The organism is Mucilaginibacter sp. GW822-FHT03E02, from assembly GCF_058801545.1.
This window is the reverse complement of sequence record NZ_JBXANJ010000001.1, coordinates 3,055,123-3,112,793: the sequence shown is the minus strand read 5'-3', so window position 1 is coordinate 3,112,793 and position 57,671 is coordinate 3,055,123. Positions and strand designations below refer to the sequence as shown.

The window sequence follows — 57,671 nt, the reverse complement described above, 5'->3', positions numbered from 1 at the left end:
CTTGTTTAAAAGCATACCATATAAAATTGTAAGCGACCCGAACACCTGCTCAATCAAAAACGCCCCCTTCAGGGGGCTGGGGGGCTCGCCAATATTCTTATCTCTTTAGGATAATAATTATTGATCCTGTTTGGCAATAGCTTAGCCCATCCTAAGGCTTGTCCCTCATAGTTCATCAGGCTCCATCCCTTTTCGGTAGGGTTTAGGTCGATGTTGTCTCGGCGCAAATATTGAATAGCCTGGTCGTAGGTAAGTTCCGTTAGTAAAACCGCGTCCTTATTAATAATAGTACTTAAAGCCAGCTCATGGTCGGGTATTAAATCTTTCCCCATTAACTTACCAACCCGAACGCCCGATTTTTTAAGGTACAGGTGGCGCTGCAAAATATTGAGGCTTTCTTTATGCGCGCGGTTAATCGCCAGCCAATCTTCGTTCACTTTAAAATAATAGTAGTCGTCCGGTTTGTTAACGTATGCTTTCACCTGGTCAATTTCTTTACTGCTTATTTTTTGATGCATGTTGTTTTTAAAGGTGCCCAGTTCGCCGGTATTGGTTTTCTTTTTAAGGCACGATGCAAATAGCCCCTCACCCTTAACCTTGCCCGGATAAAAGCGATATCCCCAGGCCTTTTTATCAGGTGATTGCGTTTCTACAATACCCCACTCCTTATATATAGGTATACGGATGCTTTCCAAATCAAATTCAAGGCAAAGCCAATCCAGTATATCTTCGTTTTCCTGGTGCGAGTAGGAGCAGGTACTATATATAAGGTATCCGTCTTCCTTTAGCGCCGGGAGTATATCGGCCAGGATCCGTTCCTGTCGCTGGTGGCACAATTGCACATTGGCTTCCGACCACTCGTTCATAGCCTGCGGATCTTTACGAAACATGCCCGAGCCCGAACATGGCGCATCAACCAGGATAATATCGAAAAAGCTTTTTAGCCGGCCAATGTCTTTCGGATCGTTATTGCTCACTATTACGTTTGCCTGTCCCCAACGGCTAAGGTTATCTGTTAATACAGGTACGCGTGTTTTAATAATTTCGTTGGCAACCAACAAATCGTTGGCATTAATGGCCGAGTTAAGGAGTGTGCTTTTGCCACCCGGAGCAGCGCAAAGGTCAAGTGCTTTTATCGTGTCATCTATATTGGGGCGGATATGTTTTAATATATGGTCGATAAACATAGACGATGCCTCCTGTACATAATAGCACCCGGCATGAAAAAGCGGGTCGAAAGTGAAGGATGGACGGGTGTTTAAATAAAAGCCATCACTACACCAGGCCACCTGTTCATCTGTTTTTAATGATGGATGCTTAAAAGGATTAAGCCTTATAGAAGTAGGCGCATCAGTAATTTGATGTGCTTTGATGAAATTTTCTTCGTCAAATCCATTTTCTGCGCTTAATGTTTGCAGGAAATTATCGGGGAACCGGGGGTTGTTCATATATAATGTAAATATACGCATTAGGTAAATGGCATTGAAATAGCTTCATTACCGTTTTAAGGGTACGGCTTTAGGCTTAGTTTACAGGTACTTGTCAAATTGTTTTAATTATTTGAAAATAACTCTTGGTGCGTAAGCTGTTTTCTGTGTACATTTGTGGCCGCTCAAGTAAAAATGGTGTTGTTTTTTGAGATTTAGCGAATAAAAAAAAGATTAAAATAAGTGAAATTTTCACTTGGTAAATCAAATTAAAATTCGCACTTTTGCAACCCGCAATCGAAGGGAGAGATTAAGTGAAAATGATCGGTTAAAGGGTTCCAAAAAAAGAAAAAATAAGTTTTGGAAAAGTAAAAAGGATTACTACCTTTGCAGACCCAAACGGAGGGTTGTTCGGAAGAGCAAAAGAAGTTAAAAAGCCGGAGCGATTCCGGTAATAGAAATGACAAATCAGACAAGGCAACTTGTAAAGATTATATAGCGGATTCGGATGATGAAGCGAGAAAGTTCTTTTAAGAAATAGAAAATCATGTAGAGTAACAACTCAAACAAACGCAAGTAAGTAAGAGGGGTTATGATAACAAAAGTTAGATACTGTATAAAGATATAATAATTATACAGATTCTATTATTAATAATAGGGTCAGTGAACAAACGAGACATTTTACAATGGAGAGTTTGATCCTGGCTCAGGATGAACGCTAGCGGCAGGCCTAATACATGCAAGTCGGACGGGATAGGAGAGCTTGCTTTCCTTGAGAGTGGCGCACGGGTGCGTAACACGTATGTAACCTACCTTGTTCAGGGGGATAGCCTCTCGAAAGAGAGATTAAGACCGCATAACATTAAGTTGTGGCATCGCAATTTAATCAAATATTTATAGGAACAAGATGGGCATGCGGAACATTAGCTAGTTGGTAAGGTAACGGCTTACCAAGGCTACGATGTTTAGGGGATCTGAGAGGATGACCCCCCACACTGGTACTGAGACACGGACCAGACTCCTACGGGAGGCAGCAGTAAGGAATATTGGTCAATGGGCGGAAGCCTGAACCAGCCATGCCGCGTGCAGGAAGACGGCCCTACGGGTTGTAAACTGCTTTTGTACGGGAATAAACCTTTGGTCGTGACCAAAGCTGAATGTACTGTAAGAATAAGGATCGGCTAACTCCGTGCCAGCAGCCGCGGTAATACGGAGGATCCAAGCGTTATCCGGATTTATTGGGTTTAAAGGGTGCGTAGGTGGCTTATTAAGTCAGGGGTGAAAGACGGTAGCTTAACTATCGCAGTGCCTTTGATACTGATGAGCTTGAATGAACTAGAGGTAGGCGGAATGTGACAAGTAGCGGTGAAATGCATAGATATGTCACAGAACACCAATTGCGAAGGCAGCTTACTATGGTTTGATTGACACTGAGGCACGAAAGCGTGGGGATCAAACAGGATTAGATACCCTGGTAGTCCACGCCCTAAACGATGAATACTCGATGTTGGCGATATACGGTCAGCGTCTAAGCGAAAGCGTTAAGTATTCCACCTGGGGAGTACGCCCGCAAGGGTGAAACTCAAAGGAATTGACGGGGGCCCGCACAAGCGGAGGAGCATGTGGTTTAATTCGATGATACGCGAGGAACCTTACCCGGGCTTGAAAGTTAGTGAATTGAGCAGAGACGCTCAAGTCCTTCGGGACACGAAACTAGGTGCTGCATGGCTGTCGTCAGCTCGTGCCGTGAGGTGTTGGGTTAAGTCCCGCAACGAGCGCAACCCCTATGTTTAGTTGCCAGCACGTCAAGGTGGGGACTCTAAACAGACTGCCTATGCAAATAGAGAGGAAGGAGGGGACGACGTCAAGTCATCATGGCCCTTACGTCCGGGGCTACACACGTGCTACAATGGGCAGTACAGAGGGCAGCTACCTGGCAACAGGATGCCAATCTCTTAAAGCTGTTCACAGTTCGGATCGGGGTCTGCAACTCGACCCCGTGAAGTTGGATTCGCTAGTAATCGCGTATCAGCAATGACGCGGTGAATACGTTCCCGGGCCTTGTACACACCGCCCGTCAAGCCATGGAAGCTGGAAGTGCCTGAAGTGCGTAACCGCAAGGAGCGTCCTAGGGTAAAGTCGGTAACTGGGGCTAAGTCGTAACAAGGTAGCCGTACCGGAAGGTGTGGCTGGAATACCTCCTTTCTGGAGCAGTATCGAAACATTAGTTATTGTAACAAGTTACCTACATGATTATTTCTTAAAATAGATGTGAGATATTAGATGTGAGATATGAGACAGGAACCAAACGAAAGCGCAGTTCATCTCAATACTCAAATCTCAATACTCAAATCTATAATTAAACACAAAAAGGAAACCCAAAAGATGAAGCCATCTATGTGGAGCTATGCCGAAAGGTGAGTGAAGGATAAGGTAGGCAGTCAGCAGTTGGCGGTAAGCAGTTAGCAGTTAGCACGAAAGTGAAGCTAAGACTGCAAACTGAGAACTCAAAACTGCAAACTAAAAAATAGTCCTGTAGCTCAGCTTGGTTAGAGCACTACACTGATAATGTAGGGGTCAGCAGTTCAAATCTGCTCGGGACTACAAGCAATTATTGAATTGGATAATTATGGAATTACTGAATAAAAAGTATTCATTAATTCAGACATTCAATAATTCAATTATTCATTTTTAGGGGGATTAGCTCAGCTGGCTAGAGCACCTGCCTTGCACGCAGGGGGTCAACGGTTCGAATCCGTTATTCTCCACCACACCCTCCGTTTTCCGAAAGGAATAGGATATAATGTAAGCTACGAAACGCAAGTGGAGTATGGGGTAAAGTTCTTTGACATATTGGAAGAAGTAATAAAAAAGAGAAGACAACAGTATAGAGACGGTTGTTGGCTTTAAAGGATTACGAGAACAAAGGTAAAGAGGTAGCAATACCAATGAACTAATGAACGAGTGAACCAATGAACGGCAACTTTATCAAAAAGCATACATACCGAGCAAAAGGCGGTATAGTAGAAGAAAGTAAGAAAGGGTACACGGGGGATGCCTTGGCTCTCAGAGGCGATGAAAGACGTGATAAGCTGCGATAAGCTGCGGGGATCAGCAAATATGAATTGATCCGCAGATTTCTGAATGGGGAAACCTAACTATTTGAAGAATAGTTGCATAAATGCGCAAACCTGCTGAACTGAAACATCTAAGTAAGCAGAGGAAGAGAAAATAATAATGATTTCCTGAGTAGTGGCGAGCGAAAGGGAAGAAGCCCAAACCAATTATGTTACGGCATAATTGGGGTTGTAGGACCACAACATGAATACTAAACAAAACCGGAATGGGGTGGGAAACCCGGCCATAGAGCATGACAGCTGCGTACGGGTAATGAATAGTAGGATAGTGGTATCCTGAGTACCGCGAGGTCGGAGACGCCTTGTGGGAATCTGCCGGCACCATCCGGTAAGGCTAAATACTCCTGAGAGACCGATAGTGAACCAGTACCGTGAGGGAAAGGTGAAAAGAACCCCGAACAGGGGAGTGAAATAGAACCTGAAACCGTGTACTTACAAGCGGTCGGAGCGGATTTGTTCCGTGACGGCGTGCCTTTTGCATAATGAGCCTACGAGTTACTCTTTCCTGGCAAGGTTAAGTGTTTAAGACACGGATCCGAAGCGAAAGCGAGTCTGAATAGGGCGTATAGTCAGGGGAGGTAGACGCGAAACCTTGTGATCTACCCATGGACAGGTTGAAGGTGCCGTAACAGGTACTGGAGGACCGAACCGATAAACGTTGAAAAGTTTCCGGATGATTTGTGGGTAGGGGTGAAAGGCTAATCAAACTGGGAAATAGCTCGTACTCCCCGAAATGTTTTTAGGAACAGCCTGGCGGTTGAGTTAATAAGAGGTAGAGCTACTAATTGGGTGCGGGGGAGTCAAATCCTACCAAATCCAGATAAACTCCGAATGCTTATTAATATACGCTGGAGTGAGGCTCTGGGTGCTAAGGTCCAGGGCCGAGAGGGAAAGAACCCAGACCATCAGCTAAGGTCCCCAAATTACTGCTAAGTTGAACTAACGAGGTCCGATTGCACAGACAGCTAGGATGTTGGCTTGGAAGCAGCCATTCATTTAAAGAGTGCGTAACAGCTCACTAGTCGAGCGATCGGGCATGGATAATAAACGGGCATCAAGCAGTATACCGAAGCTATGGATTTGCAGCAATGCATCTGGTAGGGGAGCATTCTATTATCCGGCGAAGCAGGAGGGACAACCGACTGTGGAGGGAATAGAAAAGCAAATGTAGGCATAAGTAACGATAAGGCGGGAGAGAAACCCGCCCACCGAAAGACTAAGGTTTCCTGATCAACGCTAATCGGATCAGGGTTAGTCGGGGCCTAAGGTGAAGCCGAAGGGCGTAGCCGATGGACAACTGGTTAATATTCCAGTACTTTTTATAACTGCGATGCGGTGACGGAGTAGTGACACTGACGCGAACTGACGGAATAGTTCGTTAAAGGCCGTAGGTATAGGATTTGTAGTTAAGTACGCAGATCTTGCTGAAAGCTGATAGTATACCAAATCTTCGGAGGCGGTAATAGTTCAGGTAATCAGACTTCCAAGAAAACCCGCTAAGCTTCAGGTTATAAAAACCCGTACCGTAAACCGACACAGGTAGTCGAGGAGAGAATCCTAAGGTGCTCGAGTGAATCATGGCTAAGGAACTCGGCAAAATGGCCCTGTAACTTCGGGAGAAGGGGCGCTTTCAGCAATGGAAGCCGCAGTGAAAAGGCCCAGGCGACTGTTTAACAAAAACACATGGCTATGCAAAATCGAAAGATGACGTATATGGCCTGACACCTGCCCGGTGCCGGAAGGTTAAGAGGGGATGTTAGTCGCAAGGCGAAGCATTGAATCGAAGCCCCGGTAAACGGCGGCCGTAACTATAACGGTCCTAAGGTAGCGAAATTCCTTGTCGGGTAAGTTCCGACCTGCACGAATGGTGTAACGATCTGGGCGCTGTCTCAGCCATGAGCTCGGTGAAATTGTGGTATCGGTGAAGACGCCGGTTACCCGCAACGGGACGGAAAGACCCCATGCACCTTCACTACAACTTAACATTGATATCGGATACAGGATGTGTAGGATAGGTGGGAGACTGTGATGTGGCTTCGCCAGGAGTCATTTAGTCAACGTTGAAATACCACCCTTTCTGTATTTGGTGTCTAACTCTGCAATGTGGAGGACATTGTTTGGCGGGTAGTTTGACTGGGGTGGTCGCCTCCAAAAAGGTAACGGAGGCTTTCAAAGGTAAGCTCAGTACGCTTGGTAACCGTACGTGGAGTGCAATAGCATAAGCTTGCTTGACTGTGAGGCAGACAAGCCGAGCAGGGTCGAAAGACGGATATAGTGATCCGGTGGTTCTGCATGGAAGGGCCATCGCTCAAAGGATAAAAGGTACGCTGGGGATAACAGGCTGATCTCCCCCAAGAGCTCATATCGACGGGGAGGTTTGGCACCTCGATGTCGGCTCGTCACATCCTGGGGCTGGAGAAGGTCCCAAGGGTTGAGCTGTTCGCTCATTAAAGTGGCACGCGAGCTGGGTTCAGAACGTCGCGAGACAGTTCGGTCCCTATCTGTTGTGGGCGCAGGAAGTTTGAGTGGGGCTGACCTTAGTACGAGAGGACCGGGTTGGACTAACCTCTGGTGAATCTGTTATGGCGCCAGCTGTATTGCAGAGTAGCTACGTTGGGAATAGATAAGCGCTGAAAGCATCTAAGTGCGAAACTAGCCACAAGATGAGACTTCCATTGAGGGTCGTAGCAGACTACTACGTTGATAGGTCATAGGTATAAAGGTGGTGACATCATAGCCGAGTGATACTAATTGCCCGAAGCTTTCTCATAGCAGGTAATAATAGTGGTTGATGGCAAATGGATCATAGTTCATAGTAATATGTGCGATGAACCATGAACTATCAACCATGAACACACTAATATTGTTGTTTTCTCTGATTAATTACTTCTTTCAATAATATGTCAATAGATATGAGATATTAGATGTGAGATATGAGACCGGGCGCAAGTCAATCTCAATACTCAAATCTCAATACTCAAATCTAAAAGAAATTCAGGTGCCTATATCGGCGGTGTCTACCTCTTCCCATTCCGAACAGAGAAGTCAAGCCCGCCAGAGCCGATGGTACTGCGGTAAAACGTGGGAGAGTAGGTCGGTGCCAAATCTTAAATCAAGCCCTTGCTGGAAACAGTCAAGGGCTTTTTTGTGTTTGGGAAGTTTGCTCATTGGTCATTTCGCTGGGCTGTCATTAGTCATTGGTGTTCGGTTGGACAGGACACCGTTCGGGTGTTCGGGGCGAACACTTACTTGGCTTACAATCAGTAGGTTAGGTGTTCGGATTGCCCGTGAACATAAAATTCACAGGCTAATCAGTGCCTCCATCCGCAGGCATAACCATGCAATAATCCATCGATTTTCAAAATAGCACAGCGGAATATGGGATACCTGCCGATACCTCGCCGGTGCCTTATCTGCCGCCGTCGGGTTACCGTCGGTTACCCTTAAAGCTACCGGTATGCACCTTCCGGGTACCAGGGTTTTGGCCTGGGCTGTTTTTGGTGCGGGGAGAGTGGAAAAATCCATCAGGGATTATCAGAAAAAGTGGGCGCAATTTTGGGGCGCTGGTATTGTTAGGTTACTGACAAAGTTGTGTCACCATTTGTGTTAGGCGGGTGTGGTAAATTTGTAGGGGCCCGCAACCCGAACCTCGCAACCCGAACCTCGCAACTCCAAAACCAACCATCATGCTTAACCTCCAATTCACCCAAAAAAACAAAACCCCGAAAGCCCCCTCGGCCGATCAGCTGGCCTTCGACCATGTGGAGGCCGACCAGTATAACCCCAACGCCCTCTTCCAGATTTATAAGGCCAACCAGTGGATGGCTATGGAGCACGAGGCCGAAACGCCGCAAATGCTCTTCGGCAGGTTTTGGCTGCAGGGCGAGCTGTGCATCCTGTTTGCCGATACCAACATGGGCAAAAGCATCCTGGCCGTGCAGCTGGGCCAAAGCATTGCCGCGGGCAAGGCCATCGCCGGGTTCGAGATGAATGCCGAAGCCGCCCCGGTGCTGTACATCGATTTTGAGCTGGCCGGCAAGCAGTTTGAACAACGCTATACCGACGAGCGCGGCACCTTCCGCTTTAGCGACAATTTTATGCGCGGCGAATACAACCAGCTATACAAACACTACAGCCCCACCACCCGCTTTAATGATGATGTGATCGAGGCCCTTACCCGCGGCATCAAAACCACCGGCGCCACCGTGCTCATTATCGACAACATTACCTGCATGCGCAAGGGTACCGAACGTGCCAACGAGGCCCTGCCCCTCATGAAACAGCTTAAATACCTCAAAACCCGCCACGGCCTCAGCATCCTGGTGCTGGCTCATACCCCCAAACGCAACCCCGCCATGCCCATTAGCCGCAACGATTTGCAGGGCAGCAAAATGCTCATCAACTTTGCCGATAGCGCCTTTGCCATCGGCGAAAGCAATAAGTGGACCGGCTACCGCTACCTTAAACAAATAAAACAGCGCAGCACCCAGGAAACCTACGGTGCCGAAAACGTGGTACAATGCAAACTGGTACGGCGCGACAGTTTCCTGCAATTTAACTTCGAGGGCACCTGCCACGAGCTTGACCACCTGCTTACCAGCACCCAGCAACTGCGCGACCGCAATGCCAACCAGGTAGCCCAGCTGCACGCCCAGGGCCTAAGCCAGCGCCAGATAGCCGCCCGCCTCAAACTCGGCCTCGCCACCGTGAACAAAATGATAGGATGGGCGAAGGATTAGATGTGCAGATGTGCAGATTTCAAATGTGCAGATTAACTTCGTTGAGGGCTTCGCCGTTTCAGATGTGGACAAAAAAGCGCCTGGCCCCGTGCGATTCCCTCCCTTGGGAGGGTAGGGAGGGGTTTCTCCACCCTGCAACTCCGTGTGTTAAGCCATATGATTTCGGAATTCGGATGCCTGATTTCGGAATTTTTTATTTTCGGACTTCGGAGTTAGAGTTTAGAATTTATTCCTCATCTCCCCGCAGATCAGCCAAAAAAATCTTGCTACTTGATACTTACTACTTGATACTAAATAATAACTCCCCGCCTTGCCTGCACCCTCAGGGTCCTTTTTCAAAGAGACCCCGAAGGGACAAAAAAAAAGTCTTAACTCTTGATTCTAACCTCTCGACTCTTCTTACGCCGCGTTCAAAACTACTTCTTCAGCTTCTTTATTTCCTTATCAAAATCGCTCTCAAAGTTTTTATCCTGGGTTACCCGGAATTTGCCGTATTGCATTTCGGCCGGTTTCATGGCAACTTCATGGCTCACCTTACCCGCATCGTTAAGGATTTGGTAATCGTTAAACTGTAAAAAGGCATCCAGGCGACTTGTCCAGTCGGCCATCTTCATGGCAATTTGGCGCGAGGCCTGTAACTCGGCATAATCCAGGTACATGGTTACCACCCGCTCCAATTCCTTTATTTCTTTTTCAACCAGGTAGTTTTTAGCAGTACCAATATCGCCTTTTAATATTTTGCCCTGCGGCGCATTTTTCCACGTTTGTAAACCCATATTGGGTTTATCGGCATCGGCCCTTTCGGCAATTATCTGGGCGGCTGTTTTGCCCGATATGGCAAAGTGCAGCTTGTTTTGCACGGTTTTAAAAAACTTTTGGGTTATGTCGGCATCTTTGCTATAATCTATACTGCACTGCTCGTATATGTCGGTTATTTTCAGGTAAAAGCGCCTTTCACTGGCACGTATCTCCCTAATCCTGTCCAGTAATTCATCAAAATAATCTTTACCCAGTCGTTTCCCTTGTTTTAGCCGTTCATCGTCAAGTACAAAGCCTTTGATAATATATTCGCGGAGGGTTTTGGTGGCCCAGATCCTGAATTGCGTGGCTTGCATACTGTTAATTCTGTAACCAACTGCTATAATTGCATCCAGGTTATAAAATTCAAGTTTACGTTTTACACTTTTGCTGCCTTCCTGCCGAACTGTTTCCAAAATGGAAACAGTTGCATCTTTTAACAGTTCATTGCTTTCAAAAATGTTTTTTAAATGTTTACTTATTGCCGGTACTTCTACCCCAAAAAGTTCGGCCATACGCTTTTGTGTAAGCCAAAATGTCTCGGCGTTAAAAATCACCTCAACTTTTACATTGCCTGCGGGGGTGCTATAAAAAATGATATCATTTAATTCCGAAAATTCACCCATATTCAAAGCCATTTTTATTAAAACGCCTTAAAGTTAGCTATAATTGTTAGCAATTTAACGCGACTTTAAAATGCGATTTCGGAATTCGGATGTTCAATTTCGGATTTTTTGTCCCCTCAGGTTCTCTCAGCGAGGAACCTGAGGGACGATGCCCGTTGTATCCAGATAATTCATCGCATGGCCCGCACCCTCTGGGTCCTTTTTCAAAGAGACCCCGAGGGGACACTAAATGATTTCGGAATTCGGATGTTGGATTTCGGATTTTTGAATATCCAAAGCGCCGGCTCCGTGCGATTCCCTCCCTCGGGAGGGTAGGGAGGGGTTTCTCCACCCTGCAACTCCGTGTGTCAAGCCAAATGATTTCGGAATTCCGGATGTTCGAATCCCGAAATCAAAATTTAGAATCTAAAAGCTCTCTGTCCCCGCGCACAAACCAAAAAAAGTCTTACTACCTGATACTTACTACTAAAATGCCCCTTCGAATCCGCCAAAAAAGTCTTAATTCTTGATGCTAACCTCTTGACTCTTCCAATCCTCTCCCAAAAAAGTCTTACTACTTGATACTTACTACTTGATACTAAAATGGGCGTTCCCTGCGGGCCGGGCTGTACGCTTATACGCCTGCAGGCATTACGCTCACGGGCCTGTATCCGCTGCCATCCCTAACGCGAACGCCGGGAAACAAACCCAAGTACGGCACCTTTGGTATAAATGCTGAAACGGTTTAGCACGAACATTAAAATGAGTAAAGGCGGAAGATGCTAATACGTTTTAGCGCAGATGTTGAGTAACGGTTTCAGCATTGGCTCACCTGTGCCATGATCGGTATTTGTTTAAAGGAAGTCACAAGTGCCCCTCACGCAGGCAGCTGCACAACACTTGCGCTAAGGGGGGATTAATTTTTATTTTTGATCGAACTGTAGGTTCGAATTAGCTGGCTGGGCTTCTTTTATTTAGGATTTAACGAACATTGAGACGAATAAAAGAATTACGAAGTATTTTAAAAATGGATATTCATTAACCCCAATCTTTTATCAATAAAAACATGAGTAAGAGAGATTACAATTCACAGGCAGAACTTTTAGTTAAAGTTATTGATATAGCAATTGATTGTTTTAATAATACTCCTCCTGAAGGATGGAACGAGGATCATATCAAACAATTTATTCACGTTTACCTAGAATATAAGAATGATGTTATCAACCCAGAACCAAGATTCCATAACATTAGAAGTCTTAACCAGACTACGAACCATGTTTTAACATACTTTCAAGAAGGTACAGGTAAGGCTGTTGATGCTTTCTGGAAAGAGATAAACATAAAAAAGTTGGATATAAAAAGGGTTAACAGATTTGAAAAAATTCTTAAAAGAGGAAAAATAAAAAATCACATCGAGTACGATGTAATCATAGATTTATATAATTCATATATTGAAACTAATATGCTACCTAAACAGGATGTTGACAAAATCAATGATTTAATCTTAAACTTTGAAAAAGCAAATAGTTAAAAAACTACTTGCTTTTGGTTGTTTTTAGCGGGTGTAATTTGTGCCCCCCCTAAATGTTTTTGTACAGGTAAAGTTGCCCTGGCCGCTGTAGATAAAACAGCTGGGCCATAACCTGCATGATGATTTCTATCCCTATCCTCACGTTTTAGCGCAGGTGTTTAGTAGTGGTTTGAGCATTGGCTCACCTGTGCTATGATCGGTATTTGCTTAAAGGAAGTCACAAGTGACCCTCACGCAGGCAGCCGCACAACACTTGTGCTAAAGGGGGTATCCAGTAAAATACTATCCATTGTTACCGCCCCTTATTTCGGCAAGCCACGCGTCCACATCATTTACACCCTCCCAATTGCCGGCCGCCCGCGAAATTAATAAATCCAATTCATGCCGGTTAAAAACAGGCTCATAATCAATATAGTCTATCAGCCTTAAGTCAAATGGCTTACCATCGGCCAGGTTTTGCTTGCCAGATACACGGATACCATACACCTTGTAAAGCCGCTTTTCACCTTCAAGCAATTGGTTTTTGGTGGCACCAACTACCAGCGTGCCATACTCTTTGGTCAGGATATGGAAGTTGGGGTTATTGCCACCTTCGTTATTTATTTTGCCGTATAATACCATTTCGGTATTAATGTAGTTGGCTGCGGCGTTATAGTAGCCGGTATCCTTAGTTATGGTAAGCGTTTTGGTATCCGATTGCGAACTGCCAAAACTAATCTCTAAATTCTTTTCTTTGGCCTTTTGCTGAAACCGGGCAATAATTTCGGCCCGTTTATAATCCAAAAAATCGGCTGTACCGCGGTTTGCAATTTCGGTAGTGAGGCCGTTAAATAACAGCACTGCCGAAATAGGCAAATAAAACAAATGCCTGGCCGAACCCTCCTCTAACCCGTAAGCAATGTGCGGCCGCTCGTTTTTTTCGGCACGACCGGGATACAAAAAGGTTTCCACATCGTTAATCATCTCCTTTATTTCGGCAATGTCAACGTTTTTCGGTTTAATTGGCTCATCACCAATTTTGCCGCTTATTGTTATAGCTATGTAACCCTTTTCTTCCACAGTATAAAGTTAGCGATAATTAGGTTTGTTGCAAGATGTGGGCGATGGAAATATCCCAAACTGTTTTTAATATGGAATACTTGAGCAGATCGCTAAGTAAATATGATACACGCTATTGTTTATAAATTATCTTACACAACCTACAATGGGGCATAGCGTTTACCTATCAGTGGGGCACACGCGAAACGCGTGCGCCAGCGGGAGAAGAACTGCTACGGGCAGCTGGAGCAATAAAGCTTGTCAAAGTTCAATATCGTTAGTTTATAGTTATACTATCGTTATATTCGTTTATGGGTACACATCTACGGTTGTCTTTTAGGCTAATCTTGCATGAGCGAGAGAAAATTAAATTATTAATCCAGGCTATTGCTAACCATTCGCCAAGCCATCCGGTTTACATCGTTCAAATGGAAGATTGTATGCAGATCAATTTTGACCATGAATGGGATATTACCGAAATCGAACGGGAATTCGCGGGCAACTTTCCAGACTATGAATATATAGAAGATATTTCCAACGGAAATGAAGAAGTATTGTTGGGAATCGACCGCATGCAGAATCCTACCAGCTCGAACAGTTGGGGGCAGACTTGGAATGAAGACACATTGATTTCTTACAGATACCTTGTTAAAAAGAAGAAGCGTGAGCCCATGAAGCCACCACATCCAAAGTTCTGGGTACTGTTCGGAGAAGAGATCAAAGAATATAGAATACATATCTCACCTGGATATATTGAGGGAACAAACCGAAAAGGTTTCTTCGTGATTAAGCCTTCTTCTGATAGTAGCAAAAAATCGGAAATAGTATCTGGATTAATGCAGGATGAGTCAATGGCTTTCTGGGAAGGTTATCGCATGATGGAGAGCTCAATTGAAGCAGAATATGAGGTATATCTTAGAAAACAGCTCACAATTTCGAGAAGAAAGAACAAACGAAAGATATAAAGTAATTTTATCTCTACCAACATTTCAAGAAGTAGCCTGTGGAACACGATAGACTAAAAATAGATGATTTGTCAGTGAGGAAAACAGCATGTGTGCAACGGCAAGCAGCTTAAAACTGCAATCTTATGATTTCTTAGCTAATCAGGTCTATTGTTGCAAATGGCTTTGATAAATCACGGTATTGTGATATTCGATACAATAATTATCGACCCGATGTAAAGTCGACTTGAATTTTGATCTATCAAGTTTTATTGCACCCAAATCTAATTGAACATGACAATTTGGACAAACACATATCATGTTTTTCATAGTGTCAGCCCCCTTATGGGGGGTGCCAAGTGGGACAATATGATGCACTTCTGAATAGAATTGGTCAGCCCCGATAACCAATTGTAGTCCACAAAGTTGACATTTGTCGCTGTACAGTTTTTTTAGAGTTTTTACAGTTTTTTTGTTACGTAAAAAAACATCGATAAAACGCTTTGTTCGTATTACAGCCTCATCATCTCCTTTATTGCTGATTATAAGGTTTGTCAATTTAAGTTTTTGCTCGTCAGAAAAAATGATATACCCAGGGATGCTATTAATTCCATTTTTAACATGCAATGTTTGAGCATGTTGCAAATATGGACTTTCCAAATAAGCTTCTGGTGTTTGAAATACCACGTATCCTTCTGCATCTATCAATGCACTGGGGAATCTTTTTAAATGATGATACCAATACCCATTATTTCGATAAAGCGAATGCTGGACTTTTAAATCGAGAATTTTCACTATCTGTCCTGCCTTCATAAGATGCGTTTAGGATTCACTTTCTTTTGCTTAAGTTCTTCTGCTGTAAATTCAAGAGGAACTCGGTTAAGGGCTACCGCATCATTAAAATGTCTGTTCATCCAAAGTACCTCGATTCGCTTTGAGCTTTCACCGTTAGAGCCTTTTGTATACGTTTCTATCGACTTTCGACTCCAACCGCGCGTCGTAGTAAGGTTAGCATTATACAAATCATTGTCATAGCCGCTAATAAATATCATACACTGCGCTGTATTGGCTAAATTCAATAACTCTAAATGAAAAGCTTCATTATTTGCATCGATATTGTACCCATTTGTCCTGTTGCCCAAGTAGGGTGGGTCCAGGTACATGAGGGTAGCCGGACGGTCTAAAAAACGTCTCATTAACTTAAGAGCATCTTTATTTTCTACCCTAACTGTTTTGAGACGTTCTGTAACTACTTTTAACCGTTTTGGTAAATTATTCCATCTGTTTACTCTGGCTTCGTTGCCGTTACGCGTGTAGGAATCTGAGTAAGAAAAACCCCCACGCTCGTCCCCAAAAACTCCATTTATAGCCATCATAGCTTGTATTGAGAACCTTCGTGCTCTTTCGAGATTTGACAATTCGGGGGTATGCACCCGAGCAAGGGCCAACTCAAATTCTGAATAAGGGGTCAGCTCAATTAATCTTGACAGTTCCTTATAGTTGTCGCGAAGCTCCCTGAAAAAGTTAACAATTTCGCTATCAATATCATTGATAATCTCTATTTGGGCAGGTATCTTGGACATGGTGAGTGCCGCTGATCCGCAAAAAACTTCGACCCAACAGCTGTGCGGCGGAAGATTATGACAAAGCTGTAAGGCTATTTTACTTTTTGACCCAAAATAGCCAAACGGTGTATTTATTTTTTTTAGTTTTTCAGTACGCTTGCGTGCCATTAGAAATTATTCTTATTAATAAATAATCTTTTGTACGCACTCACGTCATCATCGAATGATTCATCGTATATGTCCAAATTGTATATGTTATAATCTTGTTCAATTATTTCGTACATTTTTTCAGCTTTTGCTTCTAAATTTTTTTTTATGTCTTGGTCGATTGAGTTTTCATATTGTAAAAAATAATAGTTGGCCTCATTTATTTCAGAGCCGCCGACCCGATGTATCCTATCCAGTGATTGTAAATATTGAGCGCAGTTATATGATAAGTCATAATAAATAGCATGAAAACAGGTTTTGTGCAAGGAAATTGATTCTGCGCAAGCTGCTGGGTTAGCAATCAAAATATCTAAACCGCTATTGACTTCCAAAAAATCATCCCTAATGTCCTCCCTTGTTTTTTCTTCCCCAAATATAGCCGAATCATCTTTTCTCACAGGCGTTTTTCCATAAATCAGTTCGGCATTTTCCCCAATTGATTTAAAATGAGATTTGATAAGTTTCAGCGTACCGATAAAATTAGACCATATTAACACTTTTTTTTTCTGTCTCCTCAGATCTACTACAATATCTGTTAATGCCTGCAATTTACCGGGAATTTCTATTTTACTGTAGTCGCGAATCTTTTGTTGAAGATCGGAGTTGTCAATAAATTTTTCTGTGTAATCATCAATTGTAGAAAGAAGCAATCCTGGATTTGAAACGGATTGCCTTAATCGCATCATTCGCCCCCGCCACAATTTATTTAGGATTTCTTCATTTTTAAAGTAGTCTGTTTGACTGAGATCAATAATTTTGGCTTTGACGTAATTGTAGATTGTCAATTCAGTTTCGTTCATTTGTACAATTACTGGGGTATGAAATATTGCCGGTATAAGGCCTAAATCTTTTTTTCTAACTCTGTAAAATAGAGGCCCTACTCGGTCACTAAGTAAAAGTTTAATTTCGTCGTTGGTCTTTTTCTTTTCCCATATTTCGATTTGTATTTTGTCATCCTGAGAAATCGGGGTATTTTCCTCCCAAAGGAAGTCAAATAGATTAAATAGATCTTTATAACTCTTCGGCATCGGTGTGCCAGTTAAAATTCCTTTAAAAGCTGCGTACCGTCCAATTTCAAGTAGAGAATTGGCCCATGAGCCACCTAATTGTTTTATATAATGTGCCTCATCTACTACGACAAATGCACTGATTCCGACTTGGGAAATAAATTTTATTACTTCTTTGTAGTCATTTAAAACAGTATGAAATGTGCTTAGATATAATTCATGCGCTTGCTCTTTGGACCTGTAGTATTCACTTTTTCGAAATGCCTTATTACCGCCGGACAAAATCAATGAGTCGGGTTTCCTCCCTAATGTTTCATGAAATTCATTTTTCCAAGGTTGGAAACATGATGGGGGGCCAACAATAAACAAAACATTACATCGCCCTTCCTGCCGTAGTTTTTCATAAACTGACAAAATGGTTGATGTTTTACCACTTCCTGGCACAGAGAAATTAGCCCCATTTCCTAAGGTGTAGAAATGGAATGCAGACTTAATCTGATGCGATTTTAGTTTGCGTGGTAAAGTTCGGGTAAAATGATTGAATTCAATAAAAGATTTATCCAAAAATGCTTCTTCTTTGATCTCTCTAGCTTTATTGAAAACGCTTTCTAAAGCGTTTCTTTTCTCTTGAAATAGCCTCACTAAAAGTGAAGTACTATCTGACAATTCATAAACGATCAATTCCTCATTAAAATAATCTGTAATTCTGATCAATTCAGGCTCGACAACTGCTGTTTCTTTTACAAGAGAACTGTTTTCCTTTCGAAAGCCAAAGTACTCTAATTGCGATATCTGGTACTTCTTTAAAGTTTCAATACCATCAATTATAACAGAATTACTTTTACTTATTATCTTCAATTATTAATGCTTTTTGGTTAACTTCTTAATTTTATAACGTGCGTCATCTATCGCTTTATGAATTATGCCCGCTTCTTCAATAATATTATTTGCGAGGTCTAAGGCTTTCTCATAGTATTCCGTCCCCATGTTTTCAATTTTTAAATGATCATGCTTTAGCTTTTTAAGAGCATCCTCTAAAAGTTCTAAGGGTTTGTCGCGCTCTTCCTGGTTGGAGAGGTAGCGATGTGCTTGAATAAGATTTCCCAATATCTGCTCTCTAAAATTCGAACCCCATTTATCGTCAATATCTCTTTCACTAAGTTTTTGCCCGCTTTGATCGTATTTCATTGTGTCGGGGATATCTTCCGGTACCTCTTCTGATATTTTTAATATGAATTTTTTTGCGTCGTCGTTGTATAAGTATTTAGGTAGTTTCCTGACAAAATCATGCACCTTGCCGATTTCTGTCCCTTTGACATTCAGGCTTCTTTTTCTTATTATCTTGAAAACAGCATTTTGAATCTTGCCAATTTCGTTTTCCTTGATCTTTAGCTGGGAAAGTTTTTGTTTATTTTTTAATGTACCTGAAAGAAAATTACTATAGTCTATAAAGGCTTGCCATCTACCCTCGCTATCGCCTGCACTTTCGGATATTGTGTTGTACATTCCCTTCCTATTAAACGTATCGAGATAGCTATCAACACATTCTAACGGCTGAAGGAAGTTTTTTTCGAAATCTTTTACTTTTTTGTCGAATTCCTTTGATGGTAGTTCGTGATAGTTGGGGTCATCCCTAAGCTGAGCCTCCAATGAGAATCCATCTTCTATATTTCTTCTATATTTTATCGCGCGATTTAGTCCTTGATATTCAGATTTTCCTTCACTTTGCAATTGGTAACGATTCTCAATCTTTTGAATTTCCAGTTCTGTTACCCCTTCTGGTAGTATTACCACCCTCATCATTTCAAATTGAGAATCTTGATTTCTGGCTTTATACAATTCTTCTAAAGCCATTTTTCGTCTGTTCCCATTAATCAAATAGCCGTCACACGTAATGATAGCAGGACGTTGCTGACCCTTTTGAGAGAGTAACCGTTTTAATTCTTCATTTTTCTCTTTGTCATTGTTGAGAAGAAACTGCCTTAGATGCTCCTGAGTTGAATCATCGTCCTCGTTCAGAACAAGATTGTTTTCCATCTCATAACTTTCAACCTCTGCGATAATCCTGCCATTATTTTTTCTAAATCGTAGATGTTTAGTGGGTATTACATCAATCGTCCTTTCAAATCGCTCTTTTAATTCATTCCTAAAGTCGATCACCTCCATTGAAGGCGGACTAGCTTTTTGTTTAAATTGATCAATAATGCCTTTGAAATTTTGATTTATTTTGCGCGCTCCATCAATTTTTAAGCTTGTTTTATCCATCCCGTAATAATTTTTTTGAACTCCGATTTGATTTTCGATAGTTTGCGTTGTAGCTTGATTGTTAAATTGAGTGCCAGAGCCATGATTTGTATTATTCTGATTCATATATTTTTCTATAGCATGTTCAACAATCGAATCTGTCACAGCATAATGATTTCCAGTAAATCTTTTTTCGTGTGTTTCCTTATAATCCTGTAGGATATTGGTCGTATACTTAATGATATCATTGGTTATTTTGTGATGTTTACCACACATCAAAATCAAATTTTCAAAACTTCTTCTAAATTCATCATTAGAAGATGGATTATATCGCTCGCCGCCCTTTTCGGCCGCTTCAATATGGCATATTTCGCCCAATATATTACCTGTAGCATCAACCATATGCTCCCTACAACCTGGGAAAGCGCATAAGTTACCTGATAAACCAAACAGCTTTTTAACGGAAGAGGGTCTTAATGATATTCTGGACATATTTGGTCAAGGTTAAATTTACCCTTTATTATTGGACTCATATCGGTTAGGAATAACGGGTTTTAAATGTAGGGATAAAGAGGTTATTTCAAATCTAACTGACTTTCAGTGTAAAACAAATAAAACGAGTAACTATTTTAAACGATATAATTATTGAGATTAATATTTATCAGAAATTCTTATGATACGGCCTCCTCCGCTGCCGCAAGGGTCTTCCTTGTGGCCCGCATGCAAATCACGATGTCTGTGTAAAACTCTAAGCTTAAATTATTCGCAGCTCGCGTTAGTGATGGCAGTGGATACATCTTCATGTTATTAAGTTAAAGACCTTTTCCCCCAGCGGGGGAATAGCTTTGTAGCAGAAAAACAAAGATGGTGCTCCGTGCCAGAGGTACGCAACCCTAAGTTGCGTACCTCTGGCACGCAAAAACGTTAATTTATTCGGGCTACAAAGCTTTTGCTCCTCTGGAGCATCCTGTCAGCTTCATCATAGCACAAGTGTTGTGTGGTAGCCTGCGGGTTAGGCTGCTTGTGACTTTTATAGACGAATGTGAAGCACAGGCAGGCTCTTGCTCAAGGCCTGCGCTAAAAAGGACTGATATGTCACCCTTTCAGGGCTTTGGTTGATATGGTTTTTGTCGATGGGCGATGCCCATCGCAGGCGGATGTCGCCCTTTCAGGGCTGGGCTATGGGGGGCAGTTTGGTACATAACCCGGTTTGAACTTTGCCGGCCCTGAAAGGGAAGATATGCCAACGCTTCTTTGGTTCATTAGTTCAAGGTTCATTAGTTCATTGGTGGGATGGTTCGTTAGTTGCAAGTCCAACATGTTGTACTTTCGAGGTGCGCAGGCCTGTCACCCTGAGCCTGTCGAAGGGTCGCGCGGAGAGGCCTTTGCCCGCTATGCTTCGACGGGGCTCAGCATGACAGCCCTTTTTACGATGTCATGCTGAGCCCGCTGCCGCCCCGATAATATCGGGGTGCGCCCGCATGCAAATCGCAACGCTCATTTGCAGCACAAATCAAAAATCTATCCCCGCAGCTCGCGTTAGTGATGGCAGTGGATACCGGCCCGGCGCCTAATGCCTTGTGCGCGTATGAACGTACAGCACGGGCCGCAGGCAACGCCATTTTTAAATTCAAAAGTTAAAATTCAAAAGTTAAAATTCAAAAGTCAAAAAGGGGATTTGTTCATTAGTTCATTGGTTCATTGGTGGGAAGTTCATTAGTTCATTGGTTCACTGGTTCATTGGTGGATTAGTTGGAGTTCATTAGTCACTGGTCATTAGTCATTGGTGGGATGGCTGGTTAGTCATTAGTGGGAAGTTCATTAGTTCAGTGGTTCATTAGTTTGTTGGTAGCATAGTTTATAAGTAGTACGTTCATGAGGTGGTTGGTGGATTGGCAGGTGGCTCATGGGTAGCATATTGGCGGTCGGCTTGGTGGTGTTGGTTTTTGTAAAAGGGATATTTATGGGTGAGGGCAAATAATTTGGTAACAATGGGGCGTTAAATGCATCATATACCCAATTTATAAACCGGAACCCTGGACGATGATGAAGAAACATGCTGTTTTAATTGGTGTAGTAATTGGGCTGATTTTGATGGGGGTTGCCATTGGGCTTTACCCGGGCGGCACCATGTTTGATGAAACTACCGTGGGCTTTAGCTGGAGCCGGAATTTTATAAGCAACCTGTTTGGCGCCAGGGCCCTAAACGGCGCCCCAAACCCGGCCATGATTTGGGCATACGCGGGGATGCTGCTGTTCCCCTGTTGTTATGCGCTGTTTTTTGTGCATATGGCCGGCAAAATACCGGTAAAAAACGCGGGCATTATACTTAAATTCCTGGGGTTGACTAATGTTGTTTTCACGTTTTTAACGGTAACCCGTTATCACGATTTGATGCTGATTATTTCAACCAGTTTGTTTTGGACGGGCATAGTGATCATTACGGTTTATATCCTGAAAACAAGGCTGCGGCTGTTTAAGCTGCTTTGTATTATTTGTTTGCTGCTTTTTTACTACGGCGTGTACCTGTGGGCCACCAGCAACTGGGACCTGCTGCCCACGATACAAAAGGTAAATTTCGCCACTTCGACCCTGTTGATTTTAGCGCTGGAGTATTTTACCAAAGCGGAGGATTTCGCTGACGTTCATTAGTTCAAGGTTCATTAGTTTATTGGTGGATGGTGGGTTAGGTTGGCGGGAGATGACCGCCGGAGACTATCCGATTTCCCTGTCATCCTGAGGAACGAAGGATCTGCGGGCTGTGCATGACCGACAGAAAAGTTGGCTAATAGATGCTTCGTGCCTCAGCATGACAGGTTCGGTTTTATACAAACATTGGCTTTGAACGCGGGCCACGACTCACCCCGGCTACGCTTCGCTGGCCGACCCTCTCCGGCTGCGCCGCAAAGAGGGTTGAGAAAATAAAAATAAACTTTTTAGCCCCTCTATGCGACGCAGTCGGAGAGAGGGGCAGACGGGCGAAGCCTCGTCGGGGTGAGTCGACTCGCCGCCATGCGATATACGCCGTTTTTCCTTCATCCCCCGTTTTTTACCCCCGCATGACGGTGTCAATTGCTATTAAGTTAAGCAAAAACACAGGTATAATAATATCGAATAATGAATTTTGAATGTCCAACACCGAAGTTTTTCCTTCATTATTCGAAATTGGATATTCAGTGTTCGATATTAAATCGACCTTAATTCCTTAACTTAATAGCATTGATGACGGTGTCGGGGGGCTATTGTTTAGCCAAAGTCATATCTGCCTTGGGGCCTCGTATTGCTGCGGGGTTTAGGTTTAAATTTGTGGTATGAGTTTAAAAACATTGGATAAACTAACTTATTCGGTACTTGATTTGGCTACCGTGGTTGAGGGGCACCCCATTGCGGATACCTACCGGTTGAGCCTGCAAAACGCACGGCAGGCCGAGCAGCTGGGCTATACGCGCTACTGGTTTGCCGAGCATCATAATATGATTGCGGTGGCAAGTTCGGCCACGTCGTTACTAATTGGTTATGTGGCGGGCAATACGCAGACAATCCGCGTGGGTTCGGGCGGGATTATGCTGCCCAATCATTCGCCGCTGGTGGTGGCCGAGCAGTTTGGCACCCTGGCCACCCTATACCCCAACCGGATTGACCTTGGCCTTGGCCGTGCCCCCGGCACCGACCAGGTAACCGCCGCGGCCATCAGGGGCGAGAACATGAACGCGTCGTTTTACTTCCCCCGGGATGTGGAGGCGCTGCAAAAATATTTTTCGGCCGATAATGCCGATGCCAAGGTTCGCGCCATTCCCGGCGAGGGGCTGGAGGTACCGATATGGATCCTGGGATCGAGCACGGATAGCGCCCGGCTTGCCGCGGCCAAGGGTTTGCCCTATGCCTTCGCCAGTCACTTTGCGCCGGCCTACTTTAAGGAGGCCATTAAAATATACCGCGACAACTTTAAACCGTCGGCCGTGCTGCAGCAGCCCTACGTGATGGCCTGCGTAAACGTAGTAGCCGCCGATACCGACGAGGAAGCCGAATACCTGGCCACCAGCGTAAAACAAATGTTTATGGGCATAGTTACCGGCAAGCGCCGCCTGCTGCAACCCCCGGTTGAAAGCATGGCCCACATCTGGAACGTGTTTGAAGAGGAAGCCGTGATGCAGATGCTGGCCTACTCGTTCATAGGCAACAAGCAAAAAATTACCGCCGCGCTAACCGATTTTGTGGCAGAGAACGGGGTAGACGAAATTATGGCCACATCGCACATTTACGATAGCGAAGCGAAGCTGAAATCGTATAAACTTTTCGCGGAGGTGGTGAAGGGGTGAGTGGTGAGTGGGAAGAAAAAGTCAGGCCGGCCCGTTAGCTAAACGGACCGGCTTGACGGGCAAAATATCTTAACTCCTGACTCTATCTTATGCGTTCGCCAGCGCCCTATCCAAATGGGTGTACCCGCCGTCGACGTATACCAGTTGGCCGGTGGTGTGGCTGGATACGGGCGAGAGCAGGAAGGCGGTGGTGTTGGCCAGTTCTTCGGCGGTGGTCATGCGGTTGCCCAGGGGTATTTTGGATTGAATTTCTTTGAGCTTGGCTTCGGGGTCGGGCAGGGTTTTTATCCAGTTTTCGTAAAGGGGTGTCCAGCACTCGGCCACCACAATAGCGTTTACGCGGATCCCATATTTCAGCAGCTCCACGGCCCACTCGCGGGTTAAAGCATTCCGCCCTCCGTTTGACGCAGCGTAGCCCGAGGTATGGCCCTGGCCGGTGTCGGCAGTTTTGGAGGAGATGTTGACGATGGAGCCTTTGGTTTTGATGAGTTCGGGCAGGGCGTAGTGGGCCATCAGGTAATAATGCACCACATTTTTATGCAGCGATGCCATGAAGGCTTCGTAGTTGCCGCTCTCTAAGCCCACACCGTCATTTACCCCGGCATTGTTTACCAGGCCATCTATACGACCGTATTGGGCGATGATAGCATTAATGGCATTTTCGCTGGCTTTAGGGTCGGTAAGTTCGGCCACTACCTGGAAGGCCCGGCCACCTGCGGCTTCAATTTCATGAACCACTTTAAGGTTATCGGCCTCGCCGCGGCCTACAATAACCGGGATGGCCCCCTCGGCAGCCAAAACTTTAACAATGCCCTCGCCTATGCCTTTGGCACCGCCTGTTACTATAATTACTTTATCTGTGAGTTGTAAATTCATGGTATATGGGTTAAGCCCCCTCTAAATCTCCCCCTGAAGGGGGAGACTTGAAGAAGTATTTATTTAATGTGTTATATCTCTATCAACTTTGTTATTAATGTGCAACGCTCATGTCAACCTTTTCCTTAACCCGCAGGTTGGTTAATGCAAAATAAAGTACAAACACAAAACAAACGGCAGGTACCAGGTATGCCAGCTGGATGTTGTGGTATCTATCGGACACCAAACCCAGTATCGGCGGGAAAACCGCTCCGCCCACAATGGCCATAATAACCAGCGACGAGCCCAGTTTGGTTTTTGGGCCCAGCCCCCGGATACTTAACGAAAATATGGTAGGGAACATGATTGACATAAAAAACTCGACCCCCATCAGGGCATATACCGCCAGTTTGCCATGCAATACTACCGCCAGCACCACCAGGAAAATATTGATGACACTATAAATGGCCAGCAGCTTAGCCGGGCGGATGTACTTCATCAAAAAAGTACCAATAAACCTGCCCGACATAAAGCCCAACAAGGCAACAGACAAGAATAACGAAGCCGGTTTTTGGGCGATACCTGCCACTTTACCCGCAAAACGGATAAAAAAGCTGCTTACACAAACCTGGGCACCCACGTAAAAAAACTGGGCGATAACGCCAAGCACCAGGTTTTTGGTTTTAGCCGAGGTTTCGGCGTGCGATGCGGTGGTGGTTTCTTCTTCGTCGGTAATTTCGGGCAGCGAGGTTTTATACAGGATGATGGCCAGCAGCAAAACCACCGCCCCGATGATTAAAAAGGGAACCTGCACGGCCGACGCCTCTTTATTAAGGTACTGCGCCAATTGCGAGGCCCCCATGCTTTTTTCCTGGTCGGCAGTTAAATTGGTTTCGGAGAGGATAAACAGGCCGCCTACGTAGGGGGCAACTGTAGCCGCCAGTCCGTTAAATGATTGCGCGAAGTTGAGTCGGAAGGCTGCGCTTTCGGGATCGCCAAGAGCGGTCATATAGGGGTTGGCAGCAGTTTCCAGGAATGCCAGTCCACAGGCGATGATGAACAAGGCCGTGAGGAAGAAAGCGTAACTGCGTACCGACGCAGCGGGGTAAAACAAAAAGGCACCCAATGCGCAAAGTGTTAGCCCTACAATAATACCGCCTTTATATCCAAATTTTTTCATGAACAGCCCTGCCGGTATAGCCATCACAAAATAACCGATATACGAAGCTGAATCGACGAGGGACGATTGCAGATCAGTCAACTGACATGCTTTTTTGAGGTGGGGGATAAGTATGGGGTTTAAATTTAATGCAAATCCCCACACAAAAAACAGGGAAGTGATGAGGCCAACGGCAAATAATTTTTTGTCTTTTGACATAATTGGGTTTTGTTATAATTGGTTTATTGTGTTGCTTTTATTTTAATGCTGATGTAATATCTTTTATTGAAACACCGAGGGTTTTCAGGGCGATGGTATTGAGCGCTTTTTCGTCCCCGGTAAAGTGGAATACGCTGTGTTTGTGCGCCAGCTTTTGGCCGGGTTTTAGAAAAGCGGTGGGCGATACGCTTTCAATTTCGTAAAAAGGGCCCATCTGTTTGCCATCTGCCAGCGGCCCGTCGTTATAAGCGTTTACGGCATCGCCGCTGTAGGGGGCGGTATCGGTTTTCCATTCCTGGTTAAGGTATTTGGCGCTGCTGTCGATATCAAAAACGGTGATGGTTAGTACCCGGTTACTGGCATCGTAGCTGCCGGCCATGTTTTTGGCCCGGTTTGGCGGGATGCCCAGCTTACCGCGCGATTTGCCATCGGCTTTAAACAGCAGGATTCCTTTGTTGTAGGTGATGCGGTCTTTAGCAATCTCGCCAAAGTAATTGGTGGTGGCAACCTTACCGGTGGCGCTATCAATGTAAGGTACCACAATAACTGTTTTGGGCGACGGGGTAAACATATCCAGGTTCCAGAGGCAGGGTGCGCCGGTGGTTTCGTCCCAGGCTGTGTTGCCTGTGTTGGTGATTGTATTTACCGTAGCAAAGCCAACCGATTTTACCGTATCGCCCGGGCTGATGCCCAGCAACCGGTTAATCACTTCAGGTTCCAGGATCTCGATATCCCTGTCGAGTTTGATATCCAGTTGAGTACCCGCGTAGTTTTGCAGTCGGGTAGTTTTACTCATTGATACCTTTTTATCCGAAGAGGAAACCAATTCCCAGCTTTCGTTATCAACCGCGGCCGGGGTGTGCCAGTTATCAAATTCCATTTTGGTACCCGGTTTAAAGAACAGCGAGAACCTGCCGCCTTCGGGGCCGAGCCAAAGCCTGTCTTCGCCGCCAAAAGCGTTCATGTGTGGGTCGGGCTGTTTCAGATCGAAGGTTTCGTATTTTATCCAGCCGAAGCTTTTGCCGTCAAAACCATCAGCGGTGGAGGTAAATACTTTAGCCTGGTATTTGGGAGATACAGCTACCATACCCAAACCATTGTTGGTTTTTAAGATAACGATGCTATCATGATGTAATAAAAAGTTAAGGTCGAATATAAAGCTGCCTTTGGGTGCCTTAGGCATCATCTCCTTGCACGATGTAAGCGCTACTATTGTTAAAACAAACACTAAAACTTTACCTCCCTTCATCATATCATTATTTATGTTTTGGGTTAATACCGATAGTATTGATCAGGGTGCCGATGTGGTCTATCGTAATATAAACTTCGTCGCCCACCTGCAAAGTGAACGTTGGCGGCGGTACGAGGCATGTACCCGTCATGAGGTAACAGCCCTGCGGAAAATCGCATTCGGCATATAAATAGCCCACCAGTTCGGTAAAAGAGCGTTTTATGCGCGATATGGTGGTTTCATCCTGGTACACCGCGGCGCCATCGCTTTTGATAAGCAGTTTGATGGCCGAATCAGCAGGCAACGGTTCTGCGCTTACATATAAACAAGGCCCGAGCGCGGCGCTTTTTTCGTAGATTTTGGCTTGCGGCAGGTATAGGGCATTTTCGCCCTCAATACTGCGCGAACTCATATCGTTGCCGATGGTATAGCCCTGGATATTGCCTTTGCTGTTGATGTACAGCGTCAGTTCAGGTTCGGGCACGTTCCATTCCGAATCTTTGCGGATGTACACCTCGCCGCCATGGCCGCTTACCCGGTAGTGTGTGGCTTTAAAAAACAGTTCGGGCCTTGGGGCATCATAAACCTTATCGTACAAACTGGCCCCGCCCGAGCTTTCTGATTCTTCCATCCGGGCGTCGCGGCTTTTTAAATAGGTTACGCCGGCGGCCCAAACCTCCTGCGTGCCAATGGGCGGCAGTACTTTGCTGTTGGTAAATTCCTGGTGTACGCCGGCGGTTAACGGCGTAGTATCGTCGATAACGGATTGCAGGTACGCGGCCAGGTTATCGCGGTTTACCAGTTTATCCCAGCTGTCATCAATAATGTAAGCGGCACCTTCATGCTCCAGCAGGATGCCTTTGGCAATTTTGTATAGCTTCATCAGTTTACTTCCAGTTCGTCGCGCGACGGTAATTTGGGGAATGGGTTAGTTGGGCCGGTCTGGTACCAAAACACAGTAGATGCAATATCGTCCTGCAAAGGCATATACCGCCCATCGTGTCGCCAGCCCAGTGCCTGTATAGTTACTTTCAGGCTTTTTTCAAACCTGATGGGGTCAACAATATGCCAGCGATACAGGCCGAAGCGCTGGGCTACGGTATAGTGGCCATCGCCACCAATTACCTGGGCAAGGCCGCTGTAGGGCGTATTAAATTCGGTGTATTCGGTTTCGTTCTTCTCTTTGCCGTTGGCGTCTTTATGGCGGGTATCAAAATCATATGATCCGCAAAAATAATCCTCGGTACCGGTGCCGTTTATGGTAGGGAATTTAGTATCGCCATCCATAAAAAACTTAATCTCGCCCTCGCCCCACCAGCCGTTTTTGTGGCTGCCATAAGCTAAATAAGTGCCCACATACTGCCCCTTGCCTGCAATGCTATCCACCAAAACATAATCTTTTTTATAGGGCAGGGGATTGGTACGGCGAAACTGCGCATGAAAGTAACCCGAATCATCCGGGATGTCTGTCAGCGTATAATCAACCTGGTAATAGAGCACCATGTCGTGATCATCAATATTTTCCATGGTGATGCGGCACTTTTTGCGGAACGGCATAGGCCAGTAGCAATTAAAAGCACTACCGGGGTTAACAGCCACCGCTAAACTGGCCAGGGGCGAATACTTACCCCAGCCCATGCAAAAAAAGTCGCCAACGGGTACCTCAACAGATGGGGTGGTTTCGCCATCCCAGTAAAAACGGAGTATACTGTAGCGCCAGTTGCCTGTAGGGGTCATCCAGATGTGCTGAATGGCACCACTTTCGTTAATTTCGGCAATGGTATAGGTGGTGTGTTTTTTGATGACTACACTTGGGCTCACCTTCCAGGTTTGGCCCAAATCGCGCGATGCGTTACCTCCCGTACCGGTAGTGGCCATGCCGCCTTTGCCTTTTTCGCCATTAAAATTCTCCGGACTTATCGACCGGGTTTTGGCATCGCTGGTGCGGTACAGGTTACTTAGGCCAACATCAAGGCCATTAAACTTTTTTTGTGCAAACGCGGCCGGTGCTGCCAGCAAAACAAACATCCAGCTAAACAATAACAAAACATAATTTTTCATCTTAAAAACATAGGTTATTTGTTAGTAAAAAATCAATAATGCATCAATTGGTAAAATGCAATACCTTATTTATTTGCTGTAACGCTTGCTTTATGCACAATAAGCCCAAAGCCGGTCACAATCATAAAGATAATTTTTTTTATTACAACCCGCTTTATTAGCATAAACTTCAAGGATATTAGCATGGGGGCGAAGCCCCTCCACAGGGCATTAGTTCTACCAGCGGAATCTGTTCCATCAACCTTGAAAAATGACTATAGAAATTAGTTTCTGAGCTATCCTAAGTACTAAATTGAATAAAACTTTTTGCAAATACACTTTATGCAACTTTTGACTAATTCGCATCTAAACGCTTACCTAAAAAATAATTTGTAAACGTTAGGTGCTGTTCTAACAATTAAAGAATTGGTGAATAGTGAGGTATAATCAATTGAAAAAAGTAGGCTGCGCTGACCTTACTTACACATGCGAATTATTAGGTGCGGTTGGGTATTTTTTGTTATCACTAATGTGGAAGAGGTATAGGAATGAAATTGAATAGATACGATTACAATGCCATTGTTTGCATGGTTTGAAGATCATCAGTTACTCTTTATTTATGATTTTCAGTACATCTCCGGCCCTAAGCCAACCCGGCAATCCAAATTCTTCCTCTTCAAGTTCATCGTTCCATCCTAAATAAATGATTTGGCCATTTTTATTAATAGTGACATTAGGGGGGATTTTCATGTTTTCGTCTCCGTTAATCTTCCTTTGATCATCCAATGTTCTTAAAATACAGCCGTCACAAAATTGTATGCGATCAGGATCAGACTTACAATGTAACTCCAGGCAGTATTCAGTTGCGGCCCGTGCTTCGGCAACTGTGATTTGGTAGGTTTCTAATGCAATCTCTAAATTAGCTTCAATAAATATCTGGGTTATAATATCCCAAACGGTAAGGCGCCGACCCACCAACGTCGGCATCCCGAAGCCTTTATTTTTTACACATTCAATCAGGCTGCTTTTCATCAAAGTATTGTTTGTTAATTAGCTAAGGATGCCCTGTTGTTACTTTTTTATTGTTAAAAGACTTAAGCGTTCACAACACCACATCGTCAACAAAATCTTCATTCATATAAGTTATCACTTCGTGATATCGTTCAATATTGTTTTTACTTACTATTTTAAAATCCTGCCACCACCATTCGCCATTAAATTGTTGGTAAATTAAAAAGATATCGCCGTTGGAGAACTCAACAAAATATGTCGTTACTTCATCTTCCCTTATTTTTATTATAGAAAGGTCGCTGCTTATCGCTTCGTAGTTGACCTTTTTCCATTTAAACAATTGGAAAATGTGGGCATCTGTGGCTATTGAAAACTTGTTTGAATCGAAAAGTAGATAGCCGCTATCAAACTGAAATATAACATTAAGCCCATAGTGGCTATTGTCTTCAGCAAAAAATAATATATCAACGAGTTTTCTATCCTGCATCTTGCTCATGACTGCCATCTGTTAAAAATAGAAAATCCAAGACAGATAAACAGATCGGGTTTAAAAGTTTCTTTTCCTTAATTAAAAAGGGTTTATTTTATATTTTCAATAATTATTGAAAATATAAAATAAACTATATCTTTGTGCTGTCAATCAACAACACTTAATAACAATGAAAACGCTTAATAACCACATGATCCTTTTCGATGCCGAATGTCCCATGTGCAGTGTTTATACCAAAGCCTTTGTAAAAACCGGTATGCTTGATAATGGCGGCAGGGCTGCTTACCAAACCATGCCCCAAAACGCCTGCCCTGTTTATGACAGGCAGCGCGCCGTTAACGAAATTGCCCTCATCAACCTTAAAAGCGGCGAGGTTACCTATGGCATCAAAAGCCTGTTTAAAATACTGGGCAATGCCTGGCCCGTATTTACCCCTTTGTTTACCTTTAAACCTTTTGTTTGGCTGATGAGCAAGGTTTATGCTTTTATCTCCTACAACAGGCGGGTTATTATTCCGCCTGTTCATGAGAACACGTATTTTGCTTATAAACCTTCTTTTAAATTACATTACCGGATAGCCTATTTGCTGTTTACCTGGTTTTGTACTGCGTTTATATTAACCCGGTACGCGCATTTGCTGGCGGGCATGGTACCGTTGGGCAATGCTTACCGCGAATACCTGATTTGCGGCGGGCAGGTATTTGTACAAGCAGCTGTGATCGGCATTTACGCCAAAGACAAAATCTGGACTTACCTGGGCAACATGATGACCATATCTTTTGCAGGCAGTTTACTGCTGCTTATCCCGCTTGCTGTTAGCCATTGGTTTCATACCATGCCATTAATGTATACGCTGTTCTTTATAGGCGTGGCCGGGCTGATGTTTTTAGAGCACATTCGCCGTACAAAGCTGCTGCAATTGGGCTGGGTGATGACTATCAGCTGGGTAACTTACCGTATTGTTTTATTGATCCTTATCCTAAACTGATATCATGAAAGTGTACAAAAAAATAGTATTGGCGGGTGGCAATGGTTACCTGGGTAGTGTGCTGGCTAACTATTATAAAGATTTAGCCGATGAGGTCATTATCCTGGCCCGCAAACAAGCCCCCGCTGTCGGTAACATCCGCACGGTGGTTTGGGATGGCAAAACAGAAAATGGCTGGACAGTGCAGCTCATTCACGCCGATATGCTGATTAATCTTTGCGGTAAAAACGTAAACTGCCGCTATACCAAAAAGAACAAGGCCGCAATCATCGCCTCCCGTGTTATACCTACCCAAGTGTTGGGCAAAGTGATCCATAAAATGGTTGACCCGCCAAAGCTGTGGATCAACATTACCTCTGCCACCATTTACCGCCATGCCGAAGACCATCCGCAGGACGAAGCAACCGGCGAGATAGGTTACGGGTTCAGCATCGACGTATGCAATATTTGGGAAAGCACTTTCTTCAAGTGCGAAACACCGCATACCCGTAAAGTAGCTTTGCGCCTGGGTATTGCACTTGGCCGCAGCGGCAGTGTTTTTCCGCGCCTGCTCAACCTGGTAAAAATAGGAATGGGCGGCCGGCAAGGCGATGGGCAACAATACCTGGCCTGGGTGCATGAGCACGATGTTGCCCGCAGCACCCAATTTTTGCTTGATCACCCCGAAACGGAAGGCGTATACAATTGTGCCGCACCGTATGCCGAAAAGAACGCCGATTTTATGCAACTCATCCGCGAGGCCTATGGTATGCCTGTTGGCCTGCCCGCACCGCAATGGCTGCTGGAGATTGGCGCCCTGGTTATCGGCACCGAGCCGGAACTGATATTAAAAAGTCGCTGGGTAAAGCCGCAGCGCCTGCTTGATGCCGGTTTTAAGTTTCAGTATGAAAAGGCGGAGCATGCAATACATGATATATTGAGTATAAGGGGGTAGGGATCTTTTATGATTGTAATGTTGAGTTGTGAGCCTTCGCGAAAACCTGAAGGGAAGAATGATGCATATCGCATGGTGGCTAAGACTCACCCGGTCGAGGCCGCGCCCGACCACCCTCCGGCTGCGCCGCAAAGAGGGTGCAGCTCCTTTTTCTTTTTTTAGCCCCCTCTATGCGCGAAGCGGAGAGAGGGGTGACAAGCGCAGCGATGTCGGGGTGAGTCGTGACCAGCGTTCAGGCGAAATGTTTGTGTAACTACCAACAAATCTTCCCCGATGCCCGTGTCCTCACAGGCATCTTGCCGCTATGCTGTCGGCTTACCGGATCAAATAGAGAATAGCGATTTGTGAGGACGCAGATCGCGGAAAAAAGAAGTGTTTATATTAATTTATCTTGGCAAATGCACAATTACGACGTAGCCATAATAGGATGTGGCATTGCAGGTATGGCAACCGCAATGCGACTCCAGGCGGCAGGTAAATCGACCTTAATTTTAGAGGCTCATGGCCAGCCTGGCGGTTGCGCCGGCTTTTATTCTAAAAAGGGATTTAGTTTTGATGTTGGTGCAACCACCCTTGTTGATTTTGAACCAGGTGGCATTGGCGGCGAATTGCTTGGCGCCGTCGGTTTACAAATGCCCGAATCGGAGCCTTTGGACTATCAATTATGGCTGCCCAATAAATCAATCCGCCTTTATCGCGACAAAAGTAAATGGCACCAGGAGAGGGCAGAAAAATTGGGAAATACACCTGCTCATCTTAAATTCTGGGCGTTAATGGATAAAATGGCATTGGTTTTTTGGAATGCAAGCCGCAAAGGTATCAAGCTGCCTATTCAAAATGTTGCAGATGCTTTACATGCTGCCAGGGCAATTGGTACTGGTAATATATCATTAGTGCGTTTTTTGAATTACACAGTGGCAGATGTATTAAAGAAATATGGTCTTGAAAACGACCGGGAATTGAAGGCTGTATTATCTATGCTGGTAGAAGATACGGTAAACAGCACGTTGGAGGAAGCGCCATTAATCAATGCAGCGCTTGGAATAACAATCAGGGGAGCAGGGTTACGAAGAGCAAAGGGCGGAATGAAAGGCTTTTGGATAAATTTAGCAGCACATTATAAAAAATTGGGCGGGGTACTGTTGGTTGGTCAACAGGTTGAAAAATTGGAGCTGGTGGATAAAGAATATGTTCTGATAACAAGAAAAGGAAAATTCGGGGCCCGCCAGGTAATAAGCGCGATACCGGCCGAAAACACCATGGCCATTGCCCCGCCTAACATAAAGCAATTTTTAGAGCAGTATGTTAAACGGGATAAAGATCGCTATGAAAGTGCAGTCGTCGTTTTTTTGGGTGTGCCGGAATCTGAAATAGCCTGCCAGGATCTTACACACCACCAGCTATTTTACGATTATGACTTACCATTAGGCAACGGGAATAATATGTTCATTTCTGTTTCGGCCCCCGACGACACGGATAGTGCGCCTGAAGGATACAGGTCGGTAATGATATCCACACATTGCAAACTTGCTGAATGGCAAAATCTTAACGAAGAAGAATACCAGTTAAAAAAAGAAAATATAGGAAACCATTTGGTCGCCCTGGCTAAGCGGATCTATCCGCAGTTAGGTACAAACGCCATTGTATACCAGGTGGGTACTCCCCGAACATATCAGCGATATACAGGCAGGATAAATGGCACAGTTGGGGGCGTTAGGCAAAATTTACACAATTCAAACTTCAAGGCCATGCCCCACGATATTGGCATAAAAAATTTTAGAATGGTGGGCGATACCACCTGGCCCGGACTTGGAACCGTAGCCTGTATTGTAGGCAGCAAAATAGTGGCCGATCAACTCCTGAAGGAGTAATTTCTCTCCCCCGATGCCTCTCCCCGATGCCTGTGTCCCCACAGGCATCTTGCCGGTATAGCGTCGGTTTACTGGATCAAGCGGATAACATCGATCTGCGAGGACACAGATCGGGGACGCAGAAAGGCGATCTCTCCCCGATGCCTGTGTCCCCACAGGCATCTTGCCGGTATAACATCGGTTTACCGGATCAACCGGATAACATCGATCTGTGAGGACACAGATCGGGGGGAAGCAAGCCAATCTTCCTAACAGCTTTAATGCCATCTTTTCGGGTGGCCTTTTCATTTCGGTACGTTTTACATATCTTCAACCAACATATTAAAAAAAGCATGTCCTTTAATTCAGATAAGATATTCACCGAAACTCAAAAATTTGATACTCCAAGGGCAAAGTATATCGCAATTATATTATCAGTATTCTTTGTTACAGGATTTATCTATTTTGTAATCGCACCAGTTAATTCTATTCCGGCTGGTATAGGAATTGGACTTTTTGGTGGATGCGGTATTATGATCATGGTGGATACATATGTATTTTTTAAAAGCTTGGTTATAAAAATTGACGAGCAAGGCATCTTTCTGAACGAGAGGCCTTCAAAAGTCGAAATACTATGTAAATGGGATAATATTGACCAGGTGTTTGTACGAGATCGCTTTTTAAGAGTAAGCACTTATAAAAACGGAATGGGTTATAACTTAAAAGCTAATAATGGTATTCAGATTATATTGAAAAATGGCGAAAAAATACAGATAGGAATACAAAATATAGAAGAGGCCAAACGGATAATTGAGCATTATCTTAAAACAGAAGTGCTAAATTTTGGTAATTAATTCCCTCTAATGCCTGTGTCCCCACAGGCATATTGCCGAGCCCGCCGGATCAAATGGATAATGGCGATCTGTGAGGACACAGATCGCGGAAATAGAGTTTGCCGAAAATTCTGCTACCCATGACGTGTTTGTGTTCAAATAAACATCGGCTTTGAACGCTGGCGAAGACTCACCCCGGCTACGCTGCGCTGGCCGACCCTCTCTCCGGCTGCGCCGCAAAGAGGGTGCCGCTCATTTTTCTTTTTTTAGCCCCTCTATGCGCGAAGCGGAGAGAGGGGTGACGGGCGTAGCCTCGTCGGGGTGAGTCGAGTCGCCGATATGATGCACCTCATTCCCCCTTCATAATTTGCAAAACCTGAAAATTAGCAAATATATTAAGGAGTAACAGCCTATAACTAAACATCATTCCCCACCTTCTTCCCCACCTCTTTCGTCATTTTCAAAGTAAGCAGCAGCAATAGTCCCAAAGCAACTACAATGGCCACCCAAATCAACACGGTATAATCCTTGCCTGCTTTGGCCTGGGCCGGCAAAACAGTATTGTTTTTAACAACAGCTCCGTGGCTGATGGTTGGGATATTATCCTTTATACTATCGGCAAAAAACTTCAGGTCGTATTCGGGTGCCTGCGCGGTCGAGTCGCCGGCCAGCAGGCGGTAGCTTTGTTTGCCATCAAGATAACTCACCAGGTATTGATCGGTTTGGTAGGCATCAATGCCGGTAATGGTTAATGGCTGGTTATCGCCATTGGCTATCTGTAGTAACAGTTGGCTGGCCTTTGCAGAAAACAGCAGGTCGTTGTTTTTGGCCGAGTTTAATTCAGCTTCAGCAACGGCTTCTTTATAACCGCCAATAATTTGGTACACCGTTATGTTCCGCCTGAAGTATTTAGGCGCGCTGATATTTAAATGCAGCTTATTTACCTGGTAATTATCATTTAATTTTATGTTGATAAAGGTAGTTTTGTTACTATCAACGCGGGTAAACCGAAGCGAAGGGATGGGTGTATAAGCCAGCGTTTTGGCATATTCGGTATAAATACCGGCTTGCAAAAACTTAATAGGGGTTTTGTTTTTATCGTTTACCAGCATTTTCAAATAACGATAGCTGCTGGCCGGGAACGAGAGCAATTGCATGTAGGAGCCTTCGCTGTTTTGTACTGCCTCCTGCAAGTGGATGTTTTCCTGTATGGCAAACCATTGCTGCAGGTCGTCGCTACCCATCAGGTTTACCTTGCGTTGCACGGCGGTATTTTGCAGTTTTATCCACAGCCTATCAAGCGCCAGACCTGTTTTATTTTCAACTACATAAGTGGTGCCTGTATCGGCCGGCAGGCGCGTATCTACCCGGTTAAAAACCACAAAGCTTTGCTGATTTTTTTGCGGCAGGCTGCCGGCCTGTATGTAAGGCACGAAGTTGCCTTTGGCATCGGTAATGCGGATATCGGCCATGTCGTTCCCGGCCTTGGCCACCAAGCCGGGTTTCAGGCTGATGCGGTAAAAGCCCGTACTATCCACCTGTTGCAGGGCAGCGCCATATTTAAAGCTTTTTTGCGCCGATGCCGTAAACATCAATCCACACAAAAAAGCGGTTAAGGCAATGTTAGTCTTCCTTGTTTTTAGCAGTTTCATCATCAACAATAATTTTTTTAACCTTTTGGTACATAAAGGATATAATAAGCAGCAGTACGCCCAGGCAAAAGAATGCCGCTATTTTTCCGGCCTGCGGTATATCTACAATATCATAAGTAAACAGCTTGAGCAGCGTTACCGAAAACAGGGTTAACGATACGATACGCATAGTGCGCATTTTATTACGCATGCCCAGCCACATAAGGGCGAAAGACAGCAAGCCCCATAATATAGGCAGCGTAGTTTTAACGTACACCGTTTCTACCCGTTCAATGGAGTGCATATTACTGTAAAATAACAGGTTACTCAGCAGGCAAAACTCCAGGCTTAAAAACACTACAATGCCGGCGCTCAGGATCCAGGTGAAAAGCGTTTTCATGCCATCGTCCATAGTGCTTTGGCAAAGGCGGATGGTACGGTAAAATAGCAGGCCGATAAACGCGGCACTTATCCAATGCGCTGCAAAATGGCCCGAAGGTGTTTTTTTGCCGGTTAACATATCTGTCAACAAATCAAAATACTGTGGCATTAAAACAAGGTATATAATAATACAAACCCAAAGTATGCCAATCCGGATGTTGTTGCTAAATTGAATTGCTGGTACCTTTAACGATACCAGGTAATAGCCCAATATAAAAGCCGGCGTATACAGCATCATGTACAATATATTGAGCGACGCCTCGGGATACCTGTTTAAAAACTGGTGATTAATTTCGACAAGGCCGCTTAAAAATAACAGCGCCAGCCCTACAGTGCTGAATATATGCTTGCTGAATTTTATACCGGAGCCGTCGTTTTTATCGCGGCTTACCAGTACCGATAACAGGAACGAGCTGATGGCGGCTACCAGTGTTGTAATAAAACCCCTGTTGGCAATAACGGTAAGCTTAATGAGGTGATCGGGGTAAATCTGGTACCAGTCCATCAGCAGGCTCAACAACATGGCTATCCATAAAATAAACGAGGTGAGCTTCATTAATTTGATTGACGAACGGAGGTACAACCAGTAAAGCACCACCGTTTCGGCAGCCCAGAACAGGGTAATACTGTTGCCATGCAGTTGAATAGGCGCAGCCAGCGATATAAAGGTGAGCGTAATGCCAATTAGCAGGTACAATACATTGGTATCAACCTTGCGGTTGCGGAACAGGATGTATGACAGGATGAGGTTTACCACTGCCAGACTCACACAAAACAACCCGCGGAATTGCTCCTGGTGCATAGCGGTGAGCAGGTACAAGCCGGCCGCAAAATAAAGCCCGGTATTGATCAGCAGGATGCTGAAATCCGAACCGATAAATTTTTTGTTCCCCTTAACGTTATTGGCCACATTGATGGCAAAGTAGAGCACATAAAATATGCTGCCGTAAATTAACCCGTAATGATAAGTTGGCGCCGTGAGTGTATACAACACCCCACCAAATACAATGACTGTAAACGCGAACGACACGATGTTGAGTACGCGCCATGCTTTATAATAGGCAATGATGAGCAGGCCGGTATTCAGTATGAGCAGGTAAATAAATAAAGCATCGTAATTGGCCTTGCCGGTACTCACCATAAAGGGGCTGGCAAAACCGCCAACCAGGGCAATGATAGCCAACTCCTGCTTATCATAAAGTAATGAAAGCAGCACCGCAAAAATGGTGATGACGATAAGGATAATGAATGCCACGGTTTGGCTGAACAGGTTAAACTGGTGAAAAGCCAGCGTTATGGTAAAATAAAATACCGCTAAACCGCCACCAGCCAGTACCGAGCTGAACGCTTTATAACTGTTACGTAACCAATGCGCAATGCCTACCAATATGGCACCGCAGGCAATGCCAATACCCACACGGCCAGCAGGGCCAACCCAGCCGCTATCAATAGCGAATTTTACAAAGTAGCCTATGGCCAATACCAATATGGCGATACCGATTTTGTTAACCAGGTTTTCGCCGATGAATTTCTCCAGGTCGGGGTAGCGTTCAAAAAAGGAAAGCTGGGGCTCTTCGGGTACAGGAGGGGTGGGTGCGGTTGTTTTTACCGGGCGGTTAATAGCAGGTATGCTATCGCTGATTACCGCCGGTTGTCTTTCAACCTTAACAGGTTCCGGCTCGGTTTTTATTGCCGGTGGAACCTCTGGCGGCATAGCTGTAACAGGAGGTTCGGGAGCTTTTACAACCGGGATATCTTTGATAACCGGTTGGGCCACTTCTTCGCGTTTGCGCGGTTCTTCCGTCAGTTTGGATACCCGTAAATGTTCAATCATCCGCTTTAATTCCAGTATCTGGGTTTCAAGCACTTCTATATGGCGGGCAACGCTGCTTTTGTTGTTTACAATTAAAACAATGATCAATATGAGTAAAACAACGATAAAAAAATCCATAGCCTTAGGTTTATTAAAATTAAAGATAGCGGAATTATGATATTAATGCGTGTTTTTAATAAATAAGGAGGGTTTGTTCTTCAACGTAGACGCATAATTGCGTTTACAGGCATGATGTGGTAAGGTTTAGATAAACATCCGTTTGAACGCTGGCTACGACTCACCCGGTCGACCCCGATTTTATCGGGGCGACCACCCTCTCTCCGGCTGAAGCCGCATAGAGGGTTGAGGAGTATTTTTAAAATTTTCAACCCCTCTATGTGCGAAGCGGAGAGAGGGGTGACGGGCGAAGCCTCGTCGGGGTGAGTCGTCGCCGATATACGTTAGCAAAATGATTAATTATCCATAAATCTCTAATTATTTTAATTGTAATTTAGCACTTAAGCACTTGCTAACCACATCATAAACCATCTTCCATGAAAATTGTATATAAAACCGCGTTACCGCTGTTTTTTATGCTGGCTGTACTTGCCGGCCATGCGCAATCCATTAATCCGGCGCTGCTAAAAGGTCCATGGAAGGCATCGTGGATCACCGTGCCCGGTGAATCGCTGAGAGACTATGGGATATACTATTTCCGTAAAAACATCGACATAAAAGACAAACCGGCCACATTTATTGTGCATGTATCTGCAGATAATCGCTACAAATTGTACATAAATCAAGCACTGGTATCTTTAGGCCCCGCCCGCGGCGACGCCTATTACTGGAACTATGAAACTGTAGACCTGGCGCCTTATCTTAAAGCCGGCAATAATACCATCGCTGCCGTGGTTTGGAACGATGGTGACTACCGGCCCGAAGCTCAGATCTCTATCCAGACGGGATTTATTATGCAGGGCGATGCCGAGGCGGAAGCCATTGTTAATACCGATAAAACCTGGAAAGGCATCAGCGATAAAGCATACAAGCCTATTGTGGGTGTTGGATACGGCACTTATTATGTAGCCGGTCCCGGCGAACGGGTGGATATGAACGCCGGTATTGCTAACTGGAATGCCGAAAAGACAGATGTGAGCGGCTGGAAAAGTGTAGTTAAGATAGAAGGGGGTAAACCCAAAGGTACCCCGAATGCTTTTGGATGGATGCTGGTACCTTCATCTATCCCGCCAGTTGAGCTAACCTACCAGCGCATCCCCGTATTACGCAAGGCCGAAGGAATTACAGCGCCCAAAAGCTTCCCGGCTACTAAAACAGCGATAACCATTCCTGCAAATACCACCGTTACCTTTTTGCTCGATCAAACTTTTTTAACCAATGCTTTTGTATCGCTCAATTTTAGCCTTGGCAAAAATGCCGGCATCAGCTTAAGTTATGCCGAAACATTATTTACCAAATTGCACGGCCCCGACGGTCTTGAAAAAGGCAACCGCGATGATGTGGATGGTAAAATATTTTCGGGTCGCCGGGATAGCACCGTGTCTGATGGTAGCGCGGGCCAGTCGTTTAATACGCTTAGTTTTCGCACGTTCAGATATATCCAATTAAAAATAACAACCGCCGGGCAGCCTTTACAGGTAGATGACATCTACGGTACCTTTACCGGCTACCCTTTTAAACTAAACGCGAAGCTTGACGGCACAGCCGAAATGAAAAAAATGCTGGACATTGGCTGGCGCACAGCCCGGCTTTGCGCAGGCGAAACTTATTACGACTGCCCCTATTACGAGCAGCTGCAATATGTGGGCGATAGCCGCATCCAGGCCCTGGTATCGTATTACAACAGCGGAGACGACCGCCTGGTGCGTAATGCCATTAACCTGATGGACCACTCCCGCATTGCCGAAGGGGTTACCTTAAGTCGCCATCCATCGTTTTCGCCCCAGATTATTTCAACCTTTTCGTTATGGTATATCGGCATGCTGCACGATTATTGGATGTACCGGCCCGATAGCGCTTTTGTGCAAAGCAAATTGCAGGGCGTAGAAGATATACTGGCATTTTTCAGAAAATACCAACAGCCCGGCGGCTCGTTAAAAAACACCCCGTACTGGAACTTTGCCGATTGGGTGGGCGGTAAGGGCTGGGATTTTGGCGCGGCCCCTGTAAGCACAAACGGATCATCGGCTTTGTTAGATCTGCAATTGATGTGGGCTTACCAGCAGGCTTCCCAAATGGAAGCCAAATTTGGCATACCCATCATTTCGCAATATTATCATGACATGGCCAATTTATTAAAAGCCACTATCCAACAAAAATATTGGGTAGCCAGCAGGCAATTATACTCCGATGTGGAAGACCAGCAACTGTTTTCCCAGCATACCAATTCGCTGGCAATTTTAACGGGCATGGTAACCGGCGACCAGGCATCGGCCCTTGGCAAAAAACTGATGACCGATACTACACTTACCCAATGCACCATCTACTTTAAATATTACCTGCACCAGGCCTTAATTAAAAGTGGTTATGGCGATGATTACCTGAAATGGCTTGATATATGGCGCAGCAATATCCGGATGGGGCTTACCACCTGGGCCGAAATATCTGACCTGCAACATAACCGGTCCGACTGTCACGCCTGGGGTGCCAGCCCAAACATCGAGTTTTACCGTACCATTTTGGGCATCGATAGCTATGCGCCAGGTTTCAGTAAAATAAAAATAGAGCCGCACCTGGGCGATTTAAAAAAAATAGGCGGAGAGATACCTCATCCTAACGGAAAAATTGCTGTAAAATATGAGTTGAAAAAAGAAAAATGGGATATAGAAGTTATTCTGCCGCCAGGCACATCGGGTATTTTTATCTGGAAAGGGCAAAATCACGTCATTAATCCCGGAAAAAACAAAATAATTGTCTAAAAACAATAAAAAAACATGATTTACATCATGTTTTTTAGGAAAATACCAATAAATGAAGCATTTTTGTATCGTTTTTGCCACGTTACAGTAAAAAACATTGGTTTTTTGTTTGAAAAGAAAAAAGCAACGCTAACTTTACTCTTGCAATGTTTATTAGTTATTGTATTAGTTACACTTGCGTTAATTACATATTTAACAATCAATTATTATTAAAAATGTGATATTTACGCGCTACAGTTATTAAACAGGCCCGCCCGGTAACGGGGGGCGCCTGACAGGTAAATACAATAAAGATGGATGGGTCATGGTTGTACTATTAATTATACTGCCAATGATAGCTTCATCATAATTTAACAACAAAAAACACCGATGAAAAACACTCCATCCCAGTTAAAAATTCTTTCAATCGATATCGGCGGGTCGCACATTAAGGCAACCATTTTAAATATCAAGGGCGAACTTAAAATGGATTACGACAAAGTAGCGACTCCCGCGCCGGCCAGTCCCGAAAATGTGATTAAAGCTATCCAGACACTGGTGAAGAAATTTCCTGGTTATGATAGAATTTCGGTGGGCTTTCCTGGTTATGTAAAAAACGGTGTAGTTAAAACAGCGCCCAACTTAAGCACCAAGCTATGGGCCGATTTTGACCTGGCCAAAAAACTAACCGATGTATTAGGCAAACCTACACAGGTAGTAAATGACGCCGATATGCAGGGTTTAGGCGTAGTAAAAGGCAAAGGGCTTGAAATGGTTATTACCCTGGGCACCGGTTTTGGTACCGCTTTGCTTATGGATGGCCACCTGCTGCCCCATTTTGAACTGGCACACCTGCCCGTTAAAACCGGCAAAACTTATGACCAATATATTGGCGAAAAAGCGCTTGAAAAATTTGGCAAAGAAAGATGGAACAAGCGCATACAAAAGGTTTTTGAGATTTTAAAAACCGTATTCAATTACGATACTTTATATATAGGCGGCGGCAACTCTGACGAGTTAACGTTTAAACTGGATAAAAACATGAAAATTGTAACCAATGCCGATGGCATTAAAGGCGGAGCGCGGTTATGGTTAAATGACGACGACAGCAAAACTAATAAACGCGGCATAGCAACACCAACAGAATAAATACAATTCCAACAATATAATTAACAATGGAAACTACCACCGACATAGAAAAATTAGCAATAGATACCGTACGGATCTTATCGGCAGATGCAGTGCAAAAAGCAAACTCGGGCCACCCGGGTACAGCTATGGCGCTTGCGCCTATGGGCCACGTTTTATGGTCAAAAGCGTTGAATTACAACCCTAAAAACCCGGATTGGGCAAACCGCGACAGGTTTATACTGTCATGCGGTCATGCTTGTATGTTGCAGTACAGCTTTTTGTACTTAACTGGTTACGATTTAAGTTTAGACGATATCAAAAACTTTCGCCAGCTGAACAGCAAAACTGCCGGTCACCCGGAGTACGGACTGGCTCCTGGTATTGATGTTACTACCGGCCCGCTTGGTCAGGGTTTTGCAAATGGTGTTGGCTTTGCCATTGCGCAAAAACACCTGGCAGCACGCTACAACAAACCGGGGTACGATCTTTTTAACTACCACGTTTACGCTATTGTGAGCGATGGCGATATGATGGAAGGCGTAACTTCTGAAGCAGCTTCATTGGCCGGTCACCTGGAGCTGGGCAACATTATCTATTTATACGATGATAACCACATATCGATAGAAGGCGCTACTGATATTACTTTTAACGAAGATGTAAGCGCGCGTTTCCGTTCATACGGCTGGCATGTACAGGATTTGCCTGATGTTAACGATACCCATGCTTTAGAGCTGGCCTTAGTAAACGCCAAAGCCGAAGCGCAAAAACCATCATTGATCCGTGTGCGCTCATTGATCGCTTATGGCAGCCCTAACAAATCGGGTACTGCAGGTTCACATGGTTCGCCGCTTGGTGCTGATGAAATTAAATTGGTTAAGGAGTTTTTTGGCTTCGATCCGGATAAATCATTCAACGTACCTGATGATGTGTTGAAATATTACCATGATAAAGGTGCCCGCGGCGGTGCATCCGAAGAAAAATGGAACAAGCTATTTGCCGATTATAAAAAAGAATACCCTGAATTAGCCGCCGAATACGAAACCGCGTTTAAAGGCGATTTGCCCGAAGGCTGGTTAGATAAACTGCCGGTATTTAAAGGATCTGATCCTAAAATGGCTACCCGCCAGGCATCTGGTAAAGTATTAAACGCCATTGCGGCAAGCCTGCCTAACTTAATTGGCGGCGCGGCAGATTTGGCCCCATCAACAGAAACCAACCTGAAAGGGTTCGACTCTTTCACATCCGAAAACAGGAGCGGCCGTAACTTCCACTTTGGGATCCGCGAGCACGCCATGGGTTCGGCCTTAAATGGTATGTCTTTAACAAAAGGTGTATTGCCGTTTGGCGCTACGTTCCTGATGTTTTCTGAATACATGCGCCCGCCAATCCGCTTGGCTGCCATTATGAAAATAAGCCCGATATTTGTTTACACCCACGATAGTATAGGCTTAGGCGAGGATGGTACAACCCACCAGCCGGTTGAGCAATTGGCTTCCCTGCGTTCTATCCCCAATGTAACCACTATCCGCCCGGCCGATGCTAACGAAAGTGCGCATGCCTGGCGTGTAGCCATCCAGAAAAAAGATGGCCCTACTATATTGGTATTTACCCGCCAGGGCTTACCTATCCTTGACCAGGATAAATATGGTAAAGCAGAAAACCTGGAGAAAGGTGCATACATCCTATCCGAAGCCAGCAAAAATCCCGACCTGATATTAATGGCAACCGGATCGGAAGTTGCCTTGATTATGGATGCGCAGGTAAAACTGGAAGCAGAAGGTATATCAACCCGCGTGGTAAGTATGCCATCATGGGAGTTATTTGAAAAACAGGATGCCGCTTACAAGGAGTCGGTATTCCCTAAAGCGTACCGCAAACGTTTGGCTGTTGAAATGGCATCGCCAATGGGCTGGCATAAATACACCACCGACGAAGGCGATATGCTGGGCATGACCACTTTTGGCGAATCGGCCCCGGCCGATGACCTGTACAAGCATTTTGGCTTTACAGTTGATAACGTAGTGGCGCGCGCGAAAGCGTTGTTGTAGATATGAGATGTTAGATATGAGATTTGAGACTTAGCTGCACAGGGTGCATAGGTTGCGAATCTCTTATCTGATTTTAAAAATAACGGAATTTAGATGTGTGATTTGAGGGATGGAAGTTTGCCAACAGGCGAGACTCTCATATCTCAAATCTCATATCTCAAATCTAAATCCATGGATTGGAATAGTAATTTAATTAAAAACCTTGCGTGGTCATCAGAGATCATTAATGCTGCGGGCAAACAAAAAGTGGCGCAACAAATTGCTGACAAGGTAAAGGACGGCGATGTGCTGGGCGTAGGCTCTGGCTCAACCGTTTATATGGCGCTGCTGGCTATTGCTAAAAGGATTGAGTCTGAAAGGCTAAACGTTTTAGCTATTCCCACTTCGTTAGAAATTTCGATGTTTTGCACCAAGCTGGGTATCCCGCTTACTACTTTGTTTGAGCACAAACCCGACTGGCTGTTTGATGGCGCTGATGAGGTTGATCCTAACAATAGTCTGATAAAAGGCCGCGGCGGGGCAATGTTTAAGGAGAAACTGCTGATAGCATCCAGTGCAGTTAACTATATCATTGTGGATGACTCCAAAATAGTGGATAAGATAGGTACCAACTTCCCTATCCCAATCGAGGTATTTCCGCAGGCGCTGTTACATGTAGAGGCCGAATTGCAAAAGTTAGGAGCTAACAGCATCGTGATCAGGCCGGCTAAAGGCAAGGATGGCCCAATTATTTCCGAAAACAATAACATGGTTTTGGATTGCCGTTTTAATGATGTGCCGCTAAGCCTGGAAAAGGATATTAAAGGAATTACCGGCGTTATCGAGAGCGGATTATTTATGGGGTACAACCTGGAAATTTTGGTAGCATCCAATAATTGACATTGTTACGCTGGTGTAACCGAATGATGATATTTAGCTTACAATAAATAGAATATTAACAAAGAACTTTACAAAACGGATCAAACGAATACATTTGCAGGAAATATCTATCAAATTCATAGGCATTCGCAAGTTCAAATTCAATCCAATAAAAAATACAATATTAAAAACCGACCAATATGGCAACCAACAATGTAAAACAGATACATGATTTCGGACAGAGTATCTGGCTTGATTTTATCGACCGCGAAATCATCGCATCCGGAAAACTGCAAAAATTAATTGACGAAGATGGCGTAAGAGGCGTTACCTCAAACCCGGCTATTTTTGAAAAAGCAATAACCGGCAGCGCTGATTATGATAATGATATCAGGGAGCTTTCGGCAACCACCGAAGATAACGAAGAGATATTTTTTGGTTTGGCGATAAGTGATATTCAGCAAGCTACTGCCCTGTTTAAAGGCGTGTATGACGAATCGAACAAAGTTGACGGTTATGTTAGCCTTGAAGTTTCTCCGTTTTTAGCTTTAGATACCGAAGGTACCGCCAAACAGGCCGAAGAACTTTGGAATAAAGTTGACCGCGAAAACGTAATGATCAAAATCCCTGGTACTAAACCGGGTTTGGCGGCTATTCAGCAATCCATTGCAAAAGGTATCAACATTAACGTTACGCTGCTTTTTGGTTTGGAACGTTACGAAGAAGTAACTGAAGCCTATATTTCTGGTTTAGAGGAGCACTTAGCGGCAGGCCATAAAATTGCGCACATATCATCAGTTGCCAGCTTCTTTTTAAGCCGTATTGATGTTATTGTTGATCCGCTTTTGGAAGCAAAAGGCGAAAAAGCATTAGTTGGCGAAGTAGCCATTGCATCGGCTAAAAAAGCATACGAAATTTACAAAAGGGTATTTAGTACCGAAAGATGGCAAAAACTTGCTGCCGAAGGTGCACAGCCACAGCGTTTACTTTGGGCAAGTACAGGCAGCAAAAATCCTGCATTTAAAGATACCAAATATGTAGAGGCTTTAATTGGTCCTGATACTGTTGATACCGTTCCTTTAGAAACTGTTGAAGCTTTCCGCGATCATGGTATTGCTGCCAACACGCTTGAAGCAGGTTTAGATGAAGCAACAGCAACATTGGCCAAATTGAAAGATTTAGGTATCGATCTTGACGCCATTACCCAGCAACTGGAAGATGAAGGCATCGAAAAATTCAATAAACCTTTCGAGAAACTGTTAAAAGCTATCGAAGATCAAAAAAGTAAAGTAGCCTAAACGGCTTTATGGAAACCGCAAACGTAAAGATCCTTTTTTTCGACGTAGGAGGTATTTTATTGTCGAACGGGTGGGGGCACGAGGCACGCGAGGAAGCAGCCAAAAGGTTTAACCTTGATTATGCCGAAGTAAACGCCCTGCACAATTTCATTTTCAACGTATATGAAATTGGCAGCATCACCTTAGATGAGTACCTTGATACAGTAATATTTAACCATCCGCGTGATTTTGTAAGGGAAGATTTTAAGGATTTTATCTATTCTACCTCGTATGAGCTGCCTGATATGCTGGCCTGGCTTAAGGAGTGGAAAAAAGATTGCGGTTTCCGTATTATATCCCTTAATAACGAGGGTAAAGAGTTAAATGATTACCGCGTGCGTAAGTTTAAACTACATGATGCATTCGATGCGTTTGTATCATCGTGCGAGGTAAAAATGCGCAAGCCCGATCCGGGCATATGGCAACTGGCCATGGGTATTGCCCAGGCATCGCCCCAGCAATGTGTGTACTTTGATGACAGGATGATGTTTGTTACCACGGCCCAAAAATTGGGGATTCGTTCGTTTCAGCATACCAGTTTCGAGACCACCAAAAAAATATTAGAAGACCTTAAAAAAGAAAACCTCAAATAACATGAGCGCAACAACAGATAAATATGCTTTTGGCATGATAGGCTTAGGCGTTATGGGCCGCAGCTTACTACTTAACATGGCCGATCATGGCTTTGCAGTAGCCGGGCATGATAAGGACGCCGCAAAGGTATCATCATTAAATGATGAGGCCGGCGATAGGGCCGCTAAAGGCTTTGGCGATGTAAAAGAATTTATTCAAAGCCTTACCACACCACGTGCCATTATGATGCTGGTACCTGCCGGTAAAATTGTAGACGCCGTAATTGAGGAACTTACTCCGCTATTGGAGAAAGGCGATATTTTAATTGATGGCGGTAACTCGCACTTTACCGATACCAACCGCCGTGTTGAGCAGCTGGAGGCCATTGGCCTGCACTTTTTTGGTATGGGTGTATCTGGTGGCGAAGAAGGTGCCCGCCGCGGCCCAAGCATGATGCCGGGGGGCGATAAGGATGCCTACGCAGTAATGAAACCGATATTTGAAGCCATTGCCGCTAAGGTTGATGGTGCACCCTGCGTAACCTACATTGGGCCCGGTGCATCCGGTCACTTTGTTAAAATGGTGCACAATGGTATCGAGTACGGTATTATGCAGGTAATAGCCGAAACTTATGAGATATTAAGAAAAGGTTTAAAGCTGGATAACGATTCGATCCAAAAAATATTTGCCGAATGGAATGCCGGCCGTTTACAATCGTTTTTGTTGGATATTACCAAGGATATTTTTGCCTACAAGGTTCCGGGAACCGATCATCTGTTATTAGACGACATTAAAGATGAGGCAAAAGCCAAAGGTACCGGTAAATGGACATCACAAGTGGCTATGGACCTGGTTACACCCATCCCAACCATCGATACTTCGGTATCTATGCGCGATTTATCTAAATACAAACAACTGCGCGAAAAAGCCTCGACCCTTTACGGATCTGAAGTTGAATTAGCAGGCGATAAAGATGAGTTACTGGTTGCGCTGGAGCAGGCTTTTTACTTTACATCTATCATTACTTACGCGCAGGGCATGCACCTGCTGTCAAAAGCATCTGAAGAGTACAAATACGATCTTCACCTTGGCGAGATTGCCAAAATATGGAGAGGTGGCTGTATTATCCGTTCGGAGTTTTTAAACGACATTTTTAACGCCTACAGTAAAGATGCGCAATTGCCACACCTGTTACTGGATAGCGATATTCAAAAACTGGTTACTTCAACACTGCCAGGCATCCGTAAGATTCTTGCCGGCACTATTGCCGCAGGTGTTGCAGCACCAGGATATGCATCGGCTTTAAGCTATTTTGATGCTTTCCGCAGCGAAAAGATGCCATCGAACCTTACACAGGCCCAGCGCGATTATTTTGGCGCGCATACTTACGAGCTGATAGGCAAAGAAGGAACCTTCCATACACAGTGGACCAAAGCCGAAGACTAAACATAAACTATTAAAAGCTGATCACAATGAGCGCAAGCACAAAATCAGACCCTACCATATTCATCATTTTTGGCGGCACGGGCGATTTAAATTCCCGTAAAATTGCCCCGGCACTTTATAATCTTTTTTTAGATGGATGGATGCCTAAGCAATTTTCCATTATTGGTACCGGTCGTACAAAATTAACCGACGAGCAATTCAGGGAAAACCTGTTTAACGATATCAACCAGTTTTCGCGTAACGGTAAAACTGACGATAAGCAATGGGCCGAATTTGTAAAAAACATTTACTACCAGGTATCAGATGCTAATGACTTTGAAACCTACAAGGAATTTGGAAAACGGATTGAAAAACATAATGCCGAGTGGAAGGCTAAAGCAAACGTATTGTTTTACCTTGCGGTAGCGCCTAATTTTTTCCCAATCATTGCATCCAACATATCAAAAGCCAAATTGGCCGACGATAAAAAACGGGTACGTATCATTATCGAAAAACCATTTGGCCATGACCTGGAAACAGCAAAGGAGCTGAATGCGTTGTTAAAAAGCATTTTTGACGAGTGCCAGATATATCGTATTGACCACTACCTGGGTAAAGAAACCGTACAGAATATTATGGCTTTCCGCTTTGCCAACTCCATTATGGAGCCGCTGTGGAACCGTAATTATATTGAGCACGTACAAATCTCGGTTACCGAGCAATTGGGCGTTGAAGAGCGCGGAGATTATTACGACGGATCTGGCGCTATGCGCGATATGATTCAAAATCACCTGCTTCAATTGCTTTGCCATATTGCGATGGAGCCGCCGGTTAGCTTTAGCGCCGATGAAGTACGCGACCGTAAGGTTGACGTATTAAAGGCCATGCGTAAGTTTACCCCCGAAGATGTGCGCAGCTCGGCCGTTAGGGGCCAGTACGGCAGCGGATGGATGAAAGGAAAAGAAGTAGCCGGTTACCGTGAAGAGCCAAAGGTTAATCCCGAATCAAATACCGAAACTTTTGCAGCTATTAAATTCTTTATTGATAACTGGCGTTGGCAGGGTGTGCCATTCTATTTACGTACCGGTAAAAGAATGCACCAGTCATCATCGGTTATTACCATACAATTTAAAGATGTTCCGCATTTAATATTCCCAACCGAGGCCGCCGAAAGCTGGCAGCAAAACAGGCTCATCATCAGCATTCAGCCCGAAATGAGTATTCGTTTGCAGGTACAGGCCAAACGCCCCGGAATTGATATGGTATTAAACGTGGTTGACATGGTGTTTGATTATAAAGGCACCTATACCAACCAGGCACCTGAAGCTTACGAAACCCTGATACTGGATACCATGATGGGCGATCAAACCCTGTTTATGCGTGGCGACCAGGTAGAAGAAGCATGGGCCCTTGTTATGCCGATACTAAGCACCTGGCAACATAAAAAGAGCCTGAATTTCCCTAACTATTCTGCCGATTCATGGGGACCCGAAGCCGCCGAAGCATTAATTGCACGCGATGGCTTTAACTGGTTTACGTTACCGGTGAATGGAAAGAAAAATTAATTAAGTCCGAAGTCTTAAGCCCTGAGTCTAAAGTCATAGGCCAAGTAGATTTCTACCTCGGCTTGCGATTTTAGACTTCAGACTAAAGACTTCAGACTAAAGACTTAGCACTATGAATTTAAATATCTTTAATACAGCCGATGATGTGTTGATGGCGCTGGCAGATTATTTTGTTAAAATAGCCGATGCATCCATCACCGCGAGGGGCAAATTTACCGTAGCCCTTTCGGGCGGCAGCTCGCCTAAAAAATTGTATGAGCTGCTTGCTTCAACCAGTTATGCCGACCAGGTAGACTGGACAAAAGTTTATTTCTTTTTTGGAGATGAGCGCAATGTGCCCCAAACCCATAAGGATAGTAACTACCTGATGGCCAAAACGGCACTGTTTGATCCGCTGCTGATAAGCCCGGCCAACATATTTGCGGTTGATACCACATTTGAACCGGCCGATGCTGCCGCAAGGTATTGGGATATGATAGCTACCTTTTTTGATGAAGATGAATTAAGTTTTGACCTGGTACTTTTAGGCTTAGGCGATAACTCGCATACCGCATCGCTGTTTCCGCATACACCTGTATTGCATGATACCACACCGGGTGTAAAAGAAGTATGGCTGGAAGATCAGCAGGTTTGGCGTATCACACTGAATGCGCCGCTGATTAATGATGCGCGTTACATTGCGTTCCTGGTTTATGGCGAGGGCAAAGCAATTGCCGTACACCATGTATTGGAAGATGACGAAGATATTGAAGAATACCCTGCCCAGCTGATAGATTCGATAGTTGGCGAAACGGAGTGGTTTTTAGACGAACCCGCCGCTGCAAACCTGCAGGAACTGGAGTAATAGAACAATTCGATCAAATTAAACAAAGGCCGGCAGATTAACCATCTACCGGCCTTTGTTTTTGCTTTGATATTTGCAACGAAACTAATGTTTTAGGCCAGGGAATGGTGTATGGTCTTAGTGTATTAATAATGTGATAAAATGAAGCACAAAATTTGTGAATAAAATTATAAAATTCATTTTTATATATCATTTTATTAATAATTATGCATTAAGTAGTAGAGTAATTAATAATTTTTTAATTTATTTAAAAATTTCTTATATTATTTGCCATAATTGATAAAATAAATAGAAACACTAAGTGATTTTTATCAAAAATTGTTTAATGAATTAACTTTTGAATAACATAAGTTTAATAAAAGATGCTTTTTGTGTACACTTTACACTTTGTTGGTGCCTGTTTATTGTATTTATTCAAATTAAATCGCCAAAAAAATACAAATCACGTAATATAGGTCCCTAATTTAACCGCTATTTTACTTCATTGCTAAAAATCAGTTCCTCATTTGTAATGCAAATGTTACAAGCTATCTTGTTTTTTAACAACTATTAACTATTTAACTGATTTAAGTATGAAAAAAAGTTTTCTCAAAAACTTAATGGGGATACTATTGGCATTATTTTGCCAATACGCGTACGCCCAAAACCGAACCATTACGGGTACTGTTACAAGCAAAGATGATGGCTTACCTGTTCCCGGTGTAAGTGTTACCGTAAAAGGGACACACATAGGTACTCAAACATCCGGATCCGGTAAATTTTCACTCAACGTGCCTTCATCAGGTACCACACTGGTTTTTACCTTTATTGGGTTTGCAAAAACCGAAGTGCCGATTGGCAGTACCGGGGTTGTTAATGTAGCGTTAGCTAACGATTTTAAACAACTGAGCGAGGTTGTTGTAACAGGATCGGGTGTGGCTACCAGTAAGGCTAAATTAGGCATCTCGGTTGAAGCCGTTGCAGGCAAAAGTCTTTCCTCTTCTCCGCAGGCATCTATTGACCAGGGGTTGATAGGCCAGGTTGCCGGCGCCCAGATTTCATCTGTTGACGGTACCCCCGGGGCAAAAACCAACATCGTATTAAGGGGTATCAACACCGTTCAGGGTAGCACATCGCCCATGATTTTGGTGGATGGTATCGAATCGCGGTCAACTGATATTAGTCAGCTTGACCCTGCTACGGTTGATCACATTGAGATTGTACAAGGTGCCGCTGCTTCAACCATATATGGAGCGCAGGGTGCAAACGGAGTTATCCAGGTATTCACCAAAAAAGGTAAATTGGGCAAGGCCCGGATAGATATCTCGTCAAGCGTAAGTGCGGGTGACTATTTGAATATAGGGGATGTACACCAGGCAAAACTGAGCAGCTTTAAAGTTGATGCCAGTGGTGTATTTATTGATGCATCAGGCAATCCGGTAGTAAGAAATCAGGATGGCAGATACCTGGGCATCCAATGGGCGTACGGTGCCGATCCGTCAAACGGCCATCCTACTGCAATGTCGAATCCGTTAAATATTGCGCATCAGCAATATGGCACCAACTTAAAATATTATGATCACCTGGCGCAGCTATTTAAAACTGCCTATACAACTAATAATAGCGCAGCAATTTCGGGTGCCAATGACAATTCTGATTATAACTTAACCATATCCAATAACCATCAGCAAAGTAATATCAGGAACAACGGCTATAACGACAGAACAAACTTAACCGCGAATATTGGCGCCGAATTATTCAAAGGATTTACCATCAGGTCGATAACACAACTTATTTATACAAAAAACACGCTCAATCCAAATTACGGGATTGGTAATGCGGGCGGGATATTTGATGTTTTAAATGCATCGCCGTATTACGATTTTAATCAGAAAAATGCCGACGGCAGTTATCCGTTGTCGTTAAACTCGGGCACTGTGAGCGTAAACGGGTCTAATCCTAATTATTATACCCAATGGGCAAACCGGGTATCAAACCGGGAAGATATATTGCAAAATATACAGGCCGACTACAAAATCAATAAGTTTATAACATTAAACGCCAAATACGGTATCAATTACCAGCATACCGAGCAAAATACTATTTATAAAAATCAGTCGGGTACGCTTACAGCTATTGATCTTGGTTCATATTATGGCAATTATGCTGCTAACCCTAAAGGCGAACTGGATAAAAATACCAACAGCACTACTTTCCAAAACTTTAATGGATCGGCAATTATTAAAACCGACTTTGAAAAAGACTTCCATATCAATTTACCCATCACAACAAGCACTTTGGTAGGGTACGATTATAGGAAAAACGTTGATAAACAATACAATACCTATGGCCTGGAGTTGCCGGAATATGCTATTTATAACTTTAACCAAACAGCAACACAAGCGGTATCTTATGATTACACCACGCCTTTTATTACTTATGGTTTTTATGTAAACCAAAAAATTGATTTTGGCGATTATGGCGGCGTTGCCGGCGGTTTCAGAAGCGATTATTCATCGGCTTTTGGCGGCGGTTCAAAGCCGTTTACATTCCCAAATGCAAACGGTTATATCAGGCCGTCGTCGTTTGATTTTTGGAAAAACTCAGCTTTAGGTAATGTAATTCCCGAGTTTAAGTTAAGGGGTGGTTATGGCGAGGCCGGTACCCAGCCAACGCCTTTTGACCGGTATCCTACTATCAATCCCGGAAACCTTGGCTCGGCCCTTACATTTAACCTGCCAACGTCACTTGCTAACCCGAACTTAAAAGTAGAGGTTTCAAAGGAATATGAAATTGGTACCGATATAGCTATAAAAGGCGCATCGGGCAATTGGTTTAGCGAAATCAACGTTAGCGGTACCTACTGGAACCGTAAGGCAGATAACGTTATCTACAATATCAATACAGCTCCATCAACTGGTGGTAATCAAATAAAAACCAATGCAATAGGCCTTTCTTCTCACGGTATTCAGGCGTCATTAAATATTGGTATCCTGAAAACCAGGGATTTTAACTGGAATTTCACAACCAATTTTAGTAAGGCTACAACAATGATAACCAGCACCAGCGGTGCACCAATCATCCTGAACACAGCAGCCGGCAGCACCTTTTTGACCTTGACTGCGGGTCAAAAAATTGGCCAGATATTTGGCAACAAAGCACTAACAAGCCTGAGTGAGACAAACAGCGCCGGCGTGCCATACATACTTCCGGCCGATTATAGCAAATACACAATTGTTGATGGCAGGGTTGTTAATATAGCTACAAAAGGAATTCAGTTTGCAAGTGAGGCTTCCTCATTTGGCGACCCTAACCCTAAGTTTAATGCAGCATTTATAAACAACTTTACCTATAAATCGCTTTCATTTGGTTTCCAGTTTGACTGGGTTTATGGCAGCCACCTTTATAACCAAACCAGGGAATGGCAATACCGGGATGGTATTAGCGGCGATTATGATAAAGCTGTTAACATAGGGGGCACATCTGCAGCTTACACAGCTTACTACAGAAGCGCGTATGCCGATATTATTGGGGGCGTAAACGGTGCAAGAAACGGCACTAAAGATTATTTTTATGAAAGTGCCTCTTTTTTACGATTGAGAAACATCTACCTCGGATATGATTTCTCTCGCCTTATAAGCAAAAAAGTATTCAAAAGGGCAGTTTTAACATTCACAGGCCGCAACCTGCTAACCTTTACCAAGTATACCGGGTTTGATCCTGAAATAAGCTCCGGTACATCTAATTCTCCGTTTGATAGGGGGGTAGATCATGATTCTACACCTAACAGCAAATCATACCAGGTAGGTTTAAATCTTGGGTTTTAATTGACTTTAAATAAAATAAAATGAAAAAATATAAATATATTATAACATCAGTACTCTTAGTCGGTTTTGCTGTGTCGTCCTGCAAAAAGGAATTAGACGTGAAAAACCCCAATTCGCCTACGCTTGAGCAGGCAAAAACAGAATCGGGCTTAACCTCGCTTGCAGCAGGAAGTATTTACATTAACGGTTTTGTAAATGGCGACGGATGGCTGGGCGACAGCTTTTTCTCCCTTTGCTACGGTTATCATGAATTACTTGCCGATGATGTTTCGGCACAGGCTGCAAACCAAAACGTGAACCTGGTTAACGTACCCGATTATGCCATACTTGATGACGGTACAAAAGTTGTAAACACCCAACCCCAGATAGCAAATTTAAGACTCAACAATACCCGCGACAAGCAAAGTCAGAATATGTTTTACTATGAATGGCAGAGCATGTACGGATTAAATAACGCCTGTAATCAAGTCCTGGCCCTTGCAGGTACTGTAAGTTTATCAGGCGATGCGGCAACAAAGCTGGCCACCTACAAAGCATGGGCTTACTGGTGGAAAGGCTATGCTTATGCAAGATTGGGTTCGGTTTACTACGCAGGTCTTATTAACAATGATATAAGTGCAACAAATGCTACTTATGTTAACAGCGCCGCTTTAATTGCCGAATCAAATAAAAACCTGACGCAAGCAGCTTCTATTTTGAATGGAATAACCGCTACAGATACCTATACAGCCTTAATGGGAAAGCTGATCCCTTCATTTTTCCAGGTGGGTAATGGCAAAGTACCTACACCGGCCATGTTTGTGCATAGCATAAATACACTAATGGCGCGTAACTTGTTGGTTAACACCCGTACATCTGCCATGACAGCCGCCAATTGGCAAACTATCCTTACGTTAACTGCTTCCGGTATCCAATCTACCGATAATGTTTTTGCAGGATTTTCAACAGAAAATAATTATGTATTTTCATCGGGCGGAGGATCAGTAGCTGTAAATACCGCTGGTGACGAAACCGCAAGCAGCTTTACGATAAGCGAAAGATTGGTACAGGATATTAAACCGGGCGACAAACGTTTGGCCGAAAATTTCCTGCAGGTTACCCCATTCTACAACCAGGTTGGCGGGTTTACCTTTAGCACAAGATGGAAGTTGTATGATGCTAAAATTGATGCCGTTCCGAATAACGGCGCTATTCAACTCGCTAATAAAACACCTGGTAAGCAGGAGGTTTATATAGGTGCAACCTATGAAGAAAATGAGTTGATGAAAGCCGAAGCGCTGATCAATACCGGGCAAATTGATCTTGGTTTAGCAAGTATAGACAATGTAAGAACTTACCAGGGAGCCGGACTTCCAAAGGTTTCAGGTACAGGGTTGGCTTTGGCAGCCGCGAAAGAAGAGTTGCGCAAAGAAAGACGCCTTGCTTTATTGTTTAGAGGAACAGCATTTTACGATGCCAGAAGATGGGGCGTAATATATGATATATCAAAAGGCGGCGGCCGGACTAATGCGGTTATACTATCGCCCAATGGTGTATTAAGCACGCATGCAACTATCAATTATAATTTCCTTGATTATTGGGATGTACCGGCCGATGAGGTGGTGTTAAACCCGCCCGGTGCAGGAAGTACTCCGGTTAAAAACCCGAATTGATTTGTATCGTTCTTTATATAATATCAGTTAATACTGTTAAGGCCGCGCAAACAAATGCGTGGCCTTTTACATTTAGTTCAACTTCTTGTTCACAATCCTATCCGCATAATCCTGGATAAAGGCCTTACAATCGGCTATGCCGGTATTCATTTCGGGATTGGGGTTGTTAGTCATCAGGTTTTTCTCCAGGCCTTTGTCTGTAACGGCGTATATGCCGGTGATGTTTTTTCCGTCGAACAAATAGGTATAGTTGCCTTGCATCAGCTGGTAGATGTTACCGGTTGAGTTGATTACCCTTGGTAATTCGGCAGGTGCAGGGTTAATCAAACTGCGGCCCCATGACCTGAAGGGCTTGTTGTAGCCTATCAAGTCGGCAACGGAAGGGTATATGTCCATCTGCGAAGCAAGGTCGGTACGCGTGCCCTTTAGGGCATAAGCCGTGTTGGCGCTATAAAACAAAA

General features: G+C 44.2%; 40 protein-coding genes, 2 tRNA genes and 3 rRNA genes (2 of these 45 only partly in view). 26 read left to right on the top strand and 19 right to left on the bottom strand.

Going from position 1 to position 57,671, the window contains the following annotated elements:
• A protein-coding gene (locus AC1RM2_RS13020) for a hypothetical protein (protein WP_492985502.1) crosses the window boundary here: on the top strand, nucleotides 1-32 show its 3' end. The gene continues 466 nt to the left of window position 1, outside the view; the window shows 32 of its 498 coding nt (coding positions 467-498); its start codon lies beyond the left edge, outside the window; the stop codon is at nucleotides 30-32.
• 36 nt (nucleotides 33-68) lie between these two features.
• Here the strand turns inward: AC1RM2_RS13020 and AC1RM2_RS13015 are convergent, their stop codons facing one another.
• Nucleotides 69-1,448, bottom strand: coding sequence for a methyltransferase RsmF C-terminal domain-like protein (locus AC1RM2_RS13015; protein ID WP_492985501.1), 1,380 nt, complete (start codon nucleotides 1,446-1,448; stop codon nucleotides 69-71).
• A gap of 662 nt (nucleotides 1,449-2,110) precedes the next feature.
• Here AC1RM2_RS13015 and AC1RM2_RS13010 point away from each other — a divergent pair.
• The 5 genes from AC1RM2_RS13010 (at nucleotide 2,111) to rrf (ending at nucleotide 7,670) form a co-directional block, all read left to right on the top strand.
• A 16S ribosomal RNA gene (locus AC1RM2_RS13010) occupies nucleotides 2,111-3,632 on the top strand.
• A gap of 324 nt (nucleotides 3,633-3,956) precedes the next feature.
• Nucleotides 3,957-4,031: transfer RNA gene (locus AC1RM2_RS13005), tRNA-Ile, on the top strand.
• Nucleotides 4,032-4,121: 90 nt separating this feature from the next.
• Nucleotides 4,122-4,198 (top strand) — tRNA-Ala (locus AC1RM2_RS13000).
• Nucleotides 4,199-4,454: 256 nt separating this feature from the next.
• Nucleotides 4,455-7,334, top strand: a 23S ribosomal RNA gene (locus tag AC1RM2_RS12995).
• Nucleotides 7,335-7,558: 224 nt separating this feature from the next.
• Nucleotides 7,559-7,670 (top strand): 5S ribosomal RNA (gene rrf, locus AC1RM2_RS12990).
• Together the 16S, 23S and 5S rRNA genes with 2 tRNA genes alongside form the textbook arrangement of a ribosomal RNA operon.
• 194 nt (nucleotides 7,671-7,864) lie before the next feature.
• Here rrf and AC1RM2_RS12985 read toward each other — a convergent pair.
• Complete coding sequence (locus AC1RM2_RS12985; RefSeq protein WP_492985500.1) at nucleotides 7,865-8,089, bottom strand: hypothetical protein; 225 nt, start codon at nucleotides 8,087-8,089, stop codon at nucleotides 7,865-7,867.
• 161 nt (nucleotides 8,090-8,250) lie between these two features.
• Here AC1RM2_RS12985 and AC1RM2_RS12980 point away from each other — a divergent pair, with 161 nt between their 5' ends.
• Nucleotides 8,251-9,303, top strand: coding sequence for an AAA family ATPase (locus tag AC1RM2_RS12980; RefSeq protein WP_492985499.1), 1,053 nt, complete (start codon nucleotides 8,251-8,253; stop codon nucleotides 9,301-9,303).
• Nucleotides 9,304-9,719: 416 nt separating this feature from the next.
• Here AC1RM2_RS12980 and AC1RM2_RS12975 read toward each other — a convergent pair whose 3' ends face one another.
• Entirely contained in the window at nucleotides 9,720-10,727 is a 1,008-nt protein-coding gene (locus tag AC1RM2_RS12975) for a virulence RhuM family protein (protein ID WP_492985498.1), read from the bottom strand.
• A gap of 1,045 nt (nucleotides 10,728-11,772) precedes the next feature.
• Between AC1RM2_RS12975 and AC1RM2_RS12970 the strand changes: the two genes are divergently transcribed.
• Complete coding sequence (locus tag AC1RM2_RS12970; RefSeq protein ID WP_492985497.1) at nucleotides 11,773-12,237, top strand: hypothetical protein; 465 nt, start codon at nucleotides 11,773-11,775, stop codon at nucleotides 12,235-12,237.
• Between the two features lie 282 nt (nucleotides 12,238-12,519).
• On the opposite strand, the gene AC1RM2_RS12965 is transcribed toward AC1RM2_RS12970, so the two are convergent.
• Complete coding sequence (locus AC1RM2_RS12965; RefSeq protein ID WP_492985496.1) at nucleotides 12,520-13,296, bottom strand: hypothetical protein; 777 nt, start codon at nucleotides 13,294-13,296, stop codon at nucleotides 12,520-12,522.
• Between the two features lie 290 nt (nucleotides 13,297-13,586).
• Between AC1RM2_RS12965 and AC1RM2_RS12960 the strand changes: the two genes are divergently transcribed.
• Nucleotides 13,587-14,240, top strand: coding sequence for a hypothetical protein (locus tag AC1RM2_RS12960; protein ID WP_492985495.1), 654 nt, complete (start codon nucleotides 13,587-13,589; stop codon nucleotides 14,238-14,240).
• 147 nt (nucleotides 14,241-14,387) lie between these two features.
• On the opposite strand, the gene AC1RM2_RS12955 is transcribed toward AC1RM2_RS12960, so the two are convergent.
• The 5 genes from AC1RM2_RS12955 to AC1RM2_RS12935 all read right to left on the bottom strand — a co-directional run bounded on the left by AC1RM2_RS12955 (nucleotide 14,388) and on the right by AC1RM2_RS12935 (nucleotide 20,864).
• Entirely contained in the window at nucleotides 14,388-15,032 is a 645-nt protein-coding gene (locus tag AC1RM2_RS12955) for an HNH endonuclease (protein ID WP_492985494.1), read from the bottom strand.
• Nucleotides 15,029-15,952 (bottom strand): DNA adenine methylase, encoded by a 924-nt coding sequence (locus AC1RM2_RS12950; protein ID WP_492985493.1) that lies wholly within the window; start codon nucleotides 15,950-15,952, stop codon nucleotides 15,029-15,031. The genes AC1RM2_RS12955 and AC1RM2_RS12950 overlap by 4 nt, the downstream gene beginning before the upstream one ends.
• Nucleotides 15,952-17,856 (bottom strand): SNF2-related protein, encoded by a 1,905-nt coding sequence (locus AC1RM2_RS12945; RefSeq protein WP_492985492.1) that lies wholly within the window; start codon nucleotides 17,854-17,856, stop codon nucleotides 15,952-15,954. The genes AC1RM2_RS12950 and AC1RM2_RS12945 overlap by 1 nt, the downstream gene beginning before the upstream one ends.
• 3 nt (nucleotides 17,857-17,859) lie before the next feature.
• Nucleotides 17,860-19,734, bottom strand: a complete 1,875-nt coding sequence (locus AC1RM2_RS12940) for a hypothetical protein (protein ID WP_492985491.1) — start codon at nucleotides 19,732-19,734, stop codon at nucleotides 17,860-17,862.
• Between the two features lie 935 nt (nucleotides 19,735-20,669).
• Nucleotides 20,670-20,864: a hypothetical protein gene (locus AC1RM2_RS12935; protein ID WP_492985490.1), complete on the bottom strand. Its 195-nt coding sequence runs from the start codon at nucleotides 20,862-20,864 to the stop codon at nucleotides 20,670-20,672.
• Between the two features lie 421 nt (nucleotides 20,865-21,285).
• Between AC1RM2_RS12935 and AC1RM2_RS12930 the strand changes: the two genes are divergently transcribed.
• Together AC1RM2_RS12930 and AC1RM2_RS12925 are read left to right on the top strand one after the other, a co-directional pair.
• Nucleotides 21,286-21,894 carry a hypothetical protein gene (locus AC1RM2_RS12930; protein ID WP_492985489.1) on the top strand — a complete coding sequence of 203 codons (609 nt, stop codon included), beginning with the start codon at nucleotides 21,286-21,288 and terminating at the stop codon, nucleotides 21,892-21,894.
• A gap of 659 nt (nucleotides 21,895-22,553) precedes the next feature.
• Nucleotides 22,554-23,561: an LLM class flavin-dependent oxidoreductase gene (locus AC1RM2_RS12925; protein WP_492985488.1), complete on the top strand. Its 1,008-nt coding sequence runs from the start codon at nucleotides 22,554-22,556 to the stop codon at nucleotides 23,559-23,561.
• Between the two features lie 87 nt (nucleotides 23,562-23,648).
• Here the strand turns inward: AC1RM2_RS12925 and AC1RM2_RS12920 are convergent, their stop codons facing one another.
• The 7 genes from AC1RM2_RS12920 to AC1RM2_RS12890 all read right to left on the bottom strand — a co-directional run bounded on the left by AC1RM2_RS12920 (nucleotide 23,649) and on the right by AC1RM2_RS12890 (nucleotide 30,572).
• On the bottom strand, nucleotides 23,649-24,437 hold the full coding sequence (locus tag AC1RM2_RS12920; RefSeq protein ID WP_492985487.1) for an SDR family oxidoreductase: 789 nt from the start codon (nucleotides 24,435-24,437) through the stop codon (nucleotides 23,649-23,651).
• A 94-nt stretch (nucleotides 24,438-24,531) separates the two neighbouring features.
• On the bottom strand, nucleotides 24,532-25,794 hold the full coding sequence (gene fucP, locus AC1RM2_RS12915; RefSeq protein ID WP_492985486.1) for an L-fucose:H+ symporter permease: 1,263 nt from the start codon (nucleotides 25,792-25,794) through the stop codon (nucleotides 24,532-24,534).
• A gap of 37 nt (nucleotides 25,795-25,831) precedes the next feature.
• The gene (locus AC1RM2_RS12910; RefSeq protein WP_492985485.1) at nucleotides 25,832-27,046 is read right to left on the bottom strand and encodes a DUF6786 family protein; all 1,215 of its coding nucleotides are present in this window, start codon (nucleotides 27,044-27,046) and stop codon (nucleotides 25,832-25,834) included.
• A 4-nt stretch (nucleotides 27,047-27,050) separates the two neighbouring features.
• Nucleotides 27,051-27,908, bottom strand: coding sequence for a fumarylacetoacetate hydrolase family protein (locus AC1RM2_RS12905; RefSeq protein ID WP_492985484.1), 858 nt, complete (start codon nucleotides 27,906-27,908; stop codon nucleotides 27,051-27,053).
• Nucleotides 27,908-29,086, bottom strand: coding sequence for a glycoside hydrolase family 172 protein (locus AC1RM2_RS12900; RefSeq protein ID WP_492985483.1), 1,179 nt, complete (start codon nucleotides 29,084-29,086; stop codon nucleotides 27,908-27,910). Before AC1RM2_RS12900 ends, AC1RM2_RS12905 begins: the two co-directional genes overlap by 1 nt.
• A gap of 585 nt (nucleotides 29,087-29,671) precedes the next feature.
• Nucleotides 29,672-30,097 (bottom strand): DUF433 domain-containing protein, encoded by a 426-nt coding sequence (locus tag AC1RM2_RS12895; protein WP_492985482.1) that lies wholly within the window; start codon nucleotides 30,095-30,097, stop codon nucleotides 29,672-29,674.
• Nucleotides 30,098-30,167: 70 nt separating this feature from the next.
• Entirely contained in the window at nucleotides 30,168-30,572 is a 405-nt protein-coding gene (locus tag AC1RM2_RS12890; RefSeq protein ID WP_492985481.1) for a hypothetical protein, read from the bottom strand.
• Nucleotides 30,573-30,735: 163 nt separating this feature from the next.
• Between AC1RM2_RS12890 and AC1RM2_RS12885 the strand changes: the two genes are divergently transcribed.
• The 4 genes from AC1RM2_RS12885 to AC1RM2_RS12870 all read left to right on the top strand — a co-directional run bounded on the left by AC1RM2_RS12885 (nucleotide 30,736) and on the right by AC1RM2_RS12870 (nucleotide 35,192).
• Nucleotides 30,736-31,554, top strand: coding sequence for a DCC1-like thiol-disulfide oxidoreductase family protein (locus AC1RM2_RS12885; protein WP_492985480.1), 819 nt, complete (start codon nucleotides 30,736-30,738; stop codon nucleotides 31,552-31,554).
• 4 nt (nucleotides 31,555-31,558) lie between these two features.
• Nucleotides 31,559-32,488: a TIGR01777 family oxidoreductase gene (locus AC1RM2_RS12880; protein ID WP_492985479.1), complete on the top strand. Its 930-nt coding sequence runs from the start codon at nucleotides 31,559-31,561 to the stop codon at nucleotides 32,486-32,488.
• A gap of 398 nt (nucleotides 32,489-32,886) precedes the next feature.
• The gene (locus AC1RM2_RS12875) at nucleotides 32,887-34,359 is read left to right on the top strand and encodes a phytoene desaturase family protein (RefSeq protein ID WP_492985478.1); all 1,473 of its coding nucleotides are present in this window, start codon (nucleotides 32,887-32,889) and stop codon (nucleotides 34,357-34,359) included.
• Between the two features lie 332 nt (nucleotides 34,360-34,691).
• Nucleotides 34,692-35,192 carry a hypothetical protein gene (locus AC1RM2_RS12870; protein WP_492985477.1) on the top strand — a complete coding sequence of 167 codons (501 nt, stop codon included), beginning with the start codon at nucleotides 34,692-34,694 and terminating at the stop codon, nucleotides 35,190-35,192.
• Nucleotides 35,193-35,587: 395 nt separating this feature from the next.
• On the opposite strand, the gene AC1RM2_RS12865 is transcribed toward AC1RM2_RS12870, so the two are convergent.
• Both AC1RM2_RS12865 and AC1RM2_RS12860 read right to left on the bottom strand, forming a co-directional pair.
• Entirely contained in the window at nucleotides 35,588-36,826 is a 1,239-nt protein-coding gene (locus tag AC1RM2_RS12865) for a hypothetical protein (protein ID WP_492985476.1), read from the bottom strand.
• Nucleotides 36,795-39,194, bottom strand: a complete 2,400-nt coding sequence (locus tag AC1RM2_RS12860; protein ID WP_492985475.1) for a DUF2339 domain-containing protein — start codon at nucleotides 39,192-39,194, stop codon at nucleotides 36,795-36,797. Before AC1RM2_RS12860 ends, AC1RM2_RS12865 begins: the two co-directional genes overlap by 32 nt.
• 416 nt (nucleotides 39,195-39,610) lie before the next feature.
• On the opposite strand from AC1RM2_RS12860, the gene AC1RM2_RS12855 reads away from it, so the two are divergent.
• The 11 genes from AC1RM2_RS12855 to AC1RM2_RS12805 all read left to right on the top strand — a co-directional run bounded on the left by AC1RM2_RS12855 (nucleotide 39,611) and on the right by AC1RM2_RS12805 (nucleotide 57,210).
• On the top strand, nucleotides 39,611-41,992 hold the full coding sequence (locus AC1RM2_RS12855; RefSeq protein WP_492985474.1) for an alpha-L-rhamnosidase-related protein: 2,382 nt from the start codon (nucleotides 39,611-39,613) through the stop codon (nucleotides 41,990-41,992).
• A 369-nt stretch (nucleotides 41,993-42,361) separates the two neighbouring features.
• A complete protein-coding gene (locus AC1RM2_RS12850; protein ID WP_492985473.1) occupies nucleotides 42,362-43,120 on the top strand; it encodes an ROK family protein in 759 nt (252 codons plus the stop codon).
• A gap of 26 nt (nucleotides 43,121-43,146) precedes the next feature.
• Complete coding sequence (tkt, locus tag AC1RM2_RS12845) at nucleotides 43,147-45,150, top strand: transketolase (protein ID WP_492985472.1); 2,004 nt, start codon at nucleotides 43,147-43,149, stop codon at nucleotides 45,148-45,150.
• Between the two features lie 171 nt (nucleotides 45,151-45,321).
• Nucleotides 45,322-46,029: a ribose 5-phosphate isomerase A gene (rpiA, locus tag AC1RM2_RS12840; protein ID WP_492985471.1), complete on the top strand. Its 708-nt coding sequence runs from the start codon at nucleotides 45,322-45,324 to the stop codon at nucleotides 46,027-46,029.
• A gap of 179 nt (nucleotides 46,030-46,208) precedes the next feature.
• Entirely contained in the window at nucleotides 46,209-47,306 is a 1,098-nt protein-coding gene (tal, locus tag AC1RM2_RS12835) for a transaldolase (RefSeq protein ID WP_477362517.1), read from the top strand.
• Between the two features lie 8 nt (nucleotides 47,307-47,314).
• Nucleotides 47,315-47,938: an HAD family hydrolase gene (locus tag AC1RM2_RS12830; RefSeq protein ID WP_477362519.1), complete on the top strand. Its 624-nt coding sequence runs from the start codon at nucleotides 47,315-47,317 to the stop codon at nucleotides 47,936-47,938.
• 1 nt (nucleotide 47,939) lies between these two features.
• The gene (gene gnd / locus AC1RM2_RS12825) at nucleotides 47,940-49,364 is read left to right on the top strand and encodes an NADP-dependent phosphogluconate dehydrogenase (RefSeq protein WP_492985470.1); all 1,425 of its coding nucleotides are present in this window, start codon (nucleotides 47,940-47,942) and stop codon (nucleotides 49,362-49,364) included.
• 26 nt (nucleotides 49,365-49,390) lie between these two features.
• Nucleotides 49,391-50,908: a glucose-6-phosphate dehydrogenase gene (gene zwf / locus AC1RM2_RS12820; RefSeq protein WP_492985469.1), complete on the top strand. Its 1,518-nt coding sequence runs from the start codon at nucleotides 49,391-49,393 to the stop codon at nucleotides 50,906-50,908.
• A gap of 112 nt (nucleotides 50,909-51,020) precedes the next feature.
• Complete coding sequence (pgl, locus tag AC1RM2_RS12815; RefSeq protein ID WP_492985468.1) at nucleotides 51,021-51,752, top strand: 6-phosphogluconolactonase; 732 nt, start codon at nucleotides 51,021-51,023, stop codon at nucleotides 51,750-51,752.
• A gap of 572 nt (nucleotides 51,753-52,324) precedes the next feature.
• Nucleotides 52,325-55,558, top strand: a complete 3,234-nt coding sequence (locus AC1RM2_RS12810; RefSeq protein WP_492985467.1) for a SusC/RagA family TonB-linked outer membrane protein — start codon at nucleotides 52,325-52,327, stop codon at nucleotides 55,556-55,558.
• A gap of 20 nt (nucleotides 55,559-55,578) precedes the next feature.
• On the top strand, nucleotides 55,579-57,210 hold the full coding sequence (locus tag AC1RM2_RS12805) for a RagB/SusD family nutrient uptake outer membrane protein (protein ID WP_492985466.1): 1,632 nt from the start codon (nucleotides 55,579-55,581) through the stop codon (nucleotides 57,208-57,210).
• 72 nt (nucleotides 57,211-57,282) lie between these two features.
• Here AC1RM2_RS12805 and AC1RM2_RS12800 read toward each other — a convergent pair whose 3' ends face one another.
• Nucleotides 57,283-57,671: the end of an LTA synthase family protein gene (locus AC1RM2_RS12800; RefSeq protein ID WP_492985465.1), read on the bottom strand. 1,540 nt of this gene lie beyond the right edge of the window; the window shows 389 of its 1,929 coding nt (coding positions 1,541-1,929); its start codon lies beyond the right edge, outside the window; its stop codon occupies nucleotides 57,283-57,285.

Excerpts from the sequence above, each read along its gene's own strand:
- AC1RM2_RS12830 (WP_477362519.1), top strand. The coding sequence starts at position 47,315 with ATGGAAACCGCAAACGTAAAGATCCTTTTTTTCGACGTAGGAGGTATT.
- AC1RM2_RS12985 (WP_492985500.1), bottom strand. The coding sequence starts at position 8,089 with ATGGATTTTTCCACTCTCCCCGCACCAAAAACAGCCCAGGCCAAAACC.
- AC1RM2_RS12955 (WP_492985494.1), bottom strand. The coding sequence starts at position 15,032 with ATGAAGGCAGGACAGATAGTGAAAATTCTCGATTTAAAAGTCCAGCAT.
- gnd (WP_492985470.1), top strand. The coding sequence starts at position 47,940 with ATGAGCGCAACAACAGATAAATATGCTTTTGGCATGATAGGCTTAGGC.
- AC1RM2_RS12940 (WP_492985491.1), bottom strand. The coding sequence starts at position 19,734 with ATGTCCAGAATATCATTAAGACCCTCTTCCGTTAAAAAGCTGTTTGGT.
- pgl (WP_492985468.1), top strand. The coding sequence starts at position 51,021 with ATGAATTTAAATATCTTTAATACAGCCGATGATGTGTTGATGGCGCTG.
- AC1RM2_RS12910 (WP_492985485.1), bottom strand. The coding sequence starts at position 27,046 with ATGATGAAGGGAGGTAAAGTTTTAGTGTTTGTTTTAACAATAGTAGCG.
- fucP (WP_492985486.1), bottom strand. The coding sequence starts at position 25,794 with ATGTCAAAAGACAAAAAATTATTTGCCGTTGGCCTCATCACTTCCCTG.
- tkt (WP_492985472.1), top strand. The coding sequence starts at position 43,147 with ATGGAAACTACCACCGACATAGAAAAATTAGCAATAGATACCGTACGG.
- rpiA (WP_492985471.1), top strand. The coding sequence starts at position 45,322 with ATGGATTGGAATAGTAATTTAATTAAAAACCTTGCGTGGTCATCAGAG.
- AC1RM2_RS12890 (WP_492985481.1), bottom strand. The coding sequence starts at position 30,572 with ATGAGCAAGATGCAGGATAGAAAACTCGTTGATATATTATTTTTTGCT.
- AC1RM2_RS12850 (WP_492985473.1), top strand. The coding sequence starts at position 42,362 with ATGAAAAACACTCCATCCCAGTTAAAAATTCTTTCAATCGATATCGGC.
- AC1RM2_RS12865 (WP_492985476.1), bottom strand. The coding sequence starts at position 36,826 with ATGATGAAACTGCTAAAAACAAGGAAGACTAACATTGCCTTAACCGCT.
- AC1RM2_RS12980 (WP_492985499.1), top strand. The coding sequence starts at position 8,251 with ATGCTTAACCTCCAATTCACCCAAAAAAACAAAACCCCGAAAGCCCCC.
- AC1RM2_RS12805 (WP_492985466.1), top strand. The coding sequence starts at position 55,579 with ATGAAAAAATATAAATATATTATAACATCAGTACTCTTAGTCGGTTTT.
- AC1RM2_RS12860 (WP_492985475.1), bottom strand. The coding sequence starts at position 39,194 with ATGGATTTTTTTATCGTTGTTTTACTCATATTGATCATTGTTTTAATT.
- AC1RM2_RS12885 (WP_492985480.1), top strand. The coding sequence starts at position 30,736 with ATGAAAACGCTTAATAACCACATGATCCTTTTCGATGCCGAATGTCCC.
- AC1RM2_RS12810 (WP_492985467.1), top strand. The coding sequence starts at position 52,325 with ATGAAAAAAAGTTTTCTCAAAAACTTAATGGGGATACTATTGGCATTA.
- AC1RM2_RS12930 (WP_492985489.1), top strand. The coding sequence starts at position 21,286 with ATGATGAAGAAACATGCTGTTTTAATTGGTGTAGTAATTGGGCTGATT.
- AC1RM2_RS12900 (WP_492985483.1), bottom strand. The coding sequence starts at position 29,086 with ATGAAAAATTATGTTTTGTTATTGTTTAGCTGGATGTTTGTTTTGCTG.
- AC1RM2_RS12925 (WP_492985488.1), top strand. The coding sequence starts at position 22,554 with ATGAGTTTAAAAACATTGGATAAACTAACTTATTCGGTACTTGATTTG.
- AC1RM2_RS12880 (WP_492985479.1), top strand. The coding sequence starts at position 31,559 with ATGAAAGTGTACAAAAAAATAGTATTGGCGGGTGGCAATGGTTACCTG.
- AC1RM2_RS12855 (WP_492985474.1), top strand. The coding sequence starts at position 39,611 with ATGAAAATTGTATATAAAACCGCGTTACCGCTGTTTTTTATGCTGGCT.
- AC1RM2_RS12975 (WP_492985498.1), bottom strand. The coding sequence starts at position 10,727 with ATGGGTGAATTTTCGGAATTAAATGATATCATTTTTTATAGCACCCCC.
- AC1RM2_RS12970 (WP_492985497.1), top strand. The coding sequence starts at position 11,773 with ATGAGTAAGAGAGATTACAATTCACAGGCAGAACTTTTAGTTAAAGTT.
- AC1RM2_RS12920 (WP_492985487.1), bottom strand. The coding sequence starts at position 24,437 with ATGAATTTACAACTCACAGATAAAGTAATTATAGTAACAGGCGGTGCC.
- AC1RM2_RS12960 (WP_492985495.1), top strand. The coding sequence starts at position 13,587 with ATGGGTACACATCTACGGTTGTCTTTTAGGCTAATCTTGCATGAGCGA.
- AC1RM2_RS12870 (WP_492985477.1), top strand. The coding sequence starts at position 34,692 with ATGTCCTTTAATTCAGATAAGATATTCACCGAAACTCAAAAATTTGAT.
- AC1RM2_RS12875 (WP_492985478.1), top strand. The coding sequence starts at position 32,887 with ATGCACAATTACGACGTAGCCATAATAGGATGTGGCATTGCAGGTATG.
- AC1RM2_RS12935 (WP_492985490.1), bottom strand. The coding sequence starts at position 20,864 with ATGGCGTTGCCTGCGGCCCGTGCTGTACGTTCATACGCGCACAAGGCA.
- zwf (WP_492985469.1), top strand. The coding sequence starts at position 49,391 with ATGAGCGCAAGCACAAAATCAGACCCTACCATATTCATCATTTTTGGC.
- AC1RM2_RS12950 (WP_492985493.1), bottom strand. The coding sequence starts at position 15,952 with ATGGCACGCAAGCGTACTGAAAAACTAAAAAAAATAAATACACCGTTT.
- AC1RM2_RS12905 (WP_492985484.1), bottom strand. The coding sequence starts at position 27,908 with ATGAAGCTATACAAAATTGCCAAAGGCATCCTGCTGGAGCATGAAGGT.
- AC1RM2_RS13015 (WP_492985501.1), bottom strand. The coding sequence starts at position 1,448 with ATGAACAACCCCCGGTTCCCCGATAATTTCCTGCAAACATTAAGCGCA.
- AC1RM2_RS12895 (WP_492985482.1), bottom strand. The coding sequence starts at position 30,097 with ATGAAAAGCAGCCTGATTGAATGTGTAAAAAATAAAGGCTTCGGGATG.
- tal (WP_477362517.1), top strand. The coding sequence starts at position 46,209 with ATGGCAACCAACAATGTAAAACAGATACATGATTTCGGACAGAGTATC.